Origin of the sequence: Reinekea thalattae (genome assembly GCF_008041945.1) — a bacterium.
Classification (GTDB): domain Bacteria; phylum Pseudomonadota; class Gammaproteobacteria; order Pseudomonadales; family Natronospirillaceae; genus Reinekea; species Reinekea thalattae.
In genome coordinates, this window is record NZ_VKAD01000001.1 from 1,268,771 (window position 1) to 1,326,441 (window position 57,671).

Here is a 57,671-nt window from a genome sequence, read left to right on the forward strand (position 1 = left end):
TTCGACACCGCGATGGCCGAAGCCGCCTGGAACCAAAATTCCGGCCACATCGGCAAGCATTTCAACGCCGTTTTTCTCGATATCTTCAGAATCGATATACTGGATCTTAACTTTGGTACGCGAACGAATACCGGCATGATCAATCGCTTCAATCAACGATTTATAGGCATCCAATAAATCCATGTACTTGCCAACCATGGCGATGGTGACTTCTTTTTCAGGGTTGAGTTTGCGATCTGAAACATCATCCCAATCTGACAAATCGGCTGGCTCACATTCTAGACCAAACTTCTCGACCACAATGGCATCAAGGCCAGACTTGGCCAACATCGAAGGTATTCGATAGATGGTGTCGGCATCCAGCAATGGAATGACCGCGCGCTCTTCAACATTGGTGAATAACGCAATTTTACGTAATTCAGTTTTGCCAATTGGGCGCTCTGAACGACAAATCAAAATATCTGGCTGCAGACCAATGGTGCGCAGCTCCTTCACCGAATGCTGTGTCGGCTTGGTTTTTACTTCACCTGCAGTGGCAATATAAGGCACTAACGTTAGGTGCATAGACAAGGCGCGACGGCTGCCTAATTCAACTTTAAGCTGACGTACGGCTTCTAGGAAAGGTAACGATTCGATATCACCAACGGTGCCGCCGATTTCAACCAATGCAACATCAGCATCACCAGCGCCTTCAATCACTCGGCGCTTAATTTCATCGGTAATGTGAGGAATCACTTGCACCGTACCGCCCAAATAATCGCCACGACGCTCTTTACGTAACACGTCTTGATAGATACGACCGGTGGTAAAGTTATTACGGCGCGTCATAGTTGTACTAACAAAGCGCTCGTAATGGCCCAAGTCTAAATCGGTTTCAGCACCATCTTCGGTGACAAAAACTTCACCATGCTGGAACGGGCTCATGGTGCCCGGATCGACATTGATATAGGGGTCTAATTTTAACAGCGTAACTTTTAAGCCGCGCGCCTCTAAAATGGCGGCAAGAGAGGCAGAGGCAATGCCTTTTCCTAAAGAAGAAACAACACCACCGGTAACAAAGATGTAACGAGTCATATGAGATCCCATCAAAAAACAAAGCAAACCCATGAAACACAAAGGTTCCAATAGGATAGATAAAAAAGGGTAATTAGCGATTCAAGATGGGCGGCCAGCTTAACAAAAAAGGCCTATCTGCTCAATCTGCATTTGCGCTATTTTTCCAAACCAATCGCAAACTTGGGTCATTAATACCTGCTTGGTAGCCCTGAACAACAAATAAGTCCGCCACAGCCACCAATTGATCGCCACTGTACAGCAGTGGAATCCGATAACGCAGCCAAGGTTTAACACGATACTCTTGCAGTAAACGTTTTAAATCACGACTTTTTGAGCGCCCTGCTGGCTGAATAACTTCACCGCCGCTACGTAATCGCCAGTTCAAATTCGGCAAACCTGTTTGCAAACTTAGGGTTGGATCCTGTTTATCAGCCGAGACCTGTAAACCAACCCAGCCGACTCCAGCCCAATATTGCAATTCTTGTTCACTGACTGCTGGCGGTAATGCTGGCTCTGGCATATCTGCCACCCAATAAATTGCAGGCCCGTGACGACGAATAGCCCCTTGACCAAGACGAACCTCTGGGGTCGCATCGGCCCGAGCATGAATCACCGCACGATAAATCTCTTTGAGCCGCTGTTTGGACGGTACTTGCTGACCAATCTTAAGCAGCCAAGCATGCAATAGGCTAAGCATTTGCGCTTCACTAAAATCATTAAGTTGCACCAGCTTTAGGCCTTGGTCGAAACTGAGCCGATGTTGCAACTCTTGTTCGACAACAAACGATTGGCTAATGGCTGCATCATTGCCTGATGCCAGCAGATCAATACTGCTTTGGATACGCTGCCGATAAGCAGGCCAACGTGCTTCTAGCATGGGTAAGACGTTGTGGCGCAGATAATTTCTATCCAACAATACATCATCGTTCGAATCATCCTCAATCCACGCCAAACCCAAATGCTCTGCCCATTCAATAAGCTGAGCCTTAGACAGACTCAGCAAAGGCCGAAACAACTGATAATGATCTCGACGAGACAAACTCGCCATTGCCTTTAAGCCGTGTACACCAGCGCCGCGCATCAAGCGTAAAAAGAAGGTTTCGACCTGATCATCCAAATGATGCGCCAGTAACAGCACCCCACCTTCTGGTATTGTTTCAGCGAATTTCTCATACCGTAGCGTTCGCGCCGCAGCTTCAAGGCCAGCACCATTAACAACCGTATTTCCCTGCAAACCAATAAACTCACAACCCAACAATTCACACTGCTGCTGACAATGCTGCGCCCATTCCTCTGCTCGAGCAGATAAACCATGATTGATATGAATGGCGGTTACCTGCTTAGCAGGAAAGCACTGGCAAGCAAGTTCTAGCAATAACCGAGAATCAACGCCGCCGCTGTAACCAACATAAAGCTGAGTCGACTTTAATTGCGCAAGTTCGGCTTTAAAATCTGTTAAAAAAGAGGAATACCATTGAGATGAAGATGACGACAAGCAAGACTCCAAGGCTTAGCTTAATAAGGCTTAGGTTAACGACCAAAGATAGCGAAGTTTGGCACGATCGCCTCGTCGCCACAATTCAGAACCTTGTGGTACATCAACTCGCTCAATATAAGTTGCGCCAATTTTTTCACAGGTACGGATAGAAGCAATGTTATCTGGATTGCAGGTAATCCAAAGCTCCGAAAAGCCTTCTTCAAGCGCAACCGTTTTCAGTAGCAAGCAGGCTTCTGCAGCGTAAGAATGACCTCGGTAGCCGCGCCGGATGCCATAACCCAACTGGCCGCCATATTTCAGTAATGACGGTTTGGAACCAAGGCGCAGGTCGATCTGACCAATGGGCGTGCCGTTAAGCAAAACAATATTAAACAGATAGGCAGGCACTGCTTCGAGCGCCTCACTGGCAGGGATGACTCGGTTGTACACCAACCCTACTGAGTCACCAAAGAGTGCATCTACTATTTTCGGCTGAGTCACACGGCGTTCACTTTGAAACCAATATGATCGGCAGATTAATCGATTTTCAGGCAATAAAATAGGTGATCATTTCGATTTGAGCACCTACTTTACCGAGCTGACAATAAAAAGTGTGACCTAAGCCTGCACACCATAAGACATTAAACGCTGGTAACGACGTTCCAATAACTCATCGAGTGGTTTTTGCTTTAGTTCATCAAGCTGCTGTGTCAGCACTTCTTTGACGCGACGATTCATGTCATCGAAGTCTCGGTGAGCGCCGCCCAATGGTTCTTCAATAATATGATCAACAATACACAACTCTTTTAAACGGTGCGCCGCAATGCCCATCGCTTCGGCTGCGTCGGCTGCTTTATCAGCTGTTTTCCAAAGAATGGAGGCGCAGCCTTCTGGTGAAATAACCGAATAAGTACTGTATTGCAGCATGTTCAGTTGATCACAAACGCCAATTGCCAATGCACCACCTGAACCACCTTCACCAATAACGGTAGAAATGATCGGCGTTTTTAATGACGACATTTTAAGCAGATTATAAGCAATAGCTTCAGACTGGCCGCGTTCTTCGGCACCGATACCAGGATAAGCACCCATTGTGTCGATAAAGGTAATCACTGGCATTTTAAAGCGCTCAGCCATTTGCATCAGACGCAAAGCCTTGCGATAACCTTCTGGTCGAGGCATCGCAAAGTTACGGCGGACCTTCTCTTCGGTTTCGCGACCTTTCTGATGACCAATGATCATCACCGGCAAACTATCTAAGCGAGCAACACCGCCAACAATCGCTGCATCGTCGGCGTAATGGCGATCACCATGCAACTCATCAAAGTCATTAAATACCCCTTTGATGTAGTCTAGTGTGTACGGACGCTTAGGGTGCCGAGCCACTTTAGAGATCTGCCAAGCGCTCAACTTGTTATAAATTTGAGCGGTTAATTTGGTGGATTGTTGCGTTAACTTATCAATTTCTGCAGCGATATTCAGATCGTTCCGATTGCCGACCAATCGCAACTCATCGATTTTGGAAATGAGGTCAGCAATGGGCTGTTCAAAGTCTAAATAATCCGGATTCATCATCTTTCCTGTTAAGAAAATTTTATCTAAGTAAACATCCGTGCCGATTAAAGTATGGCACGTCAACCATAGCGTTACCTTAATGGCCTGACGCGAAACGAACAATATCACGTCAGAAGATTAAGCTATGAGCAAAAGTTCACAATAGTCGTTCGCCACCTTTACGCTTTAGTGACGGCATTAGATTAGTCATTAGTGATAGCGGAAGCGATAGCCCGTTGCTGAGAAGCGTTGCTTTAATTCGTGCAACACCTCATCTTCCAGCCGAATTCGGTGTGAGTCTGATAATCTCACCAGACCATTGGCCCAGTCATTTTGATACTGAATCCAAATTTCACAGCCTTGCCCCTCTGCGAGCCCTTGCTGAATTAGCGGCTTAAGCTGAGTTAAAAACTGAGTGCTGTGCTCAGAGTGAACATCAAACTCGATACCTTTAATCAGTTTCTGGCGGGCATCTTCTAGCGAATAAAGCTTTTGGGTACGAATTCTGGCGCGATCGCTGTAGTCATCCCAGCCGAGCTCGGCTTCAATAACCACCACGGTATCTGGGATAAGCGCCTCTTTATATTCTTGATAGCTCTCGCCAAACAGCGTCATCTCAATGCGGCCTGTGCGGTCATCTAGCGTCACAATTGCCATGGTGTCGCCACGCTGGGTTTGGCGTGTACGAACGTTTAACACCAAGCCCGCCAAAGTATGGCTGTTGCCGCGGCGATAGCGTTTTAGCTCTTCGCCTGAGGCTTCAATTTCAGACAGCCGCATAGATACTAGCTGATTAACTTCTTGTTCAAATTCATCGATCGGATGGCCAGTCAAATAAAGCCCTAGGGTTTCTTTTTCACCGGCTAAGCGATCTTTTAGTGAAGATTCGACACATTGCCGATAAGGCTGATATACATCGGTTGTTTCTTCCTCTTCGATAGCACCAAACATATCCATCATGCCTGCAGCCTGATTATTGGCGTGCTGATCCGCTGCTTTGACAGCGTCAGGCATGGCTTCGAGCATCAGTGTTCGGTGCGGCCCAATTTGGTCCAAAGCGCCAGCTTTGATCAACGCCTCGATGGCTCGTTTGTTTACTTTTCGCGCATCAACTCGCTGGCAGAAATCAAACAAATCAGTAAAGGGGCCGGACTTGCGCGCTTCAACAATTGCTTCCACTGGGCCTTCACCAACGCCCTTGATCGCGCCTAAGCCATAAATCACCTGATTATTGTCGTTGACGGTAAAGTAATAGGCTCCAGCGTTAACGTCCGGCGGCAGTACGTCGACGTTCATTTGTCGACATTCTTCGATAAAAATAACCACCTTTTCGGTGTTTTGCAGTTCCGACGATAGCGTCGCTGCCATAAACGCCGCAGGATAGTGGGTCTTTAACCAGAGTGTTTGGTACGACACCAAGGCGTAGGCAGCCGAGTGTGATTTGTTAAAACCATAGCCGGCGAATTTTTCAACCAAGTCAAAAATCTTAATTGCGAGCTCGCCATCAATACCGTTATTAATCGCTCCTTGCTCGAACACTTCGCGCTGCTTCGCCATCTCTTCTGGTTTCTTTTTACCCATGGCACGACGCAACATATCTGCGCCGCCCAAGGTATAGCCAGCCAAAACCTGAGCAATCTGCATCACCTGTTCTTGGTACAAAATAATACCGTAGGTCGGTGCTAATATCGGTTTTAGCGATTCGTGCTGATATTGAGCATCAGGATAAGAAAGTTCTTCACGGCCGTGCTTACGATTAATAAAGTTATCAACCATGCCCGATTGCAACGGACCTGGGCGAAACAAAGCCACCAAGGCGATCATATCTTCTAAGCAGTCCGGTTGCAGACGATGAACCAAGTCTTTCATACCGCGGGATTCTAGCTGGAACACGGCGGTCGTTTTGGCTTGTTTTAACAGATCGAACGAGGCTTCATCGTTTAACGGAATACGCGCAATATCGATGGCTTCTTTGCCTTCAGCGGCGCGCCTTGGGTTAATAATCTTTAATGCCCAATCAATGATGGTGAGCGTTCTAAGACCTAAGAAGTCAAACTTAACCAGACCTGCCGATTCAACATCGTTTTTATCAAATTGAGTGACCAAGCCATTGCCGTCTTCATCACACAACAGCGGCGAGAAGTCAGTCAATTTTGTTGGCGCAATCACCACGCCACCAGCATGCTTACCGGTTTGGCGCGTGATTCCTTCCAGCTTTAAAGCCATTTCCCAGATGTCAGCGGCTTCCTCATCTTCATCAAGGAACTCTTGCAATTCACTGACTTCTTCGCGTGCCTTTTCCAGCTTCATACCCGGATCTGGCGGAATCAATTTAGACAGTTTATCAGCCAAACCAAAAGGCTTGCCCTGTACACGCGCAACATCTCGCACCACCGCTTTTGCGGCCATGGTGCCGAAGGTAACAATCTGAGACACCGCCTGACGACCGTAAGTGTCGGCAACGTATTGAATCACTCGCTCTCGACCGTCCATGCAGAAGTCGACATCAAAGTCCGGCATCGAAACCCGCTCTGGGTTGAGGAATCGTTCGAACAGCAAGTCGTACTCTAACGGGTCTAGATCGGTAATATCCAATACCCAAGCCACCAACGAACCGGCACCGGAGCCTCGGCCCGGGCCCACTGGCACGCCGTTTTCTTTACCCCAACGGATAAAGTCCATAACGATCAGGAAGTAGCCGGGGAAACCCATCTGTATGATGATGTCGAGTTCAAACTTTAGGCGATCAAAATAAGCCTGTCGGCGTTCTTCGTAGTCCGGTTGCTGCTTATCGAGGGCGATAGTTAATCGGTTCTCAAGGCCTTCCGCCGAAAGCTTGCGAAAATACTCATCCATGGTCATGCCATCTGGCACTGGGTAATCTGGTAAGTAATATTTGCCCAGCTCAACTGGCACCGTACAACGCACCGCAATGGCTAAGCTGTTCTCTAAGGCTTCTGGGATATCCGAAAACAACTCGGACATCTCGTCTGGCGATTTTAAATACTGCTCTTCGGAGTAATGGCGTTTACGCTTAGGATCATCCAGCGTGACACCTTCATTGATACAAACCCGAGTTTCGTGTGCTTCAAAGTCTTCACGAGTTAAAAACATCACATCGTTAGTGGCGACAACGGGAATAGACAACTTGCGGGCAATCAACAAACTGCCCTGAACCAGGGTTTCATCCTGCTCACGCGAGGTACGTTGTAATTCTAGATAAAACCGATCACCAAAGACTTGACGCCAATGCGCCGCATTAGCTTCTGCCTGCTCGGCATTACCACGCAACAAGGCTTGGCCGACATTACCCCAACGCGCGCCAGACAACAGAATTAAGCCCTGCTGTTTCGCCTCAATCCATTCGGGTTTAACGATAGCTTTGTCATGATGCTGGTTAGTTTGGTAAGCATCGGAGATTAGTTCGGTTAGATTACGATAGCCGGTTTCGTTACAGGCCAGTAACGTCATTAAAAAGGGAGCACCCGGCTCTGCCGCATTTTCCAGCCACAGATCCGCGCCTAAAATCGGTTTAATGCCACTACCAATCGCCGCATTGTAGAACTTCACCAAGCCAAAAAAGTTAGTGATATCGGTAATCGCAACCGCTGGCATTTGGCTACTGGCGACCGCATTCACTAAAGGCTTTACTCTAACAATGCCATCAACGAGTGAGTATTCAGTATGAACTCTGAGGTGTACAAATTGGGTCATCGATCTCTACTTTTTGCGTTCTACTAATAAGCGATGCGCTTATTGAGGCGTTACTATTAATTCAATAATACTGATTCATTTAATGCTTACTGATTAATAGTTGCTAATTTTAATAGTTACTAATTAACAGTTACTGCTACTGGTTCCCTATGAGCTTGTTTTTAATCGGCGCAAACGAACGACGATGCTCGGCTAAAATACCATGCAGCTCTATTGCTTGCAGATGTTGCGCTGTGCCATAGCCCTTATGATTTTTAAAACCATACTGCGGGTGCTTTTTATCCAGTTCGATCATCTGCGTATCTCGCGCCACCTTGGCTACAATAGAGGCTGCGGAAATTTCTGCAACCTTACCATCACCCTTAACGATAGCCTCAGCTAGGCAAGGTAAACCACTAGGGATTTTATTACCGTCGATAAGGCAAAGTTCGGGCTGAATACTTAAGCCTGATACGGCTCTGGTCATTGCTAATAGCGTTGCTTGTAAGATATTTAGCTGATCGATTTCGGACACGCTAGCGCGACCAAGGCTTACCGAGAGCGCACTCTGATGGATCTGCTCTGCCAGTAGCGCTCGTTTTTTTTCGCTCAGTTTTTTTGAATCATTTAAGCCTTCAATCGGCTGGTTTGGATCAAGGATAACCGCAGCGGCAACTACGTCGCCCGCCAAAGGGCCGCGACCGACTTCATCGACACCGGCAATCAGGTTGTGACCGGCAAAGAATTCAAAACCCGCCTGCGTCATTTTTTAGCGACACTCAATACCGCGTTCGCTGCCTGTTGATCGGCATTCAAAGCTAACTTTTTATGCCACTGACCGGCTCGTTCAATGAAATCTTGGCGATACTCGGTATCCTGCAACGCGGTCACTAAATCTTGGCTTATTTGCTCGGCAGTCGCAGCGCCCTGTAAGCGTTCCGGCACCCAATCACGCTGCTCTAATATGTTTGGCAGCGCAACCCAACGCGTGGTTGCTAACTTGGAGATAATAAAAAACGACAGTGGACTCATCTTGTAAGCCACGACCATCGGCTTTTTCAATAGCATCGTTTGCAAGGTTGCCGTTCCTGAAGCAACAAGCGTCACATCACTGGCGGCAATGGCTTGATCGGCTTGCTGATCCAGAATCTGAATATCAATCGGCAACGACAACTCAGCCAATAAAGCTTCTATTTGTTGCCGTCGTTTGGCATTAGCAGCAGGCAACAGCACTTGGATATCGCCTAATTGCTGCTGCACTAATAATAGACTTTGCATAAACAGCGGCAGCAGTTGCTTTACTTCGCTACCGCGTGAACCGGGCAACATTGCTACCACTGGCTTTTTGCCATCGACCGTCAATTTGCCATCGAGAATCAAGGCTTGACGCGCCGAATCGGTATCGGGTTCTAATGGCAGTTGATCGGCTAAGGTGTGACCAACAAAGGTCACTGGAATGGATTCTTGGCGATAAAAATCAGCCTCAAACGGCAACAGCGTCAACATATGATCAACGGCTTTGCGGATGTTTTTAATACGCCCTTTGCGCCATGCCCAAACCGATGGTGAAACATAGTGCACGGTTTTGATACCAGCGCGGCGCAATTGTTTTTCTAAGCCGATATTGAAATCTGGCGCATCAATACCAACAAAAACATCGGGTTGAAAGTCGATACACCAATCACGGTAACGGGCGCGAATAGCAAACAGTTCACGTAGTCGACTGAGTACTTCAGTAATACCCATCACCGACAGGCGCTCCATCGGCACCAGCGATTGCATACCCTGCTCGATCATCAACGGGCCGCCAATACCAGCAAATTCAATATCTGGATATTGCGCTTTCAGCGCTTTCATCAGACCCGCGCCTAAAATATCACCACTGGCTTCTCCAGCCAGTAACGCAACCTTTAGCTTAGCGGCCATTAGCGCGCAATGCCTCGAGTCGACTTTTTGATACTGTCGACGAACAACGCCACTTCAGCAAACTCAGCTGCGCTGGATTCTAATTCAACCAGAGCGTCCTTTAATATTCGGCCTTCGCGATAAACGACCTTATAGGCTTGGCGTAAGGCGCGAATCGCTTCTTTCGAAAAGCCTCGACGCTTTAAACCTTCAAAGTTCATTCCGTGCGGTGCCGCAGGAAAGCCTTGCGCCATAATATAGGCAGGAATGTCTTTTAAAATGGTGGAGCCGGTGCCGATAAAAGCATGCTCACCGATCTGACAGAACTGATGCACACCGGTGTTACCGCCTAAAATCGCGTGATCGCCGATTGTGCAGTGACCGGCAATTTGTGCGCTGTTGGCGACAATAACATGATCACCAATCGTGCAATCGTGTGCGACATGACTGTAAGCCATAAATAAGCCGTGGCTACCGACTTTGGTATCGAACTCACCCTGCACGGTACCGCGCTGCATGGTGACGCATTCGCGAATGGTATTGGAGTCGCCAATGACCAAACGTGTCGGTTCGCCGTTGTATTTTAAATCTTGGCACTCTTCACCGATGCTGGCGAATTGAAAAATACGGTTATTTTTACCAATCACAGTTGGGCCATTGATAACCACATGAGGGCCAATCCAAGTACCGTCTTGAATTTCTACATCGGCACCAATAACACTGTATGGGCCAATTTCCACAGTGTCGGCAATACGTGCCGACGGATCAATAATCGCGCTAGGGTGAATCACATTAAACCTTTCTTTCTGCACAAAGAATGGAGGCACTTGCCGCCAACTGACCATCGACAGACGCCGTGCCTGTCACCTTATACATACCTCGACGTTCAGAAACGAACTGAACCTCTAAATCTAATCGATCTCCAGGAACGACTTGGCGTTTAAATTTCACATTATCCAAACCGGCAAACAAATAAAGATAACCGTCCTCTGGACGATTGCCTGTCGTTAAAAATCCGTAAACGGCAGTGAGTTGCGCCAATGCTTCACAAATTAAAACACCTGGAAAAATAGCATTGTCTGGGAAGTGACCTTGAAACAGCTGTTCATTTGCAGAGACATTTTTATAGCCACGAATGCTTTCGCCAGCAGTATAATCAGTGACACGATCTAATAATAAAAAAGGGTAACGATGCGGCAACAACTCTTTTATCTGTTCAATATTCAGCGGCAACTCAATGCTCATATCACTTCCTTTTCTTTGTTAAGCAGCCGTCTTTGGCGACAGCAAAGCCGCGGCTACTTTTTAAATTTTTTGGCTACTTTTAAATTAATTTTATCTTTGTAATTAGTTTTATATTTTTTAACACTCTCTAGATTGATTACGGCTGATCTAGTCAACTCTAAAAATTAATCTAGCTGTCCTGAGAGAGCTGTGCTTCTAGCTCTTTAACACGTTCACTTAGCTTGTCGAGCTGGCGTATGCGGGCAACCATTTTACGCCACTCGTTACCATCCTGAGCTGGAATGCCAGAAGCGTAATAGCCACCCTGCTTGGTGCCTTTGGTGACCATCGATTGGCCAGCAAAAAAACTATTATCGGCAATCTCAAGATGCCCAGCAAAACCAGACTGACCGCCAATTGTACAGTTTTTACCGATGCTGGTACTGCCTGCAACGCCAACCTGTGCGACAAGTACACTTTTAGCACCAATCTTAACGTTATGGCCAATCATAATCTGGTTATCGAGAATGACATCATGCTCGATAATGGTGTCATCAATCGCACCGCGATCCACTGTTGTATTGGCACCGATCTCAACACGATCGCCAACCAACACTCGGCCAATTTGCGCAATCGCGTGCCAGCCGGTTTCTGTCGGTGCGTAACCAAAACCATCACTGCCGATAACTGCACCGCTAAACACCTGACAGTCGTTACCCAGCACACAATGATGCGCCAGCGTGACTCGGTGATGTAAACGCGTACGAGCGCCGACTTCGCTGTGTTCACCTATAAAACAATGAGCACCAATAATGGCGTTATCACCAATTTTTGCGCCCGGCTCAATCACAGCATAGGCGCCAATGGCAACGTTTTCACCTAGGCTAACACTGGCATCCACTTGCGCCGTCGGGTGAATAATCGGTTCAATAGCAGACTCAGTTGAAAACAGATGCGAGATAATGGCATAGGATAAATAGGGATCTTTAACCACCAAAGCAACACAGTCAGCGGGGCAGAACTCGGCATCCGCTTCACTGAGTAACACCGCGCTGGCTTTTGTTTCTGATAGCACACGGCGGTATTTTTTCGATGATAAAAAAGAGATATCACCCGACTTGGCGCTATCTAGCGGCGCTAATGACCGAATACTTAAGGCTAGTTGCGCCTCATTAAGCTCGTTTAAAAGATCCAACTCTGCTGCAATGGTTTTAAGGTTTATCATCGACACTCTCTTCTGTTCAATTCTGCCGCCGTCTCGTCTTACTCGGCTGCTGCCTCTTGCTCTGTACGATTCGCACTGAATTGTTGATCAAATGTTTGTCGCACAGGCTCAGTAATATCTGGAAGATCGCCTTGCCAAACGACAGTTTGAGCATCGATCACCAAATCAATGCTGGCAGCACTGGTGTAGTCCGCAATAATTTTTCCAATAGCAGGCTGATAATAGCGCATAAATTCAGCTCGACTCTGTTGCTGAGCCTGCTGGATCTGAGCGTTTATTTGGTTCATTTCTGCATTAAAGCTATTGATTTCTTGGGCGTATAAGCGTTTTTCGTCATCGGTCAGAATATCGGCATCGGTCTTCAAACGATTCTGCCGAGTAGTAATACCCTGTCCTAGTTCTTGCAAACGTGATTGATGGCCCGCCAAAAGCTCTCTTAACTGACTGGTTGCATCTTCAGCCGCTAAGCTTTCAAACAATACCGACTGATAATTGATTACGGCAATTTTGGTTTCTGCCCATACATTGCCTACCCATAGGCTGGCGACTAAGAAAATCGAAACGCGAAACAACTTTTGCATTCTGGTTTCTCCAGTTTTCATCTAAACGTTGATTAAAATGACACACCGATGCTGAAAGAAAACGCTTCGATGTCATCATCGTCTTGGGCATTTAATGGAATGCCATAACTAAAACTCAATGGTGCAAATGGCGAAACCCAAGTTAAGCCAGCACCAACTGAATAACGAATTTCGGATAAATCAACACCTTCGACACAGGTATCACTGCCTTCGGAACAGTTATCGGTAAAGACATTACCAGCGTCTAAGAACAACGAACTACGGAACGAATCCTGATTCGTTGCAAAGGGTGTTGGAATTAGTAATTCTGCGCCGTATTCAATCTGAATATTACCACCAATGGCAGAGGCATCAATATCATCATCGATGCTGGTACCTAAAGGCCCTAACGATCCGTACTCAAAGCCGCGTACCGAACCTGAGCCACCAGAGTAATAATTTTCAAAAAACGGCAAACTGCTGTTATCACCGTAGCCATTACCATAACCCAGTTCTGAATGCAGACGGAACGAGTAGTTCTCGACAATCGGGAAGTAGCGTTGAGCCGATACCGTTGCTTTGTAATATTCTAAATCACCTATCGGCAAGGCTAGCTCCAAGTTCGCCGTCAACTGGCTACCATCACTGGCTTTAATGGTGCCGTTCAAGGTGTTATAGCTCCAGCCGGTTGCCGCAGTAAAGACGCTGTAGTCGTAACCGAATTGCTCGGCAAAATCGACCATTTCTTGGCTGGCATAATCATCATCCAACCACAAATCTTGCTGACTTGCGCCTAGCGAATAAGTCATACGCTGGTTTTCACTGAGCGGGTAACCAACCGTCACACGCGCACCCAATTCATTAATTGCATAGGTGGTATCGTCATCATCGTCGTAGCTGGCATCTTCGTAATAAACATCAAAACCAAGGCTGACGCCGTCGAGGGTAAAGTAAGGATTATTGACCGATAGGGTGTATTCTTGTGAGTCGCTGTCGGCTGAAATCCCTGCTGAGACATCAAGGCCTGCGCCCATGTAGTTCGATTGAGTTAACGAGAAGGCTAATGAGCCACCGGTACTTTCTGAGTAGCCACCAGAAAGACTGAGCTGTGAGTTTTTCGCCTCTTCAACACGCACAACAATATCGACAATATCGTCACGTCCTTCGATGCGTTGAGTTTTAATATCCACAAAGTTGAAATAACCTAAACGTTGCAAACGTCGTCTGGTTAACTCTAATTTACTGTTGATTAGCAAGGCACGTTCTAACTGACGGAATTCACGTCGAATGACTTCGTCATTGGTGCCGCTGTTGCCTTCAATCAAAATTCGATTGACATAAACAGGCAAGCCTAACTGCACTTGAATGACGACCTTAACAGTATGATCGTCACTATTCGGTTGCCTGAAGTCATTAACTCGAGCAAAGGCATAACCGTTTTCACCGGCAAGCTGATTAATAGCACTAACTAAACGCTGCACCTTTGATTGCGAATAAACTTCGCCGATTTCAATCTGATTTAATGCCTCTATCTGTTCTGCTAGATGCTTTAAATCACCAGCAATTTCGACCGCTGAAACCTGGTAAGGCTCACCTTCTGACAGATTTAGCGCAACACTGATATCGGCTTTATTTTCAGAGATAGAAACCTGTTGAGAATCAACCGAAAAATCTAAATAGCCGCGATCAAAATAGAAGTCTTCCAACCGCTGCGCATCACCAATTAAGGCAGCATTAGAGAACTGATCTTTGGAGTTAAATAGCGCCCACCAAGCGATCATGTCTGTCTCTTTAATAGAAACAACATCGTACAATTCAACATCACTGAATACCTCGTTGCCGACTAACTCAAGGTTTTTTACCTTAGCAACCGGACCTTCGGTAATGTCTAATTTGATGTCGACACGGTTACGTGTCAGCGGTGTAATCTCCGACTCTATCTGGACGTTATAACGTCCCATAGAACCGTATTGTTTTTCCATTTCCGATTGGATGTTATCGAGTAATGACTTACTAAAGATCTCGCCACTGGTCAGACCAACGTCATTAAAAACTCGTTCTAGAGCATCATCAGGAAAGGCTGAATTACCTTCAAACTCAATATTCTCAATTGCCGGACGCTCAACCAAAACAAAGGTCAGCTGATTGCCTTCACGCAACACATCGACAGAATAAAAATAGCCTGATGAGTAAATATCGTGGATCCAGTCACTGGCACGCTCGTCATCAACCTGATCACCTTCTTTGATCGATAAGCTGCGCAGCACATTACCTAGTGAAACTCGTTGAAGCCCCTGAACTTCGATGGACTCAACAACAAAGGTTTGCGCAGCCGACAAGGTTGACAAGCAAATAAAGCCCGCGAGCGTAATCGCTCTTACCAAAACACCCAAACTTTTATCCTTATTCATTTATGTTGCCAATCGTCTGCAACCAGTCATTCGTTAAAATAAACAACCATTAAAAAATTCGACTGACGTCGTTAAAAAAGGCCACCGCCATTAAACTAAAAATAAACGCCATGCCCAACTGCATACTGATGGTCAGCGCTCGTTCCGACAGTTCTTTTCTGGTGATCAATTCATAGCTATGAATTAAGACATGACCACCGTCCAATACTGGCACGGGCAAGAGGTTAACAATCGCAAGGCTGATACTAATAAAAGCGAGAAAACCGATAAAGACTTCAGCACCAGAAGTCACCGAAACACCAGCCATTTGCGCCATAGAAATTGGCCCGCCAATTTGCTTAAGCGACACTTTACCAGTAATCATTTTCCACAACATTTGATAGCTTAAGCTGATCATTTCATAACTGTCTTGAACGCCACGAAGCAACGCCTTAGGCGGCCAATATCGGGTGGTTATTAATTGCTCATCGGGCCATTCAACCGGTGCTACTGCGGCACCAACAAAACCGATTGTCTTGCCGTCGCGCTCCAGTGCTGCTGGCGTCAGCTCTAAGCTGCGCTCTGCACCATTGCGATCAACAACAAGCTGCAAGCTTGTTTCAGGGTTTTGCTGCACTCTATCAACCCATTCAAACCAGCCATCAACAGCCTCACCATTAACTGACAAGATAGTATCACCCACCAACAGACCATCGCGCGCCGCAGCACCGGCCGGATCTAGCTGACCAAGCGTGGCAGAGTAATGCGGTAACATAGGAGATAAACCTAACGCCTGAAGCGGGTTAGGCGACTGTTCGTTAGCCAGCCAAGCATTAATTGGCAAACTCACCTCAAAGGCCTGATTTTTACGCAATACAGTCAGCGTTATATCACCGCTGTCGCCGACTCTAGAAGCACTGGCAAGGTTCAGATCGGTAAAGCTAGCAACGGTTTTACCGTCGACTCGTAATATTTCATCGCCTCGCTGCAACTGAGCAACTTCAGCGGCAGAACCCTGATTTGGGGTATCGATAATAGGCACTAGATCTCGCACACCAATTAAATACATCAGGCTAAAGGCAACAATGGCAAACAGAATATTGGCAATTGGCCCTGCAAGCACAATGGCAATTTTTTGCAGTGGTGATTTACGATTAAAGGTTTGATCAAGCAACTCAGGGGCAACATCACCTTCGCGTTCATCGAGCATTTTGACGTAGCCGCCTAAAGGGATCCAAGCGATAGCAAATTCGGTTCCGTGCTTGTCTTTTTTAAGCCACAAAGGGCGACCAAAGCCTACAGAAAAACGCAACACCTTAACGCCACACTTGCGTGCTACCCAAAAGTGACCATATTCATGGATAGTCACCAAAATACCTAAGGCGATCAACAATCCGAACACTGAGTTCAAAACGGTCATCTATTCTCTTACCCTAAATGTAGATTTATCAAACGTAGATTCATCGGTTTAGCTGCGCACACCTATTAACTCAGCAGCTAACTGGCGTGCCTCGGCATCAACCTCAATTAATTGATCCAGCGATTCTACGCGAGTTGAAATCATTTGGTGCATTGTTTCTTCGTTAATCACCGGAATTTGCACAAAGCTGATCTTTTTTTCTAAAAAAGCAGCCACGGCAACTTCATTTGCGGCGTTAAGCACCGCAGGTAGAGTGCCACCGACGCTGAACGCCTCTTTCGCTAAACGTAAACAGGGGAATCGCTGCTCATCTGGCCGATCAAAGGTCAAATTTAACAGAGCATCAAAGCTTAAGTCGTCACTGCCGCTATGGATTCGTTCTGGATAGGCCAGCCCATAAGCAATAGGCGTGCGCATATCTGGCGCGCCCAGCTGCGCTATCACCGAACCGTCAAGATAACGCACCATGCTGTGAATGACGCTTTGTGGATGCACCACAACTTCAATATCGCTCGGCTGTACATCAAACAACCAGCAAGCTTCTATCAACTCCAAGCCTTTATTCATCAGCGATGCAGAATCGACCGAAATTTTCCGGCCCATCGGCCAGTTCGGGTGAGCGATGGCTTGCGCAGGCGTTACCGCCTCTAACTGTTGCTGAGTGAATTCTCGGAAAGGGCCGCCAGAGGCGGTAAGTAAAATGGATTTCACAGAGGATAATTGCTGCGACACGGGTAAGCACTGCAAAATAGCATTGTGCTCACTATCAATAGGCAGCAATTCAGTGCCTGAACGCTTCACTTCGTCCATAAATAGGCTGCCTGCGACGACCAAACTTTCTTTGTTGGCCAACAACAAACGCTTACCGGCCTTGGCCGCGGCTAACGAAGAGCGCAAACCTGCAGCACCAACAATGGCGGCAATAACAATATCGACATCGCTATGACTGGCAATGTCGACCAGCGCTTGCTCACCGACCAAAACATCGACCGAGCAAGACAGCAATCGTTTTAATTCTTGTTCTGCCTTCTGAGTCGGAACAACCGCGACTCTCGGCTTAAAGCGATCAACCTCTCGTGCCAACAACGCCATGTTGGAAAAACCACTAAGCGAATGCACTCGATAGCGGTCGGGGTGTGAAGCAATGACATCTAAGCTGTTCTGGCCAATAGAACCTGTTGCTCCCAGCACAGCGACATGTTGAACCTTCATGCGTTAAATAACCGAAAGCACGAACCACAACAGTACAAAGACTGGTGTTGCAGCACATAGACTATCGGTTCTATCTAAGACGCCGCCATGACCAGGCAACAAAGCCGAGCTGTCTTTAATGCCTCGGTGGCGTTTCAATAACGATTCAAATAGATCACCCATCACCGAGAAGCCAATTAACGCACTGGAAATCAATAACAACCACAGCCAACCTTTTAGGCTGTGGCCTGTTAAAAAGACCAAGGCGATAACAATCGAAATAACCATCGAGGTGACAACGCCGCCATAAACGCCAGCCCAAGTCTTACCAGGGCTAACCTGTGGCGCCAATTTCTTTTTACCAAAGGCACGGCCGGCAAAATAGGCACCGATATCCGCGCCCCAAACCAACAGCATTAACCAAGTCAACAACAACGCAGATTGAGGCTGGTTTTTCAGCCATACCAAGCCAACCCAGCAACCGATTAAAACCGGCACCAACATTAATAGTGTTAGCGCGCGATTACATAACCAGCGTGCACTGTCAGGATAACGAACAACAGCACTGGCAGCATAAAGCCACCAAGGCAGCGTGATTAAGGAAAGTATCGGCCAAACGATTGAATTAACGTCTATAAAGGTGTGCACCAAAACCAGTACCGCTGCGACGACCGCAGCAATCGCAACACGGCTGAATTGATTTTTATAACCGGATAGATTTGCCCATTCCCATGCAGCCAATACCGTAATAACGCCAACAAACAGTCGAAAGCCAGTATCTGGCAGCAAATAGATGCCAGCCAGTGTTAAGGGGATCAATACAATGGCGGTCAGTACACGCTGTAATAACATAGTTGTTTAGTTCTCTTGTTCTATTTGATCGTCAGTTTTACCAAAGCGGCGCACTCGACGAGAAAATGCATCAAACGCACGATCAATCGATTGTTCGTTAAAATCTGGCCAGTATTCATCGGTAAAGTAAAACTCAGTGTAAGCCATCTGCCACAACAGAAAGTTAGAGATACGCTGCTCACCGGCGGTACGAATACACAAATCCGGTGCTGGTAAGTCGCCTAACATGACGCGCTCATTAATAAGCGCTTCATCGATGTCGTCTGCATTTAATAAGCCGTTTTGGACATCTCGAATCAACGATCGAGTTGCCTGCAATATATCCCAGCGACCACCGTAATTTGCGGCAATGGCCAATACCATTCCGGTATTACCCGCGGTCTGTTGCTCTGCCTTAACAATAGCCTGTTGAATGGCAGGACTAAAACCGGAAACATCACCAATAATACGTAACTGAAGGTTATTTTTAGCCAACTTAGAGACTTCACGATTTAATGCCTTTAAAAATAAATCCATCAAGGCATTCACTTCATCTTTTGGCCTGCGCCAATTTTCAGAGCTAAAGGCATACAAGGTCAGCACTTCGACACCGCGTCGAGCACACGCCTCGACCGTCGTACGAACTGCTTTCGCACCAGCTTGATGCCCTGAAATACCGCCAAGCAAACGCTTTTTAGCCCAGCGATTATTGCCATCCATAATAATAGCGACATGTTTTGGCAATGTTGTTTCCATCACGCTGAACGTTCCATTTGATCAATAAAGTGCATGCTATCCCTATCTGAGTCGGCTTATCGAAAGCAGCGCTGAAAACGCTGCCTGCGATAATAAGATTTTAATTTGCTGGTAAAATCTTAGAGTGTGAAGGGGTTAAACCCATAAAGCTTCTGTTATCAGAGCTTTACACCTTCATCAGATCTTCTTCTTTCTCAGCCAACAGCTTATCAACATCGACAATCGCCGTATCGGTCAGCTTTTGAATGTCATCTTCGCCTTTTTTGCCTTCGTCTTCAGACAATTCTTTTTCTTTAACCAAGTCTTTAATGGTTGCGTTTGCATCGCGACGACCATTACGAATAGAAACTCGAGCTTTTTCAGCTTCGCTACGAGCAACCTTGATTAGATCTTTACGCGTTTCTTCGGTTAGCATCGGCATCGCTAAACGAATATTGTTACCAGCAGTCGCTGGGTTAAGACCCAAATCAGACTTCATGATTGCTTTTTCAATCGCCGGTACCATTTGCTTTTCCCATGGCACAACAGACAGCGTTCGGCCGTCTTCTGCGATAACGTTAGCAACCTGTTTGAGCGGTGTTTCAGTACCGTAGTAGTCGACTGTCACCTTATCTAGAATGGCCGGATTAGCACGACCGGTACGAATTTTATTAAAAGCCTCACCAAGCGCGACGATGGCTTTGCGATTATGAGCATCGGCTTCTTGTAATATGTCTTGAATCATTGGCTAAACTCCTATCACATGTTCATTGTGAGCATTAACAGCTATCTCGACTATCCCCGACTGAGTCGTCCGAACAATCAGCAAGCAGCCCTAAAAACCTAAGGCGCAATATTATACACACCCAAAGCACGATGTCCTTAGTAACTATCTTTATGATCAACATCGCGATCAGACTTAAATCGAGCCGTACAAAAAGGACAGACATAAAAAAGGGCGGCTCAGCCACCCTCTATTGTTCATTCACTTAATGCCTAACGATCGTTACTGCCAATAATGGCGAACAGGTCGTTAACGGTAAATTAAGCGCCTTGAACAGCCGCAGCAACTTCTGCAGCAAAATCAACTTCTTCTTTCTCGATACCTTCACCCACTTCAAAACGAGTAAAGCTTTCGATCTCAGCGCCTTCTTTCTTAGCAAGTGCGCCAACTTTAACATCCGCATCCTTAACAAAAGGCTGCTCAGTCAATGAAATTTCTGCTTCAAACTTCTTGATACGACCGATCATCATCTTTTCGATGATTTCAGCAGGCTTACCAGAACCTTCAGATTGAACGCGAACAACTTCTTTTTCACGCTCTAGTACATCTTCAGAAATATCAGAAGGACGTACAAACTGAGGATTGATTGCCGCAACGTGCATCGCGATGTCTTTAGCAAGCTCTGCGCTACCGCCAGTTAGCTCAACCGCTGCTGCGATACGGCCACCGTGAACGTAAGCGTCAACAGTTTTACCTTCGCCACCAACAAAGACAGCACGACGAACAGTGATGTTTTCACCGATTTTCTGAACCAAAGCTTCACGCTCTGCTTCAAGTTCGCCTGCCATGAAAGCAGCAACATCAGTGTCTTTCTTCTCGAATGCTACGTCCGCAACTTTGTTAGCAAAGTTTAGGAAGTTTTCATCACGAGCAACGAAGTCAGTTTCGCTGTTGATTTCAAGCAACATAACAACTGAGTTGTCGTCTGCAGTGCGAGTTACGATAACGCCTTCAGCAGCAGTACGACCTGCTTTTTTCGCAGCCTTCAGACCAGAAGACTTACGTAGGTTATCGATTGCTTTTTCAATGTCGCCATCGGTTTCAGTCAGTGCTTTTTTGCACTCCATCATGCCTAAACCGGTACGTTCACGTAATTCTTTTACCAAGCTTGCGCTAATTGCCATGACCTTAGTCCTCAAATATAAAATTTAGCAAGTTCACAAATTTAATATGCTTAACAAAACGCAAAAGGGGCTAAAGCCCCTTCTGTGCTTATCGACTAAATGTTACTCAGCTGGTGCTTCTTCAGCAGCTTCAGCAACTTCTACAAACTCATCAGCCTGAGCAGTTTTTGCTTCAAGAACTGCATCAGCCATTGAACTAGCGTAGATTTCAATTGCTCGAATCGCATCGTCGTTACCTGGGATAACGTAATCAACGCCATCTGGGTTTGAGTTAGAGTCAACGATACCGATAACTGGGATACCAAGTTTGTTTGCTTCTTGAATCGCGATACGCTCGTGATCAACGTCAACAACAAACAGAGCGTCAGGTAAGCCACCCATATCTTTAATACCGCCGATTGATTTCTCTAATTTAGAAATCTCACGAGTCGCCATTAAACGCTCTTTCTTAGTCAACTTCTCAAAAGTGCCATCGGCTTCTTGAGTTGTTAGTTCACGTAGACGCTTAATCGATTGGCGAATGGTTTTGTAGTTAGTCAACATACCACCCAACCAACGGTGTGCCACAAAAGGCATGCCCGCACGAGTCGCCTCTTCACGAACAATATTGCTCGCAGAACGCTTAGTACCAACAAAAAGAATCTTGTTCTTTCTTGCGGCAATTTCACCAACATAAGCCAATGCATTGTTTAATGCAGGCACTGTGTGCTCAAGGTTGATGATATGAATTTTGTTACGAGCACCAAAGATGTACTTACCCATTTTAGGGTTCCAGTAACGAGTTTGGTGTCCAAAGTGAACGCCTGCTTTAAGCAGGTCACGCATAGATACAGTAGCCATAATTTCCTCTATATTCGGGTTAGGCCTCCACACACCCCATAATCCAACCCCTTTCGGGCACCCAGAATTACGTGTCGGCGTATGTGAGATATTTAGTTAAAGTTACACCCCAGCCATATCCAACAGACAGGAGCGGCGCGCTTTATACCAAATTACGCCCAGCAACACAAGAACACGCACTGAAAGTTACGCTAAAAGTGTAAGAAAATAAGGATATCCGTTGTTGCAGAGCTGCAACCGGTCAATAAAACCGTTAGAATTGCGCACCTCATTCATCCTGATGGAAAAACAATGGCAGTTATTATCAAAAATTCATCCGATATCGAAAAAATGCGTATCGCCGGCCGCCTTGCCGCTGAAGTATTAGAAATGCTCGAAGAGCACGTTGTGCCGGGAGTTTCTACGGGTGAACTTGATCGACTCTGTCATAACCTCATTGTGAACGAACAGGGTGCGATTCCTGCGCCATTGAACTATGGCCATCCACCGTTCCCTAAATCTATTTGCACCTCGATCAATCACGTTATCTGTCATGGCATTCCATCAGATGATCGCATTCTGAAAAAAGGCGACATCGTCAATGTTGACGTCACTGTCATTAAAGATGGTTATCACGGCGACAGCAGCATGATGTTCCTAGTCGGTGAAGTGCCGAGCCACCTACAAAGGCTTTGCAAGGTAACCCAAGAATGCCTATATAAAGCCATTGAAATTGTTAAGCCGGGCACCACTCTTGGTGATATCGGCCATATCATTCAAACGCATGCCGAATCGAATCACTATTCGGTTGTACGTGAGTTTTGCGGCCACGGTATTGGCAAGGGTTTTCATGAAGAGCCACAAGTCGTTCATTACGGCAAGCCAGGCACAGGCTTAGCACTAAAAGAAGGTATGACATTCACCATTGAACCGATGATCAACCAAGGCAAGCCTCAATGTAAAATTTTAGGCGACCAATGGACGGCGGTAACTAAAGACCGCAAAGCCTCGGCACAATGGGAGCACACCATTTTAGTCACCGCCAATGGCCATGAAATTCTGACTGCCAGAAGCAACGAAACCTTTTAAACAATAGGTTAACTAAGCACGATAAGTTAGCTGGCCAAGCGATACGAGCGTCGGCCAGCATGACTCAAATGCCAATAATAACTAAAGGCCGATTATTTTGGATCTCTCTCGTTATTTGAACCATTCACTGATTGATACCAACGCACTGAGCGAGCAATTAAAGAGCGGCAAGCCCATTCCCGTTCTCAAGCAAGCATTGCAGGGTATTGATCAGGCATTGAACGATCAGTACCGCGACGACGCCTCGATTCGAGACCTAGTTTTTGGCAGAGCGGCAGCGATGGATGCCGTGCTTCGCTGCATCTGGCAACTGTTTGATTGGCAAGGCAGCGATCAGATTGCTCTGCTGGCGGTCGGCGGCTATGGCCGCGGCGAATTACTACCCAGTTCAGACATCGACCTGCTTTTTTTATTTAATGAAGAGTCAGACATTGATGCCAACGTCAGCTCACTGCAAGATTTCTTAACCTTACTGTGGGACATCAAGCTAGAAGTTGGCCACAGTGTCAGAACCATTCAAGCCTGCATTACCGAAGCGCGCAATGACGTCACCATTACCACCAACCTAATGGAGTCTCGCGTACTTTTAGGTAACACCCAGTTGCGCGAACAGTTAAACCTCTCCATTGGCCCAGATTCTATTTGGCCAAGCCCTGAGTTTTATCAAGCAAAAATCACTGAACAGTTTGATCGCCACAAAAAATACAACGACACCGAATACAACCTTGAACCTAACGTTAAAGGCGGCCTTGGTGCGCTCAGAGATATTCAAAACATTGGCTGGGTTGCCAAACGCCACTTTGGTGATGATGCTTTAGTCGACCTGATCGAACGCGGCTTTTTAACAACAGAAGAATGCCAAGAGCTACAAAAAGGCCAAGACTTTTTGTGGCGTGTACGTTACGCGCTGCACATGATTACCGGCCGTGAAGAAGACCGCCTAACCTTCGAACTACAAGAACAGGTTGCCGAACTGTTTGGCTATGAAACACAAGAAGGCAAATTGCTTGCCGTCGAACAGTTGATGCGCGACTACTTCCGACAAGTCTTCCGTTTAAATACACTCAACATGATGCTGCTACAGCACTTTGATCAGACCATTCTTAACAGTGCCGAAAGCGATACGATTGAGCCGATTAATAATCGTTTCCAAGTTCGTAATGGTTACATTGAGGCCTGTTCAGATCAGGTATTTTCACGCACCCCTTGCGCCCTGATGGAAGTGTTTGTGCTGTTCGCACAGCAAGCCAATGTCAAAGGTATTCATGCCAGCACAATGCGATTGATTTTTGCTCATCGCCACCTGATTGATGCTGCGTTTCGACAAGACCTTTCTAACATTACCTTCTTTATGGAACTGTTACGCAGTCGCGAAGGCGTTTATCACAGCTTACGCTACATGAATCAGCTAGGTGTATTAGGACTCTACTTGCCTGAGTTTGGTCGCATTATTGGGCAAATGCAGTTTGACCTGTTTCATGTTTACACCGTCGATGCTCATACGCTACTCACTATTCGAACCTTGCGCAGTTTTCGGCACGAAAACAACACCGCGCGTTTTCCTATTGCGACCGCAGCCATTGACCAGCTTTCTAAACCAGAGCTTATCTACATTGCTGCGCTGTACCACGATATTGGCAAAGGCCGTCAGGGCGATCACGCTATTGAAGGCGCAATCGACGTTCGACGCTTTGCACAGCGCCATCGATTATCGCCATGGGAAACGCAACTGGTCACCTGGTTAGTCGAAAACCATCTATTGATGTCTCGTGTGGCTCAACGCGAGGACATATCTGACCCTGATATTATTAACTGGTTTGCACAAGAGGTCGGCGATTTACAAACGCTTAACTACCTTTATGCTCACACCGTTGCTGACATTTACGCCACCAACCCAAACCTTTGGAACAGCTGGCGCGCATCGCTTATTGAGCGACTTTATAAAGAAACCAAACGAGCATTACGGCGCGGCCTTGCTAACCCAATGCAAAAAGAAGAATTGGTGTTAGAAACGCAACTCGAAGCGATTAAAATTTTAGAACAGCAAGGCATGAGTAAAGAGCTTGCGCTTGAACTTTGGGACAACCCAAAAGACGATTATTTTTTACGAGAAACTCCTGAAAACATCGCTTGGCATACTAAATCGATCTACGATCACGGCAGTAAAAAACCCTTGGTTTTATTGCGTGAAACCGATCAGAAACGCTTTGCAGGTGGCACTCAAGTCTTTATTTACGCACCCGACAGACCGCACCTGTTTGGCGATATTGCAGCAACGCTCGATACCTTAAACCTAGACATTCAAGATGCGCGCATCATGACCTCGTCTACGTCCGACTTCAGTCTCGATACTTTTATTGTGCTCGAACATGACGGACAAAGTATTGGCAACAACCAAGAGCGTCTAGATGAGATCCAACAGCGCTTGTTGTTTGAGATTGAAAATCCGAACGACTCGCCGATCCCAACCCGTCGCGTGCCTCGGCAGTTAAAGCATTTCCAAGTGCCTGCCGAAGTAACCGTCAGTAACGACACCGAGTACCAAAAAACCGTGGTTGAAATCATGGCGGCAGACCGGCCTGGCTTGCTCGCAGATATTGGCCGTTGTTTTAGACGCTTGGATTTGACACTCTACAGTGCTCGAATCTCAACGATGGGCGAGCATGTCGAAGACGTGTTCTTTATCCTTAATAAAGATGGCGAACAACTCAGCGATCTCGACATTGTACAGCAGCTGAAAGATGAGCTACTAGAAACTATTTCTGAAGTGATGGAACGATGAATCCAAATCTAGACAAACTGCACCCCTACCCGTTTGAAAAACTGCACCAACTAACGGCCAATATTACACCCGCAGATTTACCACCGGTTTTTTGGGGTGTTGGCGAACCCAAACACCAGCCACCTGCATTTTTCAAAGAAAGCATGATCAATGCTTTACCCGGCTATTCAAACTACCCAGCGACAAAAGGTATTACTGAGCTTCGCGAAGCCATTGTCGATTGGGCGAAGCGTCGGTTTCAGTTAAGTGAAGACACTCAGTTTGATGCCGATAATAACGTGCTGCCAGTAAACGGTACACGCGAAGCCTTATTTGCCATTGTACAAGCCTTGTTTGATTCCAGCTCAGCTGCGAATGAAATTTGGTCGCCCAACCCGTTTTATCAAATTTATGAAGGCGCTACTTTATTAGCTGGCGGCAAGGTGCGTTATTTTTCTTGCACTGCGGCAAGCAATTATCAGCCAGATTTTGACAGCCTAAGCGAGGCCGATTGGCAGCAATGCCAGATGCTATTTATTTGCACGCCCGGTAACCCAAGCGGTGCCGTGATGCCAATCGAGCAATTGCAGTTTTTAATTAAAAAAGCGATCCAGTACAACATCGTATTAATCAGCGACGAATGCTACAGCGAGCTGTACCGTGATGAACAAAAGCCACCTGTCGGCTTACTCGAAGCAGCATCAAAAATGGGCCACCACAGCTTAAAAAACTGTTTGGTCTTTCATAGCTTAAGTAAGCGTTCTAATCTGCCGGGGCTACGCAGTGGCTTTGTTGCCGGTGACAGCGAATTAATTAGTGCCTTTTTAAAATACCGAACCTATCACGGCTGCGCCATGCCTTTGCCTGTACAGCAAGTTTCTGTCGCGGCTTGGCAAGACGAAACGCACGTTATCGAAAATCGCAAACTCTACAATGAAAAATATCAGGCTGTGGTCAGCGAACTTAGCTCGGTATTGCCGTTATCGATTCCTGAAGCCAGCTTTTATTTATGGCCAAATCTTGAGCAGGATGATGAAAAGGTTGCCCAACGCTGGTTAGAAAAAGCCAACATTCGGGTATTACCTGGACAGTATTTATCACGTTCGGTCGACGGCTTTAACCCAGGTTATGGCCATGTCCGCATCGCGCTCGTTGCAACACTCGATGAATGTGTTGCAGCCGCAAAACGACTAAAACAGATTCTTTAATCGCTAAGATCCAACAGGCAACTCATGATTAAAATTTACGGAATTAAAAATTGCGACACCATCAAAAAAACATTGAAATGGTTTGACGCTCACAATTTAGACTACCAATTCATTGACTACAAAAAACAGCCACCAGACGCAGACTTAGCTCGCCAATTCGTTGATGAATTTGGCTGGGAAACTGTGATCAATAAACGTGGCACGACATGGCGCAAGCTAGACCAGGACACAAAAGATTCAATCACCGATGACAGCGCAGTCGCCTTGATGATAGAACAGCCCTCAATTATAAAGCGGCCAATCATCGAGCAATCTGGCAAACGCTGGCTCGGCTACGACGAAACGCAACTTGAACAGCTTATTTAAATGGAGAACCTAATGACTTATTTCGCTATTGCGCTGGGCACCAGCACACTGAACAAAGACAATAAAATTATTGAAGCTTGGTACCCGCAGCCAATTCTGAAACCAGATGCTGCACTCACCAGCGCATTAACTAGCCTAGTGAAACACGATTCTGGCAATGCGGTTTACGTTATAGAAAAAAGCCAATACCAGGCACTGGCCGAACTGTTTGCGGCACAATCGTTAAACCTTAACGTCAGCCTGTTAGAAGCTGCTAAAAACAGTGAACAAAATATTGTTCTGACAATTTTGGAAAACGATGCGGCACCAACATCTGTTGCTGAAGGCTACTTAAAACTGCACCTTCTTTCACACCGTTTAGTGAAACCGCAGCAAGTCAATCTAGATGGTTTATTTGGCGTGCTACACAACATTGCTTGGACCAGCGAAGGTCCAATCGACATGCCTGAATTACCAGAGCGCCAAATTGCAGCGCGTATGGCTGGCCGCCCATTAGAAGTTAACTGCATCGATAAATTCCCTAAAATGGCCGACTACGTAGTACCTTCTGGTATTCGTATCGGCGATACCTCACGTGTCCGTCTGGGCGCACACTTAGGTGAAGGTACAACTGTTATGCACGCTGGCTTTGTTAACTTTAACGCCGGTACCGAAGCGGTTTCTATGGTTGAAGGCCGTGTTTCTGCGGGCGTCTTGGTCGGCAACGGTTCTGACGTTGGTGGCGGCGCTTCTATTATGGGTACGCTTTCTGGTGGCGGTAAAGAAGTTGTCTCTCTGGGTGAGAATTGCCTATTAGGTGCAAACGCTGGTACAGGTATCGCGTTAGGCGATCGCTGCACCATTGAAGCCGGTCTTTACATCACTGCGGGCACTAAAGTGACGATGTTGGATAGCGACAAGCAACCAACAACCACCGTTAAAGCTCGTGAGTTGTCTGGCAAATCTGACCTACTGTTTTGGCGCAATGCACAAACTGGTCGTGTTGAGTGCCTAACCAATAAATCAGCGATTGAATTAAACGCTGACTTACACTCACACAACTAAGCAACCTATGCAGCTGAGACGAAATGGCTAGTCCACTAGGGCTAGCTATTTCATTAGCTGCCGGTGTTTTGCATAAATTAAACTAGCATTGGTATCCTGAACCAATCAGAGGCCATCGCGATTGAATGACTCGACTGACTTAAAGCTGTGCAATATTGATCCCTGCTATGCAGAAGATGTCTACCACGCCATCGTTGAGAATCGCAGTTATTTAGCGCAGTGGCTACCTTGGGTCGAGCGTACTCATAGCATCGAAGACACGCGTTTATTTTTGGCTCACAGCAAGCATAAGCACAGCCAAAAAAAACAATTCATAACGCTTATTTATCTGGCGCAACGCTTTATCGGCATCACTGGATTTACCCATTTAGACTCGAACAAACAACATGGCGAACTGGGCTACTGGCTGATTGAATCAGCACAGCACCAAGGTCATATGACTCATGCGACGCAGCAATTAGTCCGCATCGGTTTTGAACATTTAAATCTTGAAAAACAAATCATCAGAGTCGCGACTAAAAACTTAGCCAGCACCTCACTTGCCCAACACTTAGGATTTGAATACCAAGGTTTAGAGCCGCTACCGATTTACATAAACCAGAAGCCTTTTGAACTGGCCGTGTACAGCCTTAATAAAACTCAGTGGCAACACGCCGAAAAATAAAACGCACCATGTGAAGGGTTTATAGCAAGAAGATTTATCGCTAGATAACCTCGACCACCAACTCTAAATAAATAGTGTATTCGCTATCCGACGCGGCAATGGTGAGATAATAGGTTTCACCTGCGACTGTTGCACCACCAAGTAAAAACGACAGCTCGGCCGTTGTTTCATCGATTTCAAAATCGGCCGCATTTGCACCACCTGCAATTGTGTAGCTGAGCGTATCGACATCGGCGTCGTCAGCCGCAAAGGTGCCGACTATCGTCTCGCCTGCATTAACTTCAACCGAGTAAACACTGCGATTCTCATACCAAGCAATAGTGTTATCCGAATAAGAAGCCGACATTAAATCGGCATCACCGTCACCATCGATATCGGCAACGCCAACCATCAATACAAATTCAGCTTCGTTATAGATATCAATTTTTGTGAAATAATTTGCGCCGTTATTGCTGTACCAAGCGATAGTGTTATCGCGTGACGATGCAGAAATCAGATCGACGTCTCCGTCTCGATCAAAGTCAGTCGCACTAACCGATGCTGGACGATCGACATCGGTCGTCACTGTGCGCTTTAAGAAGAAATCGTCACTGCCTTCAACATCGCTCATATTGCGATACCAAACCACGGTATCGTCATCATCTAACGCCGCAACGATATCGGTATCGCCATCACTGTCGATGTCTTGCGCATAAACCGATAACACACTGCTACCTTGCTCAATAATGTGTTTGGTGAAATTCTCATCACCATCATTTTCATACCAAGCAACGATGTCATCGTTTTGCGACGCCGACATTAAATCTATATCGCCATCGCCATCTATATCCGCAGCATGCACTGCATAAGCGCCATCGGCAGCACTGCTGCCAGAACTATCAGTGTCATCAGTTGAATCTTGCTGTAATTCAACAACAGTTTGGGTGGTGAAAGATGCTTGGCCATTATTTTCATACCAACGAATGGAATCATCCTGAAACGACGCTGACAGTAAATCCTTATCCTGATCGCCATCGACATCGGCAACAAAAACAGAACGCACACTGTCAGCATTGGAAACAACAATGCGGCGGGTAAAGTCAGGCTCCTCAGCACCGTCGTTTTCGAACCAAGCAACGGTGTCGTCGACATAAGAGGCCGTAACCAAATCATAATCACCATCCTGGTCGACATCACTAACATGAATAGAAATCGCACCGTCTGCTCGAGCTAAGCGGATAGCGGTAAAATTCTGCTGGCCGTCGTTCTCATACCATTTAACAAGGTCTTCATCTCTTGAGACAGACGCCAAGTCGATATCGCCGTCACCGTCCAGATCAGCTGCGGCAACAGCATAAGCACCAACCGCCGTTGTGCTAACTGCATTGTAGGAAAAGGCAATGTCGTATTCCGCCTGCCAACGAGGATAACTGTTAACAGCCACGCCTGAACCTTCGCCACCGGAAGAATCCGGCTGGCTACAGGCCGATAACAGAATGACAACGATAAGCGCTACTGCAAGCCGCAACTTATCTCCCTCAACAATAGTGTTCACAACAACCCCGTACAAATGAACAGGCACCCATCGGCCTATGTCTTGGTATCGGCCTGCTCTAGACAAAATGAACCCGTTCATCACAGAAATCATCAAAAGCGCTAAAGCAAGGCCAAAAACATAATAGAACTTTTTAAGTTGCATGTATTGACTAAAGCAACAGGGAGAGCCTAATATCACCATCAAATAGAACTTTAATAGTTACTTAAAATGAAAATCCAAAATAGTGACTCAAATATACCGCCATTCAGCTTTAGCTAACCGAGGAAACAAGCACATGAAACAGGATGTCATCATTATTGGAGGAAGCTTTGCTGGAGCCTCTGCAGCCATGCAATTGGTGCGAGCCCAACGCAAAGTGACTTTGGTCGACGCAGGCCAACCACGAAACCGATTCGCCAAGCACTCTCATGGTTTTTTCGGCCTCGATGGCTACAGCCCTGAGGCGATAAAACTCAAAAGCTGGCAGCAATTACTCAGCTACCCAACGATGACGCTACTTGAAGACAGCGTTACTGAAGCGATTCCACAGGCGGATTGCTTCAAGCTAACGCTCAGCAGCGGAAAAGTACTGATCGGGAAAAAGCTGATTATTGCCACAGGGCTGACCGATATATTGCCAGACATCGAAGGCATTCAAGCACGCTGGGGTAAAACGGTGGCTCACTGCCCCTACTGCCATGGCTATGAATTACGTAATCGCTCATTAGGTGTTATCGCCACCAGTGAAATGTCGTTACATCAGGCCAGCATGATTCCAGATTGGGGCGTGACGACTTATTTTTCACAGGGCGAATTCTATGCTGATGCGGAACAAAAAAGCTTTTTACAACAGCGCGGCGTTCAGTTTGAAGACTCGCCCATCATAAAAATACTCGGCGAAGGCGTAGATATTTCTGCTGTTCAACTTGCAGACGGACGAACCGTTGATATTCAGGGTCTATACGTCGGGCCAAAAACGCAAATGAGCAGCGATATTGCCAGCCGCCTGGGTTGTAAATTCATCGAAGCTCCAATGGGCGCTATTTTGCAAACAGACGAGTTTAAACAAACTAGCGTAGCAGGTGTATTTGCCGCCGGAGACATCGCAAACCCAATGCAGAACGCCACCTTTGCTTCGGCATCCGGTGTTATGGCTGGCGTTGGCGCGCATCATCAATTAATTCAAGAACTGCGCTAAAGCACAGCACTATGTTTATTCATTTGAGAGGTTCGAGATGAAAGATACACCCAGTCAGCAAGAATTTTGGGAGCAGCATTTTCAAGAAAAACAAATGATGTGGGGGTCTGAGGCTTCGCAGTCGGTCAAGCCTGCTTTACGTTTATTCCAAGAGCGGCAGCTTCAGACACTTCTGATTCCCGGCTTTGGTTACGGTCGAAATGCTAAGGCATTTGCCGACCATGGTTTTGATATTACTGGAATTGAAATATCCCGCACCGCAATTGATATTGCAAAAAAACAGTGGGCCAATGCCATCACCGTACACCAAGGAGATGTCAGCGACATGCCGTTTGATGCTAACCAATACGACGGCATCTTTTGCTATGCCCTGCTGCATCTTTTAACCAAGGCAGCACGCAAAAAGTTTATCGACGACTGTTACCAACAACTAAACAATAACGGCTATATGGTTTTCGTTACACTGGCCACTCATACCCCGACTTTTGCTCAAGGTGCAAAGATGGATCACAACACCTATCTATCTCGTCATGGCGTAGACCTGTTTTATCACGACCTAGAAACTATCGAGCAAGAGTTCTCAGCTTACGGACTTATTGAGCAAACACTCAGCCATGAGGACTCACAAGATTTTTGGATTATTGTTTGTCAGAAGACTTAAACCTCCAGCCACAAAAAAGCCCTTAAAATAAGGGCTTAATTAGTATTTTTGACCGATGTGATCTGAGGTAAATCCTAGAACGGTATATCGTCGTCAAAATCGTCAAAGCCACCCGGTGCTGGTTGCGCAGGTGCCGACTGAGGTTGTTGCTGTTGTGGAGATTGCTGTGGCGCGACCTGTTGCGGCGCACCAAAACCACCACCTTGAGGTTGCTGAGGCGGTGCTTGATTGTAATTAGGCTGTGCTGCTGGCTGCTGATTAAAGCCGCCGCCTTGTGGTTGTTGACCAAAACCACCGCCTTGCTGAGGTGCTCCGCCTTCTTGGCGACCACCAATAAATTGCATTTCATTACCGACAATTTCGGTTGAATAACGGTCTTGGCCGTTTTGGTCTTGCCATTTACGAGTCTGCAAACGTCCTTCGATATAAACCTGTGAACCTTTGCGTAAATATTGCGAGGCAACCTCTGCGGTTCGGCCAAAGAGCACGATACGGTGCCATTCGGTAAGATCCTGACGGTTTCCTTGCTCGTCTGCTCGGCCAAGTTCATTGGTCGCTACATTCAGGTTCACTACCTGAGTGCCCGATGCGGTTGTACGCACCTCGGGATCCTGCCCTAATCGACCTAAAATAATGACCTTGTTTACGGTACCCTTTGCCATATGCCTTCCTATATATTTCGTTTTTGCTAGCCGCGAACTATCCATCAGTTGAAGGCTAACTTCAAGGTTGATTTGATGATTCCGCTGGCTTTCTTTATCTCTGTCACGCTTGTATTGGTTAATCCCCTCAAACACTAATGCTGCGGGGCTCACTGTTTGAGACTTCGACCCGAGTTAAAAACCTATTGAGTCACGGATTCTACTTTAAGGATTACCGCAGTGATAAAAAAACCTTGCGATCTGTATATTCATACAGTTATATTAGTCGCACGCTTTTTAATCCACACACTTAAAGAGCTTTTTCAGCAGCCTTCACAGTTTGATCCCCAGTCTTCGGTGAGGTGCTGCTGGAACTTCTTGCCAATTTATGCTTTCTTTGGGGCTTTGTTTCTTTCCAGTTCGAGGATTTCATGGACAAAATTTCCGTCCAGGGTGCCCGTACCCACAATCTTAAAGACATTACCATTGATATTCCACGCGACAAGCTTGTTGTTATCACTGGGCTTTCAGGCTCAGGTAAGTCTTCGTTGGCGTTCGACACCCTCTACGCCGAGGGTCAACGCCGTTATGTTGAATCACTATCAACCTACGCTCGGCAGTTTTTATCGATGATGGAAAAACCGGATGTCGACCATATTGAAGGTCTGTCACCGGCGATTTCTATTGAACAAAAAACCACCAGCCATAACCCTCGATCTACGGTAGGTACCACTACCGAAATTTATGATTACTTACGTTTGCTGTTTGCACGTATTGGTGAACCACGCTGCCCTGAACATGGTGAACCACTAGAAGCTCAAATGGTCAGCCAGATGGTTGATTCGGTGCTGGCGTTGCCAGAAGGCAGCAAGCTAATGATGCTTGCGCCGCTCATCCGCGACCGTAAAGGTGAGCACTTACATGTTTTCAACGAACTTAGGGCTCAAGGCTTTGTGCGTGTGCGTGTCGATGGCACGGTGATGGATTTAGACGAAGTTCCAGAACTCGATAAACGTAAAAAGCACACCATCGAAGCAGTCGTTGACCGCTTCAAAGTCCGTGATGACTTACAACTGCGATTGGCCGAGTCGTTCGAAACCTGCTTAACCTTAGCGGGCGGTATCGCTCAAATCAGTTGGATGGATGGTGACGGCGAAGACATTTTGTTTTCGAACAAGTTTGCCTGTCCGGTATGCGGCTATTCAATTGCCGAACTGGAACCGCGCATGTTCTCGTTCAACAACCCAGCCGGTGCCTGTGAAGAGTGCGACGGCTTAGGCCTTAAACAGTATTTTGATCGCAGTAAGGTTGTCCGCGACGACAGCCTGACCCTAGCCGAAGGCGCTATTTCTGGTTGGGATCGACGTGCTGTCTATTACTTTAGCCAGCTCACCTCACTAGGCGAGCACTTCAGCATTGACCTTGACCAGCCGTTTAAAAAACTACCGAAAAAATTCCGTGAGATGGTGCTTAACGGCAGCGGCGATGTTGAGATCGACTTTAACTACGTCAACAGCCGTGGCGCGGTCTATAGCCGAACACACGCCTTTGAAGGTGTGGTGCCTAACATGGAGCGACGCTATCGCGAAACCGATAGCAGCTCGGTGCGTGAGGAGTTGTCAAAGTATTTGGCGGAACAACATTGCCCGAGTTGTCACGGCAGTCGCCTTAAAGAAAGCGCACGTAATGTCTTTATTGATGGCGTGACCTTGCCGGAAGTGACGCACATGTCTATTGCCGACGCTGTCCGCTATTACAACAGCTTAAAGCTCGAAGGCAGCAAAGCACAAATCGCGGAAAAAATTCTGCGTGAAATCATTCAACGTCTCAGCTTCTTAGAAAATGTCGGCCTAGAATATTTAACCCTCGACCGTAGCGCCGATACGCTTTCTGGCGGTGAAACTCAACGTATTCGACTGGCTAGCCAGATTGGCGCTGGCCTTGTTGGAGTCATGTATATCTTAGATGAACCTTCAATTGGTCTTCACCAACGCGACAACGATCGTCTGTTGCAAACGCTGACTAACTTGCGTGATATGGGCAATACCGTTTTAGTGGTCGAGCATGACGAAGACGCCATTCGCACCGCCGACTGGGTGTTAGATATCGGCCCTGGCGCTGGCGTTCATGGTGGTAACGTGATTGCCGCAGGCACGCCAAAACAAATCATGGCAAGTAAGGATTCACTGACCGGTAAATACCTGAGCGGCAAGCTAAAAATTGACGTACCGAACGAACGCGCAGTAGCTGACCCGAAACGACAGCTAGTGATCAAAGGCGCAACGGGCAACAACTTACAGTCGGTCGACCTGTCCATTCCTGTCGGCCTATTTAACTGTATTACCGGAGTTTCCGGTTCAGGTAAATCAACACTGATAAACCGAACGCTTTATCCACTGGCCGCAACCGCGTTGAACAATGCGACCACGCTAACCGCAGCACCTTACCAAAGCATCGCAGGACTCGACTTTTACGACAAGGTCGTGGATATCGACCAAAGCCCAATCGGCCGAACACCTCGCTCGAACCCGGCAACCTACACCGGCATCTTTACGGCTGTGCGAGAACTGTTCGCCGGCACACAAGAAGCTCGTTCACGTGGCTATGCACCCGGACGTTTCAGTTTTAACGTTAAGGGCGGCCGCTGTGAGGCGTGCCAAGGCGATGGCTTAATTAAGGTTGAGATGCACTTTCTTGCCGATATCTATGTGCCGTGTGATGTTTGTACTGGTAAGCGCTACAACCGCGAAACGCTCGAAGTTCGCTACAAGGGCAAAAATATCCATGAAGTGTTAGACATGACCATCGAAGACGCGCTGAGCTTTTTCGAGGCCATTCCAGCACTGCAACGTAAATTGCAAACCCTCGTCGATGTCGGCCTTTCTTACGTCAAATTAGGCCAAAGTGCGACCACACTCTCTGGCGGTGAAGCGCAACGGGTTAAGCTTGCCCGTGAGCTATCTAAGCGCGATACCGGCAACACGCTGTATATTCTCGACGAACCGACTACCGGCTTGCACTTCCAAGACATCAAGATGCTGTTAGAAGTCCTGCATCGATTGCGCGATAACGGCAATACGGTTGTCGTCATCGAACATAATCTCGATGTAGTGAAGACAGCTGACTGGGTTATCGACCTTGGCCCTGAAGGTGGTGTCAAAGGCGGCCATATCGTCGCAACTGGCAGCCCAGAAGAAGTCGCAGATAACGCAGCGTCAATTACCGGTAAGTACCTAAAGCCGCTGCTGGAAAAAGGTTAAAGACAAACAGGCTTAACCGCTAATAAAAAAGGGTCGCTGTTGAGCGACCCTTTTTTTATGCATGCTTAAATTAACAGGCAAGAAATTAATACATCAAGGTGAACAACTTACGCTGGTATTGAATCGCCAGCGGGTCGCCTTTACCTAGCGAATTTAAGATATCCAACATGGTTTTACGAGCGGCGCCGTCTTGGTAATTTTTATCCTTCTGCACCACCTCATAGATGGTTTGTAGCGCTTCTTCGACTCGCTCTGCTTGGCTGTATTGCACCGCTAACTCAACCTTTAAGGCTAAGTTATCAGGCTGGCTTGCCAGCTTTTGCTGCAATTCAACAATCGCTGGGGTATCGGCTGCTTCTTGCATCAGCTCTAAGCGAGACACTAACTCAGCGTATTTAGGCTCCAGCTGTTGCTCCATAGTGGCTGCGGCCAAAATTTCACTGGCTTCTTTGCTGCGCTTTAGGTTGAGATAACATTCAGCGATCAACAAGCCAATGGCAAATTCTTCATTACTGACGGTATAAGCGCCGCGCAACAGCGCCAAGGCTTGATCATTTTGCCCTTGCTGCATCAATTCCATAGCCGCTTTTACATCGGCTTCCCAAGGCGCAGGTAAATGCTGGTTTAAGCGCTCGCGAATAGCACTTTCTGGTTCGGCTCCGGCAAAACCATCAATCGGCTGGCCATCTTTCATGATAGCGACCGTCGGCAAGCTGCGCACACCAAACTGTGCGGTAATGGCTTGCTGCTCATCGGCGTTGACCTTCGCCAATAAAATTTGTCCGTTATACTCTTCGGCCAGTTTTTCTAAAATGGGCATAAGCACCTTGCAATGCGAGCACCATTCGGCCCAAAAATCGACCACCACCAAACGACGCGTCGATTCTTCTAACAGAACCTGCTGAAAATTTTGCTCATTGACATCAATAACATTGACGGTGATATCACTCATAACAACCTCTTATCGCTAACAGCACAGTTTAATAACGGCCCAAGCCTATGGCACTGGCTTGCGCTATTGCGGATCTTTATTGCGCCTTTATTTGGATGATGCACGCCATTTAAAGATGCTGCTAATAAATAAGCACTTTGTAAATAGACACTGCATTTTTGTAAACAATGTGGGGACGATTTAACTAATCACCACCCTTAGCTGGTATCGGTTGTCCGACACCGCTAGACTACGGCTTTTTCTGCTTTATTGACTCGGAGTTGATTATGAAGCTTGGCAAAACCATTGCCATATTGACCGGCGTTATAGTGATTGTCGCAGTAGCTGGCTTATTAGCCGTAAAACTGACTAAATTCACATCTAAGAATGCGTCCAATATTGAAGTCAGCGACCAAGAGACTCGCACCTTTAAGAGCCTAACTCTTAACAATGGCCTAAAGGTAATTTTGGTATCCGATAGCGAAAGTGATAAGGCTGCCGCAGCGCTGAATGTATTTTCCGGTTCTTGGGCTAACCCTGCTGATATACCAGGCTTAGCACACTTTTTAGAGCATATGCTATTTTTAGGCACTGAAAAATACCCCGTTGTAGACGACTATACCAACTTCATTCAAACCAACGGCGGTAGTAGCAATGCTTATACTGCTGCAGAAAATACTCTGTTTTATTTTGATATCAATGCCGATAAATATCAGGAGTCGCTCGATCGATTCTCGCAGTTTTTTATCGCGCCACTGTTTGACAGTGACTTTACTCAACGTGAAATCAATGCCGTTCACTCTGAATATGCGGCATCACTGCAAGACGATAGCCGACGCATCGGCGATGTTGTGCGCGAAATTACCAGCCCCAATCATCCCGCCAGTCGTTTAGCTGTTGGCACACTCGACACTCTGGATGTGGATAACCTTGAAACACAGCTGCGCAGCTTTTTCCAAGAACACTATGTTGCGTCAAACATGTCGTTATCGATTTATGGTCCGCAAGACATTGAAACGCTTGAACAATGGGCAACCAATTACTTCGGCGGCATCCGAAACGCCGACAGCGGTAACAACCAATACCCACAGATGCAGTTTGATTCAATCGATCTACCTAAACTGGTTGAAATAGAACCACGAAGAGACGTTCGTCAATTGCAAATGCGATTCCCAATTACCGCTTCAACAGCAAACCTAAGTTCAAAACCCGCGCAATATGTTGCCTCGTTAATTGGTCAGCGATCCAGTGGCTCGCTGTTATCGGAGTTAAAAAATCTAGGCTGGGCCGATAGCCTGTATGTCAACGACGGCGGATTAACGCACTCCAGCACCAGCTTTGATATTTCTATTGCGCTAACCCCTCAAGGCATGGCTCATTGGGAAGATGTTGTCCAACTGACTTTCAGTGAAATCGAATTAATTCGCCAACAGGGTATCGATAAACGCTTTTACCAAGAACAGCAGCAGATTAATGACATTGCCTTCCAGTTTGCTGAACAAACATCTGCCCAACGCACTGCCCGTATGCTGGCCGAACGGCTGCAATATTTAGATGCGGAATTCCTACTGTCTTGGCCGTATCGATTACCAAAATTCAACGGCGACCAAGTTGAGGCGGTACTGGCTCAATTGAAGCCCGATAATGCACTGATTTTATTAGCCTACCCAGAGGCTGAAACCGATCAACGCAGTGAATACTACAACACGCCTTATCGCCAACAATTACTGACTGGCAATCAGGTCGCGGCTTGGCGTAATGCAGCGTTGGATTCACGCTTAAGCCTGCCTGAACCTAACCCCTTTATTCCAGAAGACCTGACCGTTCAGCCACTCGAACAGTTACCGTCGCAGCTGTATAAAAACATTCCCCACATCATTACAGCAGACAGCCATACCACTACTTGGTTTGAGCAGGACGACGAATTTTTAACACCAAAAATAGACTTGCATATCTTACTGCAAGGCGACTTCACCAACCGTAACGCCAAAAACATTGTCGCAACCAACCTGTACCTTCAGTTAGTCAGCAATGCGCTAGAAGAGGTACGCTACCACGCCGGTAAAGCAGGTTCTGGCTACGGCATTCAGCTTTCTGAAGATGGTGTTCAACTGCGCCTGTATGGCTACAGTGATAAATTGGGTTTATTAGCCGATGCTCTGGTATTTGAATTGGTTGAGCATCAAATTAACCCTAATCGTTTCGACATTGAAAAAGACAACTACTTGCGCGCGCTTAAAAACCGAGCACAGGACAGCGTCATTAATCAATCGGTTAGAACTTTGAATCAGTGGCTTATTTCAACCGAAGTGGAAACGGAATCATTGATTGATGAGTTAGAAAAAATCACTATTGAAGATCTCATCAGCACACGCCAACAGCTGTTTGCAAATGCGCACCTAACAATGTTGTTACACGGCAACCTCACCAATGCCGAAGCCACTCGCATCAGTCAACGCATCGACGCTGTGATTCCACAACAAGGCTCGAAACCAGAATCTCGTAGCATTGCTCATATCGCTCAAAAACGCTTTTTAACTAAGGTTAATTTTGACCACCCAGACTCAGCCTTGCTGCAGTATTTCCAAGGCGAAAACAGCAGCTTACGCGAGCGAGCGCTCTATATGCTGTTAGCCAAAGCGATTAATGCACCCTACTATTCTGAGCTGCGTACTCGTGAGCAATTGGGCTACATCGTTACTGCTCAGTCCTACACAATCGATGGCTTTCCGGGCCTGATTTTCTATGTTCAATCACCCCATACCGATGCTGCATTGTTACAGCTGTACTCTGATCGCTTTTTGAATCGCTACAACCAGTCGCTTCTCGATATGACCGAAGCACAGTTCAACGATTACAAAATTGGGCTTTCAACCACACTGCTTGAAGAAGATAAAAATCTCTATCAATTAAGCAGCCGTTATTGGCAGAATATTGTTGATGGCAATAAGAATTTTAATACTCAAATTCGCTTAGCTCAGGAAATCAATAAAATCAGTTTGGATGGTTTTAGACGATTCTACGCCAACGAAATTGTCGGTGACCTGATTCGTTCGGTATCCTTGCATCAGGTCGGTAAATCAATGGCTCGGGATTATGCGGATCATTCCAGCAGCCTTATCAGTTTCCATAGTTTGACGAAACCTAAGCAATGGCCAAGCGATGTCGACTGGATAATTCCGAGTTTCAATAACGTAGAACAGCGCCCATAACGTAACAATTAAATTTGCTTATGAACTAAACTGGCCGCCAGCTAAGCAGTATTCCTCTGGCGGCTAGTGCTCTTCTAACGCGACCTCCGGTTGTTGAATCGGCAATAAAATATAAAAGGTCGTGCCTTCACCTAGCGTACTTTCCACTTCGATCACGCCATGATGTCGCTCGACAATTGACTTGGTAATCGCCAAGCCAATGCCTGTGCCTTTACCGACTGGCTTGGTGGTATAAAACGGCTCAAATATTTCTTTGAGCTTTTCTGGTGCTATGCCCATACCGGTATCTGCAATCGACACCTCGACATTATCCTCTCGACGAGTCAACCCAATTCGAATCACCCCAAAATCTTTCATCGCCTGACAGGCATTAACAATAATATTAACAAACACCTGACTAAGCTGAGAACCAACAGCTTCAACCGTGGGTATTGGCTCAGCAATAATTTCGACTTCAGCTTTATATTTAATTTCATTACGCAACAGATTGATATTCGATTGCACTAACTTATGAAGATCGATCTGCTCAAACTGCTGACTACCTAAATGACTGTACTCTTTAAGGTCTTTTACAATCTCAATAATCCGTGACAAGCCTTCTTTAGATTCGCTCACCACTTCGGTAATGTCATTAAAGAAGCCTTCAAAGTTAGAATTATTTTTCCACTCTGCATATTTTTCTGTAGCGACTCCGCTAGCATCCTCTTGTAACTTTTGTTGCAGTGCCTGCTCCGATTTTAAGAGCCGATCTACATAGCGATTCAACAGGTTCATATTGGACGAAACAAAGCCAACTGGGTTATTAATTTCGTGTGCCACACCGGCAGCCAACTGACCTAACGCAGCCATTTTTTCCGATTGCATTAGCTGATCTTGCATTTCTTGGAATTGACTCAGCGCTTGCTGTTGGTGCGCCCTAAGGTTGATACGCTCTACCAATAAATCCATGCGCGTATCGGTAAAAAAATCAAAATGAACATATCCAGCGTTAGACTCCAACCAACCTATCGATTGCCATTGAGCAATCACTAATATGCAGTAACTTTCAGCTTTGCCAAGTTGGTTAATAAAATTTTTCTCTTGCTCGGATAGGTCACGTCCATCCAGTACAAACAGCGCATTCTGTTGTAAATAGCTCTCGCTAGTATTGTTTGTATCGACCAGACCTAAGGTGATATCGGGTGCCGCCTCGGGTATAGCCTGAGATAAAGATGGACTCAGTAACACGAGTTTATTCATCTGTTATGACTCCTTGTGGGAAGATCAGCGTCATGCGGGTGCCGAGCCCTTCTTTCGATGACACCTCGATATGACCACTGACCATCTTTAATAAATTTTCACTTAACGACAGCCCAAGACCAACACCCTCGCCAACCGCTTTGGTGGTGTAAAATGGATCAAAAATTGATTTCAAACTCTCTTCGGATATGCCTTTACCATTGTCGATCACAATCACCCTTAACTCATTTCCATCAACCTCGGCTTTCACAACAATGTTAGCGTCGGCAACTTCAGCAACCGACTCAATCGCATTCGACAACACATTTTCTAACGCTAAGGTAAATACCTGCATCGGCAAGCTGGCCATGATCGGTGGCCCAGGAATATCGACCGAAACACAGTCGTTATTGGATTCTAAACTTAAGATAATGAAATCAATGGACTCTCTAACATCAAACGATTGAGGCTGTTCACCAGTAAGATTGTTCAGTGGCTGTAATAGGCTAATGATGTGAGATACCCGATCCAAACCAGAAACTGATTCATCAATCACCTCATCAATTTCTTGCAACCGAAATTTAGACGCGGCAAGAAGATCGTTATTCAACTGCTCAATGGTATCCAAAACCTCGCTACTCACCTTGCCGATAAAGCTCAAGTTACTGCGAATAAAACCAATGGGGTTATTAATTTCATGCGCGACGCCAGCGGTAAAGCTTGCCAAGGTGCGCGCTTTTTCCGTATCCGATAAATTCTTCTGCGTTTTTTCCAACCGCTGCACTGCCTTTTGCAGTTCAGCTGTTTTATCGGATACCTTTTGTTCCAGTTGCTCGTTTAATTCTTTCAGTTTAACTTCAGCGGCATAGCGGGCCACTCGCTGACCAACCGTTTGACTGAACAGCGCCATCACTGTCTGTTCATTTTGCGATAAGCCACGACCATGAATCAGGTTGTCGCACACCAACCAGCCGACAACCTCATCGCCATAACGAATGGTTGAAATGGCATTCCAGCCACGGCCGACAATCTCATCATCTTCGTAAAGCGGTACCTCTTCACTGACTAAGACCTCGCCTTGCAGACTGAGCGACTTTTCAAACCAAGGCGTTTTATCAGAACTCAATACCAAAGAGTATTCGCGCCGAACCTGACCATGGCGATCGGTCCCCCAACAGCCTTTCACCACGCCCTGTTCGCTGTCGTAGGTTAAAACTCCGACTCGATCCAAGTCCAAATAGTGGCGCGCGCAAAGCACCGTTTCATGATAAATCTCATCCAGCGTAATGCAGCGTTCTAGCGCCAAATTGGTGTTGTTTAATAATTTGAGTATGCGACTAAGACTACGCTGATCCTGCTCTGCGTCAGTCTCTACCGTTAGGATAAAGCTGCGAATCGGATCATCACTAAATAGCGGTGCCACCGTTAACCGATGCCCAGCCACCACAAAAAAACCCGTCGATTTCGCCGTTGCTAAATAATGCTGAAAATCTTCATAACTGAATAGATGACCAAACAACGCCGACTGCTTGGCATCGGCATCGAGGAGCCTAGCTGTCTGCGTTCTATCGTTCAAATTTAGGTAGTAAACTTGCAAGCCGCTCACCTCACTTTTGGTCTCTTTTAAAACTAGCAAAATTTCCGTTTTTATCCATTTAATTGGCTATTTTTTAGAAATTAGCCAACCTTCTTCTATACTCAAAATAAAGGCAATGAAAGCGCTCTGATCGCCACCGGCAATCATTCTAAAACGCTGATCTGCCAAACCGGTTAAATACGATAAACCGACAACCTTTAGCCATAAACAACCAGCCTATAACTTAGGTCACGCAAACAACAACGACTATCGGGGATGTTATGGAATTAACCGAAGAGCCAATTAATATTCTGTTCGTCGATGATGAAGAAAACATCCTCAAAACGCTTAAGCGATTAATGAGCTTTGAAAACTACCAATGCCATTTCGCAAACAGCGGCCAAGAGGGACTGCAACTGCTGCAAAAACAGCCGTGCGAAATCATCATTTCTGACATGCGCATGCCAGCCATGCAAGGCGATGTCTTTATGGTCAAGGCAAAAGAAATATGCCCAAACTCGATGCGTTTTATCCTATCGGGCTATGCCGACTTTAATTCGTTGATCCAAGCGTTAAACGATGGTGGTGTGCACCAGTTTATTATGAAACCGTGGGACGACGATGCCCTACTGGCTAAAATCGCCGATGCCGTCGAGCACGTGACGGTAAAAAAACAACGCGATCAACTGCTAAAGATCACCCGTCGGCAGGCGGCTATGCTTGCTCAGGCCAATAAAGACTTAGAATCCAAAGTTGCTTCACGCACACAGGAAGTACAGCAAACAGCAGATATGCTAGATCTGAGTTATCACGAGCTTAAAGCCAGTTACGGTGTTTTTATTGATGTGGTTGCCCAAGTGCTACAGTTGCGAACCATTGCACCAAAAGACCACCTCAATGACATTGCCGACACCTCGCTTGCGTTAGCAAAACACCTCGGCCTAAATGAAGACCAACAGGAGGCTGTTTTTAGAGCCGCCAAGCTGCATGAACTTGGCAAAATTCGCATCCGTGACTCCATCCTAATGAAGCCCTATCTCAACTTGCGCGGGCCAGATTTAAAAGAGTATCGAGCCTACCCATTACAAGGTTATTCATTAATGGCCAGCCTAGATAACTTGAGCGATGTTTCCCATCTGATTAAATCGCATTGCGAGCAGTTTGATGGCCTTGGCTTTCCAGAACGATTAAAAGGCGAAGATATCCCTTTAGGTTCGCGCATCATTGGTACCGCCATGCACTTTTTTATGTATCGCAATGGCTTAGCCGATGGCACATCCCATGCCGATGAAGAGGCCGAAGAATACCTACGCGGCATTGCAGGCAGAGAAGTTGACCCTGAGTTAGTGGAACCCTTCTTAGAGTGTGTGAAACAAGAGTTTGCGAAAAAAGGTAAGTATGAAACGCTCGTCAACCTTGGTATGGCACGACAAGGCATGGTGTTATCACGTGATCTATACAACGTACGCGGTGTCATTATGTTAACCAAAGGTGCAGTCTTAACCGACAACATCATCAGTAAACTGGATTACATCAGCCAAAAAGAACAACACAAATACGTGCTCTACATAGAAAACGAAAATATTGAAGAAGAGGAAGAACAGGCGCAGGACAGCTAAACCTTCAGCCTGTCCTGAGCCTGTATGGAATGAAGAATGATATGCAGCCATCTTCATAATGGCTGCTAGCGCGAAAACGCCAAAGCAACGCTAAGATGCGGCTTTAAAAGCGGCACCGATTCAGTTGTCGCTTAGACGATAGGTTCTTCATCTGGAGCGTAAGGCTCTCGTGGAATAACAACCAGCGCTTCAATGCCTTTATCGGTATTCGAAATCTCTAAGCTGCCGTTTAGAATTTGCACAACTCGGTAGGCCACCACCAGCGTTAAGCCAGGGCCAATTTCATTTCCGTCTTCAAGGATCGAAACATAGTCGTTGGTCATTTGCGAAACTTGGTGAGGCTCAAGCACGCGACCATCGATTCTAAAAACCAACCGCAATGCATCACCAACTTCAGCATCGGTATAATTGATTAAATCGATATGCAACGTCGTGTTTTGATTCATCCGTACCAGCGCATAGACCACCCGAGTTAATAGGTTTTCAATCCATTGCACATCAGAAATCATCAAAATCTGATCTTCTGGGTTTTCCAGCTTGATCTTCACTTTACGTGATTTTGCAAGGCTGCCCCACTTTTCAACCAAACGCTCCATATCCTCGACAAGATCAATCTCAACCGACGAGGGTAACTCCGTTTTTAGCTCAAGCTGCGCTAACGATTGTAAATCTGCAGCATACTGCTTCATCGCCTCAACGCGGCTTTCAAGCTTACCAACTAACGAGCTGTCGGTTTGGTGAATCACTTCGCTGATTTCATCCATGGCGTTATCCAACGCCGTTGCCATATTTTGGATGGCGAGGTCTTTTTCTTGCGTAGAATTAGCCACCAAACGTCTAAGTTCAACGCTTCTGGCTGCATCGTATTCATAACGATCAATTTTAAGTTGTAATTCCTGTACTTGACGCTTAGTAATGCTGTGGCTTTTATTAATTTCTGCAACCTGGTGCTGACCAGCATTAAACATCCACACACCAAACAAACCCGTCACAATGGCAAGCAAAGCAACCATTAGGCTTGCGGTTTCAATCCCCTGAGAGAACATAAGCTGAACTACGGTGACTAATAGTAGAATCCATACGGTAAAAAATGCGATAACTAACTGCTTAAGACGTTTTTTTTCGTTCACCTCAGTTTTCCCTCATCAATTCTTAATAAATAAACTAAACTATTGGCTCGTTATTTTGCCAGAGATCGGCTAACTTTAATAACAACCACTGTGTAATGAAAACGTTATGGATGCATCAATTATCAACCCGTTCGTCGAAGCTACGATGGAAGTGACCCGAACGATGGCTAACATGGAATCATCCGTTGGTAAGCCACAACTTAAAGACGGCACTAACGCGCCAGGCTCGGTAACAGGCTTTATTAAACTATCGAGCAACACTCACAACGGTAGCCTAGCGCTCAGTTTCGAACAAAGTGCCATCCTAGCAGTTTATGAGCGAATGCTGGGGGAAAAGCAAGACGAAATTGACGATTCTGTGCTCGACCTAGCAGGTGAGATCACAAACATGGTCTGTGGCGGCGCCAAACAACGCCTTTCATTAAGCGGCTACGACTTTAATCTGACCAGCCCAAGCATCTTAAGTGGCCTTGATCATCACATCGAACACAGCGGTTCAGGCCCCGTATTGACACTACCGCTGCAACTGGAAGAGGGTAAAATGTACATCGAGGTCTATCTCGGGCGTTGAGTTAAGGCGGATTAAACTCTAAAATGCGTCAAAACTTCTGACCATTTGGACAAAATTAGATGAGCCAACTTACCGCAACCGCCGAGCAGGCGCTCAAACTGATGGACCTAACCTCGCTAAACGAGGACGATACCACTGCCATCATTACCCAACTTTGCCACCAAGCCAGCACGCCTGTAGGTCATCCTGCGGCGGTTTGTGTCTATCCTGCGTTCATTAAAACGGCACTGCAAACATTAGCAGCTAACGGCCTTGACGATGTAAAAGTCGCAACAGTAACGAATTTTCCACATGGCAATGATGATGTTGCGCTGGCGGTCTCTGAGACTCGCGCCGCAGTCGCTGATGGCGCTCATGAAGTCGACGTAGTATTTCCTTATCGTGCTCTCATGGCAGGCAACGAACAGGTTGGTTTTGATCTAGTCAGCCAATGCAAGCAAGCCTGTGGCGAGAGCGCGCTACTAAAAGTCATTATCGAGTCGGGTGAGCTAGCAAGCGCCGAACTTATTAAGCAAGCCTCAGAGATCTCTATTCAAGCAGGCGCTGACTTTATTAAAACCAGCACCGGTAAAGTGCCCGTTAATGCCACGCCAGAAGCCGCAGAAATCATGCTGAACGCAATTAAGGCCAGTGGTAAAGATGTTGGCTTTAAAGCCGCTGGCGGCGTGCGCAATGCCGAAGATGCTGGCGTTTACTTACAGCTGGCCAGCGACATTCTAGGTGCTGACTGGATTAATACTCGGCACTTCCGATTTGGCGCCAGCAGCCTACTGAACAACCTATTGCAAACCCTTGGCCATAGCAGCCAGTCGGGTACCCAAAATAGCGGCTATTAACGGCTAGCGCCCAAGCTTTTTTCCATCAGCCTTAACGAGATAACGATGTACCTACCTCAAGAAATTATTCGCAAGAAACGTAATGGCGGCATCCTTAGCCAGTCCGAAATTGAATGGTTTGTCGCTGGCATCCGTGATGAGTCCGTGAGTGAAGGGCAAGTATCCGCATTGGCCATGGCGATCTATTTTCAGGGCTTATCGATTGAAGAGCGCGTTCACCTAACGCTGGCCATGCGTGACTCAGGTACGGTATTGAATTGGGACGAACTAGACGGCCCAGTGGTCGATAAACACTCCACCGGCGGTGTTGGCGATGTTGTGTCGTTGATGCTTGGGCCGATGGTTGCCGCTTGCGGTGCCTACGTGCCGATGATTTCAGGTCGCGGCCTAGGTCACACCGGCGGCACGCTGGATAAGTTTGAAAGTATTCCTGGCTACGACCCTTACCCAACGCCAGAACGCTTTAAAGAGATCGTTAAGCAGGTCGGCGTTGCCATTATTGGTCAGACGGGCAATCTAGCCCCTGCAGATAAACGCTTTTATGGCATTCGTGATATTACCGCCACAGTTGAAAGTATCGATCTGATTACCGCATCGATTCTGTCGAAAAAACTCGCTGCAGGTCTCGGCTCGTTAGTTATGGATGTTAAATCCGGTGATGGCGCCTTTATGCCAACCTACGAAGACAGCAAAGCCCTTGCCCAGAGCATCGTAAAGGTTGCCAATGGTGCGGGGACGCCGACTACCGCGCTGATCACCAACATGGACCAAGTTTTGGCTCGCAGCGCTGGTAATGCAGTTGAAGTACGCGAAGCCGTTAACTATTTGTCAGGTCAGTATCGAGACAAGGCTCTGCATGAAGTCACCATGGCGCTCTGTGCTGAGATGCTACTTTCTGCAAAGATCACCGACAGCCTAGAACAAGCGCATGAAAAACTTACCGAAGCGCTCGACAACGGCAGTGCGTTGAAAAAATTCAGCGATATGGTCAGTGCACTTGGTGGGCCGAGTGATTTTGTTGAAAAGATGGACGACTATTTACCCAAAGCCCCTTTAATTCTGCCATTAGCAGCCCCAACTTCAGGCTACATTAAAGAAATTAAGGCACGCGACCTTGGCGTTGCTGTCGTCAAACTTGGCGGCGGTCGTTCTCGAGCAGAACAGAAAATCGATCACGCGGTCGGTTTAGATCAAATTTTAAAACCCAGCGAAGCGGTTAAAGCCGGCGAACCTCTATTGTATGTTCATGCCCAAACGCAACAGCAGTTTGACGATATTGAAGCATTGCTACTCGATGCCATTATTATTTCAGACACGCCTTGCGAGCCATTAAAAGCCGTGTTTGAAACGGTTCGTGGTTAACAAACGTTTATGGCTAAAACTGTTCATGTTGATAATCACTCATGACTAAACCGCTTGCGCTTAATACTCTCGATAAAATTTAGGCAATTACTATGAAACGAGTTCATATCTGTGTACTAGACTCCTTCGGCATTGGTGCAACCGATGACGCCGAAAAATACGGCGATGCCGGTTCTAACACCCTAGGTCACATTGCACAATGGTGCGTTGAAGAGCGCGGCCAACCATTGCAACTTCCTAACCTAACCAAACTGGGGTTAGTCAACGCAGCAACAGAAAGCAACAACGGCGTTGTACCGGCCGGAATGACAACTGATGACGCGCCGATCGCCAGCTACGGCTATGCAAAAGAGTTGTCCAGCGGTAAAGACACGCCAAGCGGCCACTGGGAAATTGCTGGCGTGCCAGTACTGTTTGATTGGGGCTATTTTGAGCCACACGAAAACTCATTCCCAGAAAGTCTCTTAGATGAATTTATTAAGCGCACCGGCGTGCCAGGAATTTTAGGTAACTGTCACGCTTCCGGTACTGAAATTTTACAGCGCTTAGGTGAAGAACACATAAAAACCGGTAAGCCGATTGTTTACACCTCGGCAGACAGCGTTTTTCAAATTGCCTGTCACGAAGAAAGTTTCGGTTTAGAGCGACTTTACGAGCTTTGTCAGATTGCACGCGAACTGGTCGACGAATACAACATTGGTCGTGTCATCGCTCGCCCCTTTGTCGGTGACAACGCTGACAATTTTGAACGCACCGGCAACCGCAAAGATATCGCCGTACCACCACCGTCTAAAACCGTTTTGCAAAAGCTTACCGAAGCCGGTGGCGAAGTGATTTCTATCGGGAAAATCGCCGACATCTACGCCAATACGGGCATTAGCCAAAAGTACAAAGCAACTGGCTTAGAAGCGCTATTTGATAGCACCATTGAACAAATCAGTAAGGCAAAAGACCGCTCCATTGTGTTTACTAATTTTGTCGACTTTGATTCCAGCTATGGCCACCGTCGTGACTTAAAGGGTTACGCCGAAGCACTGGAGTATTTCGATAGCCGAGTACCTGAGTTATTAGCAGCCGTGGCAGACGATGACTTGCTCATCTTTACCGCCGATCATGGTTGCGACCCAAGCTGGCATGGTACAGACCATACACGTGAGCACATCCCAATTTTGGCTTATCAAAAAAATACCGCAGCAGTTAATTTTGGCAAACGAGACACCTTTGCCGACATCGGCCAAACGGTTGCCGACTACTTTGATCTAGAAAAAATGGATTACGGCACTGGCTTTTTAGCCAGCTAAGCAGCCTCGATTATAAGAAGCAAAAAATAACGCCAAGGCGTTTTTTTCTCGCTAAATAAAAATGGGCAGCCTATTTAAAATAGGCTGCCCATTTTATTTTATCGCAGAGGTTTAGTTGCCAAACGAATAGCTAACTTGAGCTTTCTCATTCTTAAGCCGGCTAACAGCCAGCATCAAGATTATTATGAACACGGCTAACATAATAGAAACGATCATCGCTAAAGAATCAATATAACGTTCATCCGTCATCGCTACATTAAGATAAACCAAACGTCCTTCTTGCGACTCTTCTATCCGACTCACCACACCATAACCAATGGGTTGCTCTACAATGTCAGTAAGGCCATTTATCGCACCGTAAACAAAATCACTCAGCGATGCAGAAACCTCTTTGGCAGAGTCAGCGTAAAAGTCCACCGAGCCATCGGAAGTGCCATTTAAGAAGTTCGCAAAATCAAACCAGCCATCATTCGATCTGACGTTATTGACCAGCTGAACCGATGTGCCTAAATCACCAGCTGCTATTTTAGAAAAACCCTCAGCCTGCCACTGATCAACGAGAGCCTGTAGCTCATTCACGATATAGGTTGACTTTAGGTCATAAAAATCTACAACAGCGCTATCTAAAATAACATTCTCAGCAGTGGCAGAACTTTCGCTGATCTCTGAGAAATCAAAATTTAAAATATGACTAAAGCAATCGTTAGACCGAGCGCAGTCATAACCAGGCTCCGCCTCTTCCCACAATCGAACAATCTCAGTTTTTATAAAATCACTGTCATAATCCGAGTCAGTCCAGTTATTATTGAGCCATTGAGCCCACTGATGCAGCTGTTTCATATTGTAGATATAGAGTTCTCTTCTCGGTCGAAGTGTTTGCCCAATAAACTGGTAACTTTGGCCAAGGCTTACAGCTAGGGCGTACTGTAGTTCTAACTGATAGTAGTCATGCTCTGACATCTGCTCAAAATATAACGGTTCGATTTCAGCCGTTAGATTTTTCAACATCGGTTCAGTAATTGAACTGAGGTCATTTTTTTGAGCATTACTTAAAACATCAAACTGCTCGCAACTGTAGTAAGCATTCATAGCAAAATCTGAATCTTCAGTTAGTGCCAAACATTGTTTGTTGACACTCAGAACATCCACTCGCTGACCAGCACTTTCGATAGTATTCCAATCATCGGGGGTATTAATCTGCAAGACACCCGGATTAATTAGCATTCGAACCGACAGTAACGCATCACTAAAATGGGTGTTCACTAATAGAACCAATAATAGAAAGGCGACCGATGCAAGCCTCCAGTGATGATAAGCGTTAGTTTTTTGTGTTGAATTATCCGTCTTAGCTGGCGAAATATTATCGATCGCAATAATTTCAGAGTTTTTGCTTTTTACTTCGAAATGAACTTTTTTACCTATCGGAATGCTGTCTAAATGATCATTCCACTGCGGCGATAATTTAATGTTAAGGGCATCGCTGTCATGGTTCTCGATCTCAACATAGTTGTCGTCAGCATTAATGACTTGCTTAAATGTAGCGCTCATTTTTTTTATATTGAAGCTACTAGGCTTTCTTGCGGTAGCTATCGACCATAAAAGTAAGCCTACTGCTAGCACTGAAAAACAAATGCCCGACCAAACATACACAGCTGTCGTCGATGCAAAAAATAAAGCAACGATTACAAAAATTATCATCATGCTAATTGCATATCTTTTACCTACCGTTTTTTCAGCAAAGGCTAGAGTCTCTGCTTCGGTAGATTCGCGTTCACTAATGAATTTAATCCCTAACTCTTCTGCGGCGACTGCCGTACCAGATCCAAGTTTACTAGTTGCCTCAGCAGTACTTTCTAACACCTCTATAGAATCCAGCTCACGCTTATGTGAACCTTCGACTAGCTTAAAATTCCCTCTAGACAATAAGTAAAACTTTTTACCAACCAGGGCTATTCGAGTGCTGTCATTAGCGTTAGAAAGCCGAACGATTTTTTCTAATAGGTTTTCAATTGTTTCGCCTTTAAGTAGCTTAGGCATTTGCACCTGAACACCGCCAACAGAAACCACCGTCGAATTTGAAGAATTGATAGTCAATGTATGCGTTTCAATATCACCGCTAATCGCTGTTATTTGCACTGGCTCGATTATCGTTAATTTATAGGCCTCACTTAAAACCGCCAACTCCTGTTCCGTTGCAGCTTCTACTTCGAGACTATCGGATTCTGTTAAAGAATTCGCTACCCGCTTTGTTTCATCTTTCACCTGCTTTACCGAAGCAAAATGCGAAATGACTGCTATGATTGAAATAACCAAAACAATCATTTTTAAGATAATTGCTAACTCACCCATCGTTGTAAACTCACTCTATCCTTGTTTTTAATTACCACTCAACGACTGAGCCTCAGCTCAGCATCAACTGTGTCGTTCATTGAATATACGTAAAAGCATCGATAGATACTCTGCCCCAGTTATCATTATTTACACTGTGGCTATTTTTACTCACCAGCTATCGACCTGTGCTGATCGGCTATCGTTATAGATCGTCGTTATAGATCGTCGTTATAGGTTTGGTTGACCAAATAGAAACTCTGGCGCACTAATTAAGCAGCCCCAAGTTTCAAGACTGGCAGATTTAATCAGGCTGTGGTTATTATAAGCAGATCAATCTTTAGCCTATTGTGATTGTGGCGAAAACACTCAACAAGGCGTCTATTAACCCTAGGTGGATTATCATATGACTCAGTTAAACACGGCTAAAATTGCGCTACTAACCCTTCTCTGTGCAACCTACAGCGCTGCAGATGAAACGACTCATTATCGCTTAGATGCTTGGTCAGATAACTGGTTTGCCGCCTACATTGACGGCGAACTGTTGATTGAGGATTCTGTTCCGATTACCACCGAACGTTCTTTTAACGCAGAAAGCATTGAATTTCAGGCCAGCAAGAATTTTCAGTTCGCATTCATTTTAAAAGACTTTATCGAAAACGATACCGGGTTGGAGTACATCAACACAGCGCGCCAACAGATGGGTGATGGCGGTTTTATTTTTCAACTGACCGAGTTAACCACAAACCAAGTCGTTGCTGTGTCAAACCAGCAGATGCGTTGTCAGGTTATCCATAAAGCACCTTTAGATAAGGCTTGTGAAGATTCCTCTAATCCGCAAGCAGGCGTCGGCTTGTGCCAATTTGAACGCAGCGCAGAACCAGAAAACTGGCAGCTAGCCAGCTTTGACGACAGTCACTGGCCTGCTGCAACAGAACACTCAGTGCGCGCGGTTAGCCCTAAGGGAGGCTACAATCAGATTCGCTGGCATGACAGCGCAACCTTTGTTTGGGGTTCTGATCTAGAACAGGACAATACCCTGCTGTGCCGAGTCAGTATCGCTATTGATTAACACTCGGCGGCAGGTATTGGCTTGAGCTGCCAAATGTCGTTTGCGTATTCCATTATGGATCGATCAGAATTGAATCGAGCCATACTCACTGCGTTGAGTATGGCAGCTTCTGCCCACGCTGATTTTTGTCGATAAAAGCTATCAATGCGTTGCTGCGCTTGTTGGTAAGCTGCAAAATCAGCCAACACCATGAATGGGTCTTCATTAATCAGGTTTTTACTGATCGAGGCTAACAATCCAGGCTGCTCAGGGGTAAAAAAGTCACCCGACAGCCAATCCAATGCGGCTTTAATTTCTTCATTATTTTGGTAAATGTGCTGCGGTGCATAGCCTGAATGTTGCAAGGCTTTAACCTCATCGACCTTCATACCAAACAGCACCAGATTTTGCTCACCCACTGCTTCGGCGATCTCTATGTTAGCGCCGTCATGAGTGCCTAAAGTAATCGCTCCATTCATTGCCAATTTCATATTGCCGGTACCAGAAGCTTCTTTACCCGCTAACGAAATTTGCTGTGAAACATCGGCCGCCGGAATCAACTTTTCCGCCAGCGAGACACGATAGTTGGGTAAAAACACTAACTTAATTTTACCGCCAATTGAGACATCGTTATTAATTACCTTAGCTACTCGGTTAATCGCTAAAATAATATCCTTTGCCATCCGATAGCCCGGCGCCGCCTTAGCACCAAAAATAAATACTCGTGGGCAAATATCTAAGGCGGGGTTTTTCAATAAACGCCGATACAACACCAATATGTACAATAGGTTGAGGTGCTGCCGCTTATATTCATGCAGTCGTTTAATCTGTACATCAAAAATAGCCTCAGCACTGACCTCAACATCCGTCAGCTGTTTGATCACAGCAACCAAAGCCTGTTTATTACGCTGCTTAACCGCCATAAATTTCTGCTGAAAATCTTTATCTTTCGCCAGCGGTTTTAGCTGCTCAAGTTTTTCTAAGTACCTTGGCCAATCAGCATCGACATGCTGGTCAATTAGTTCTGCCAGCCGAGGGTTGCAAATTTTTAACCAGCGGCGCGGCGTTACACCATTAGTAATATTGCGAATTTTTTCTGGCCATAGCTGCACCATTTCTGGAAACAGTTCCGTTTTAATCAGTTGGGTGTGGATTTTTGCCACGCCATTAACACGCTGTGATCCGACAACCGAAAGCTGCGCCATACGCACCGACTTTTTTTCACCCTCTTGGATAATAGAGAGCTTTGCTTGCATCTGTTGATCATTAGGCCAACGCTCATCAACTTGCTGCAAAAATCGGCGATTAATTTCAAAAATAATTTCCATATGACGCGGCAGCACTGTTTGCAACAAACTCACCGACCAAGTCTCTAATGCTTCTGGCAAGAGCGTATGGTTGGTGTAGGCAAAACTTTGTTGAGTAATTTGCCATGCCTCTTGCCAAGCAAGTTGCTTTTCATCGACCAACAATCGCATCAATTCTGCAATGGCGATAGCCGGGTGAGTATCATTCAGCTGTAAAACATTTAATGTTGCGAAGAGATGGTAGTCGTTGCCGTGTGCGGACTCGAATCGACGCAAAATATCGGCAATCGAGGCAGCGCTAAAAAAGTACTGCTGGATAAGGCGCAATTCTTTACCGGCGTCGGTTTCATCATTGGGGTACAACACCTTAGACACGGTCTCTGCCTGAACCAACTCAGCGTAGGCATCAACATAACCACCCGCATTAAAGACATCCCAATCAAAAAAATGATCCGCGCGAGATTCCCACAAGCGCAGGATGTTAACGTTTTGGCCACCATAGCCAACAATGGGAATATCCCAAGGAATGGCCCGTAACATTCGACTAGGGTGCCAAACCTTACGGCTGCCGTTTTGATCATGAATGGTTTCCACGTGACCATAAAGTTTCACAACTTGCTGCGATTCAGGTCGGCAAATCTCCCACGGACTACCAAACTCTCGCCACTGATCTGGCCGCTCAACTTGCCGGCCCTTTATAAACTCCTGCCGAAACAAACCGTGCTCATAGTGAATGCCATAACCAATGGCGGGTAACGCCAAGGTTGCCATAGAATCGATAAAGCAAGCCGCAAGCCGCCCTAATCCGCCGTTGCCTAACGCCATATCTGGCTCTTGCTCAAGCAAGTCAGCTAACTCTAAGCCCTGCAATGCCATTGCCTGTTCTGCAACCTGATAGAGCCCTAGGTTATGCAAATTGCTGGCGAGCAAGCGCCCCATTAAAAATTCCAGCGATAAGTAATGCACCGTCCGTGCTTGGCTTTCTATTTGTGTTTTTAAAGTCCGGCTGCGGCCTGCATAAATGTATTCATTCAGGGTGGCAGCTAGCGCCTGGCTCCACGTATGAGCGGTGGCCTTTTCTTCAAAACTGCCAAGCGTTGAACGTAAGTGAGCAACTACTTTGCGCCGGAACTCCTCTGGCTGCATAGCGGCAATAGCAAGCTGTGTTTGTGACATTCTTATCGATCCCTTTCTTATTATTGCGATCACGGCCTTATAGTGCGGTAACGCTCTGTCGAATCTATCGTTTATTTATTGCAGTGTTGTTCTAGAGGCCCTACTTAAAAGCTCAACCTCGCAAAAACAGCTAGCTGGCTAATAAGCTAGGTAAGATTTACATTTACCTTAAAAAGCCCTGCGATACGATAGCTTTTTACGAGGATTAGGTAAAAAACCTTGCTAGAAAATTCATTTATCACTAGTTTTTGCTGCACCTTAATTGCTGTTAAAACTGATATTTATGGCTATTCAATCTACCATCAATGCTTTAAAAACCAACTTACAGGCTCGCATTATCGGGCAATCTGAGCTCGTCGAATCGCTGATTATTAGCCTATTGGCAGACGGCCATTTACTCGTAGAGGGCGCGCCAGGTCTGGCTAAAACCACCGCCATCAAAGCACTTTCGGACGGCCTACACTGCGCCTTTAAACGAATCCAATTTACACCCGACCTTATGCCTGCCGATGTTACCGGCTCAGATATCTACCGAGCTGAAGAGCATCGATTTGAATTCCAAGCTGGGCCTATTTTTGCCAATCTAGTGCTAGCCGATGAAATTAACCGTGCTCCAGCTAAAGTACAGTCGGCCCTGTTAGAAGCAATGAGTGAACGCCAAGTCTCCGCTGGCGGCTCAACCTACCCATTGCCTAACCCATTTTTGGTGATGGCAACGCAAAACCCAGTTGAACAGGAGGGTACCTATCCGCTACCTGAAGCCCAGCTGGATCGATTTTTAATAAAGGTGTCGTTAAATTACCCCAGCGCCGAAGATGAAAAGAAAATCCTTCAGCTTTCGCGCCAACTGGAATACAGCGGGGAACCGGCAACCACACCGATATCACTGGACAGCATTCTCGACGCTCGCAAAGAGATCCAAACGGTCTTTGTCAGCGCTGCAGTCGAAAACTATATCGTGCGACTGATCGACGCCACTCGCCGGCAAGAAAAATACCATGAGCCGTTAGCCAATTTAATTCGCTATGGTGCGTCACCACGCGCAACCATTGGTTTGGATTTATGTGCTCGTACCGTGGCTTGGTTAGATGGCAAAGATTACGTCACACCGGCACATGTGCAAGCCGTTGCGCATCGAGTACTGGCCCATCGACTGGTATTGAGCCTTGCCGCGCAAGCCAAAGGCTTCAGCGGTGAAGATCTGGTCAACGAAGTCATCTCTGCTGTCGCCGTCGGATAACTACCATGCAACAAAGCCTTAGCATTCGTGGCACCGATGTCGCTGTTGAAGACTTACTAGCGCTACAGCTGATGGCCAATGATCTATCAGCGATTCGCAGTGCACGTACCGTTAGCCAACGCCAAGGAGAATTACACTCTGCCTTTAAAGGTCAGGGGCGAGAATTTGCCGAGATGAAACATTACGTCACCGGTGACGACAGCCGACAAATCGATTGGCGACAAACCGCAAAAAAGCAAACACCTTTTGTCCGCGTGATGGAAGAAGACCGTCATGCCCAGCAAGCCGTCTGGCTAGATCTCTCTGCCAGCAGCTACTTTGGTACCCAGCATTGTTTTAAATCAGTTATGGCCTGCTACTGGGCGGCGTTTTTAGTGTGGCGCTTTTTACACCTAAACTACCCTGTAAGGCTGTTCA

The 57,671-nt window shown here is 46.4% G+C and carries 45 protein-coding genes (2 of these 45 running past the window's edge); 18 read left to right on the plus strand and 27 right to left on the minus strand.

Annotated features, from left to right (window positions below; genetic code table 11):
• The 19 genes from FME95_RS05890 to rpsB all read right to left on the minus strand — a co-directional run.
• A protein-coding gene (locus tag FME95_RS05890) for a CTP synthase (RefSeq protein WP_147713465.1) crosses the window boundary here: on the minus strand, positions 1 to 1,074 show its 5' portion. Its footprint begins 549 nt before the window's first position; only the first 1,074 of its 1,623 coding nucleotides appear in the window; its start codon is at positions 1,072 to 1,074; the stop codon falls past the left edge of the window.
• A gap of 121 nt (positions 1,075 to 1,195) precedes the next feature.
• Complete coding sequence (tilS, locus tag FME95_RS05895) at positions 1,196 to 2,551, minus strand: tRNA lysidine(34) synthetase TilS (RefSeq protein WP_187265453.1); 1,356 nt, start codon at positions 2,549 to 2,551, stop codon at positions 1,196 to 1,198.
• 30 nt (positions 2,552 to 2,581) lie between these two features.
• A complete protein-coding gene (locus FME95_RS05900; RefSeq protein ID WP_187265454.1) occupies positions 2,582 to 3,034 on the minus strand; it encodes a GNAT family N-acetyltransferase in 453 nt (150 codons plus the stop codon).
• Positions 3,035 to 3,151: 117 nt separating this feature from the next.
• Positions 3,152 to 4,105, minus strand: a complete 954-nt coding sequence (locus tag FME95_RS05905; protein WP_147714375.1) for an acetyl-CoA carboxylase carboxyltransferase subunit alpha — start codon at positions 4,103 to 4,105, stop codon at positions 3,152 to 3,154.
• 192 nt (positions 4,106 to 4,297) lie between these two features.
• The gene (dnaE, locus tag FME95_RS05910; protein WP_147713468.1) at positions 4,298 to 7,801 is read right to left on the minus strand and encodes a DNA polymerase III subunit alpha; all 3,504 of its coding nucleotides are present in this window, start codon (positions 7,799 to 7,801) and stop codon (positions 4,298 to 4,300) included.
• Between the two features lie 136 nt (positions 7,802 to 7,937).
• Positions 7,938 to 8,546 (minus strand): ribonuclease HII, encoded by a 609-nt coding sequence (rnhB, locus tag FME95_RS05915; protein ID WP_147713469.1) that lies wholly within the window; start codon positions 8,544 to 8,546, stop codon positions 7,938 to 7,940.
• Positions 8,543 to 9,706: a lipid-A-disaccharide synthase gene (gene lpxB, locus FME95_RS05920; protein ID WP_147713470.1), complete on the minus strand. Its 1,164-nt coding sequence runs from the start codon at positions 9,704 to 9,706 to the stop codon at positions 8,543 to 8,545. Before lpxB ends, rnhB begins: the two co-directional genes overlap by 4 nt.
• Positions 9,706 to 10,476 carry an acyl-ACP--UDP-N-acetylglucosamine O-acyltransferase gene (gene lpxA / locus FME95_RS05925; protein WP_147713471.1) on the minus strand — a complete coding sequence of 257 codons (771 nt, stop codon included), beginning with the start codon at positions 10,474 to 10,476 and terminating at the stop codon, positions 9,706 to 9,708. Before lpxA ends, lpxB begins: the two co-directional genes overlap by 1 nt.
• Before the next feature lies 1 nt (position 10,477).
• Complete coding sequence (fabZ, locus tag FME95_RS05930) at positions 10,478 to 10,930, minus strand: 3-hydroxyacyl-ACP dehydratase FabZ (RefSeq protein ID WP_147713472.1); 453 nt, start codon at positions 10,928 to 10,930, stop codon at positions 10,478 to 10,480.
• 169 nt (positions 10,931 to 11,099) lie between these two features.
• Positions 11,100 to 12,134 (minus strand): UDP-3-O-(3-hydroxymyristoyl)glucosamine N-acyltransferase, encoded by a 1,035-nt coding sequence (gene lpxD, locus FME95_RS05935; protein WP_147713473.1) that lies wholly within the window; start codon positions 12,132 to 12,134, stop codon positions 11,100 to 11,102.
• A 38-nt stretch (positions 12,135 to 12,172) separates the two neighbouring features.
• Positions 12,173 to 12,715, minus strand: coding sequence for an OmpH/Skp family outer membrane protein (locus FME95_RS05940; protein WP_187265455.1), 543 nt, complete (start codon positions 12,713 to 12,715; stop codon positions 12,173 to 12,175).
• A 32-nt stretch (positions 12,716 to 12,747) separates the two neighbouring features.
• A complete protein-coding gene (gene bamA, locus FME95_RS05945; protein ID WP_147713475.1) occupies positions 12,748 to 15,105 on the minus strand; it encodes an outer membrane protein assembly factor BamA in 2,358 nt (785 codons plus the stop codon).
• Between the two features lie 49 nt (positions 15,106 to 15,154).
• Entirely contained in the window at positions 15,155 to 16,504 is a 1,350-nt protein-coding gene (rseP, locus tag FME95_RS05950) for an RIP metalloprotease RseP (protein WP_147713476.1), read from the minus strand.
• A gap of 48 nt (positions 16,505 to 16,552) precedes the next feature.
• Positions 16,553 to 17,716, minus strand: coding sequence for a 1-deoxy-D-xylulose-5-phosphate reductoisomerase (ispC, locus tag FME95_RS05955; protein ID WP_147713477.1), 1,164 nt, complete (start codon positions 17,714 to 17,716; stop codon positions 16,553 to 16,555).
• 3 nt (positions 17,717 to 17,719) lie between these two features.
• Entirely contained in the window at positions 17,720 to 18,547 is an 828-nt protein-coding gene (locus FME95_RS05960) for a phosphatidate cytidylyltransferase (RefSeq protein WP_147713478.1), read from the minus strand.
• A 6-nt stretch (positions 18,548 to 18,553) separates the two neighbouring features.
• The gene (locus tag FME95_RS05965; RefSeq protein ID WP_147713479.1) at positions 18,554 to 19,282 is read right to left on the minus strand and encodes an undecaprenyl pyrophosphate synthase; all 729 of its coding nucleotides are present in this window, start codon (positions 19,280 to 19,282) and stop codon (positions 18,554 to 18,556) included.
• A gap of 166 nt (positions 19,283 to 19,448) precedes the next feature.
• A complete protein-coding gene (frr, locus tag FME95_RS05970) occupies positions 19,449 to 20,006 on the minus strand; it encodes a ribosome recycling factor (protein WP_147713480.1) in 558 nt (185 codons plus the stop codon).
• 299 nt (positions 20,007 to 20,305) lie between these two features.
• Positions 20,306 to 21,169 carry a translation elongation factor Ts gene (gene tsf / locus FME95_RS05975; RefSeq protein ID WP_147713481.1) on the minus strand — a complete coding sequence of 288 codons (864 nt, stop codon included), beginning with the start codon at positions 21,167 to 21,169 and terminating at the stop codon, positions 20,306 to 20,308.
• 102 nt (positions 21,170 to 21,271) lie between these two features.
• Complete coding sequence (rpsB, locus tag FME95_RS05980; protein ID WP_147713482.1) at positions 21,272 to 22,009, minus strand: 30S ribosomal protein S2; 738 nt, start codon at positions 22,007 to 22,009, stop codon at positions 21,272 to 21,274.
• Positions 22,010 to 22,300: 291 nt separating this feature from the next.
• Here rpsB and map point away from each other — a divergent pair, with 291 nt between their 5' ends.
• The 6 genes from map to FME95_RS06010 all read left to right on the plus strand — a co-directional run bounded on the left by map (position 22,301) and on the right by FME95_RS06010 (position 29,120).
• Positions 22,301 to 23,077 carry a type I methionyl aminopeptidase gene (gene map, locus FME95_RS05985; RefSeq protein WP_147713483.1) on the plus strand — a complete coding sequence of 259 codons (777 nt, stop codon included), beginning with the start codon at positions 22,301 to 22,303 and terminating at the stop codon, positions 23,075 to 23,077.
• A 97-nt stretch (positions 23,078 to 23,174) separates the two neighbouring features.
• Positions 23,175 to 25,859, plus strand: a complete 2,685-nt coding sequence (gene glnD / locus FME95_RS05990; RefSeq protein WP_147713484.1) for a [protein-PII] uridylyltransferase — start codon at positions 23,175 to 23,177, stop codon at positions 25,857 to 25,859.
• A complete protein-coding gene (gene dapC / locus FME95_RS05995) occupies positions 25,856 to 27,046 on the plus strand; it encodes a succinyldiaminopimelate transaminase (protein WP_147713485.1) in 1,191 nt (396 codons plus the stop codon). The genes glnD and dapC overlap by 4 nt, the downstream gene beginning before the upstream one ends.
• A gap of 24 nt (positions 27,047 to 27,070) precedes the next feature.
• Positions 27,071 to 27,412: an ArsC family reductase gene (locus FME95_RS06000; RefSeq protein ID WP_147713486.1), complete on the plus strand. Its 342-nt coding sequence runs from the start codon at positions 27,071 to 27,073 to the stop codon at positions 27,410 to 27,412.
• A gap of 12 nt (positions 27,413 to 27,424) precedes the next feature.
• Positions 27,425 to 28,456 (plus strand): 2,3,4,5-tetrahydropyridine-2,6-dicarboxylate N-succinyltransferase, encoded by a 1,032-nt coding sequence (gene dapD, locus FME95_RS06005; RefSeq protein ID WP_147713487.1) that lies wholly within the window; start codon positions 27,425 to 27,427, stop codon positions 28,454 to 28,456.
• A 121-nt stretch (positions 28,457 to 28,577) separates the two neighbouring features.
• Positions 28,578 to 29,120, plus strand: a complete 543-nt coding sequence (locus tag FME95_RS06010) for a GNAT family N-acetyltransferase (protein WP_147713488.1) — start codon at positions 28,578 to 28,580, stop codon at positions 29,118 to 29,120.
• Between the two features lie 40 nt (positions 29,121 to 29,160).
• On the opposite strand, the gene FME95_RS06015 is transcribed toward FME95_RS06010, so the two are convergent.
• A complete protein-coding gene (locus tag FME95_RS06015) occupies positions 29,161 to 30,654 on the minus strand; it encodes an FG-GAP-like repeat-containing protein (protein ID WP_187265456.1) in 1,494 nt (497 codons plus the stop codon).
• Between the two features lie 277 nt (positions 30,655 to 30,931).
• On the opposite strand from FME95_RS06015, the gene FME95_RS06020 reads away from it, so the two are divergent.
• Together FME95_RS06020 and FME95_RS06025 are read left to right on the plus strand one after the other, a co-directional pair.
• Positions 30,932 to 31,834 (plus strand): NAD(P)/FAD-dependent oxidoreductase, encoded by a 903-nt coding sequence (locus FME95_RS06020; RefSeq protein WP_147713490.1) that lies wholly within the window; start codon positions 30,932 to 30,934, stop codon positions 31,832 to 31,834.
• Positions 31,835 to 31,871: 37 nt separating this feature from the next.
• On the plus strand, positions 31,872 to 32,495 hold the full coding sequence (locus FME95_RS06025) for a class I SAM-dependent methyltransferase (RefSeq protein ID WP_147713491.1): 624 nt from the start codon (positions 31,872 to 31,874) through the stop codon (positions 32,493 to 32,495).
• Between the two features lie 74 nt (positions 32,496 to 32,569).
• On the opposite strand, the gene FME95_RS06030 is transcribed toward FME95_RS06025, so the two are convergent.
• Entirely contained in the window at positions 32,570 to 33,157 is a 588-nt protein-coding gene (locus FME95_RS06030; RefSeq protein ID WP_147713492.1) for a single-stranded DNA-binding protein, read from the minus strand.
• Positions 33,158 to 33,567: 410 nt separating this feature from the next.
• Between FME95_RS06030 and uvrA the strand changes: the two genes are divergently transcribed.
• A complete protein-coding gene (gene uvrA / locus FME95_RS06035; protein WP_147713493.1) occupies positions 33,568 to 36,396 on the plus strand; it encodes an excinuclease ABC subunit UvrA in 2,829 nt (942 codons plus the stop codon).
• Between the two features lie 85 nt (positions 36,397 to 36,481).
• On the opposite strand, the gene trxA is transcribed toward uvrA, so the two are convergent.
• Entirely contained in the window at positions 36,482 to 37,348 is an 867-nt protein-coding gene (gene trxA / locus FME95_RS06040; protein ID WP_147713494.1) for a thioredoxin, read from the minus strand.
• A gap of 266 nt (positions 37,349 to 37,614) precedes the next feature.
• Between trxA and FME95_RS06045 the strand changes: the two genes are divergently transcribed.
• Positions 37,615 to 40,539 carry an insulinase family protein gene (locus FME95_RS06045; protein ID WP_147713495.1) on the plus strand — a complete coding sequence of 975 codons (2,925 nt, stop codon included), beginning with the start codon at positions 37,615 to 37,617 and terminating at the stop codon, positions 40,537 to 40,539.
• A gap of 63 nt (positions 40,540 to 40,602) precedes the next feature.
• On the opposite strand, the gene FME95_RS06050 is transcribed toward FME95_RS06045, so the two are convergent.
• Together FME95_RS06050 and FME95_RS06055 are read right to left on the minus strand one after the other, a co-directional pair.
• On the minus strand, positions 40,603 to 41,778 hold the full coding sequence (locus FME95_RS06050; RefSeq protein WP_147713496.1) for a sensor histidine kinase: 1,176 nt from the start codon (positions 41,776 to 41,778) through the stop codon (positions 40,603 to 40,605).
• Positions 41,771 to 43,354, minus strand: a complete 1,584-nt coding sequence (locus tag FME95_RS06055; RefSeq protein ID WP_147713497.1) for a sensor histidine kinase — start codon at positions 43,352 to 43,354, stop codon at positions 41,771 to 41,773. The genes FME95_RS06050 and FME95_RS06055 overlap by 8 nt, the downstream gene beginning before the upstream one ends.
• Positions 43,355 to 43,614: 260 nt before the next feature.
• Here FME95_RS06055 and nosR point away from each other — a divergent pair, with 260 nt between their 5' ends.
• Entirely contained in the window at positions 43,615 to 44,952 is a 1,338-nt protein-coding gene (gene nosR / locus FME95_RS06060) for a response regulator c-di-GMP phosphodiesterase, NosR family (RefSeq protein ID WP_147713498.1), read from the plus strand.
• Between the two features lie 131 nt (positions 44,953 to 45,083).
• Here nosR and FME95_RS06065 read toward each other — a convergent pair whose 3' ends face one another.
• On the minus strand, positions 45,084 to 46,082 hold the full coding sequence (locus FME95_RS06065; protein WP_147713499.1) for a sensor histidine kinase: 999 nt from the start codon (positions 46,080 to 46,082) through the stop codon (positions 45,084 to 45,086).
• Positions 46,083 to 46,188: 106 nt separating this feature from the next.
• On the opposite strand from FME95_RS06065, the gene FME95_RS06070 reads away from it, so the two are divergent.
• The 4 genes from FME95_RS06070 to FME95_RS06085 all read left to right on the plus strand — a co-directional run bounded on the left by FME95_RS06070 (position 46,189) and on the right by FME95_RS06085 (position 50,152).
• Positions 46,189 to 46,653, plus strand: coding sequence for a chemotaxis protein CheX (locus FME95_RS06070; RefSeq protein ID WP_147713500.1), 465 nt, complete (start codon positions 46,189 to 46,191; stop codon positions 46,651 to 46,653).
• 59 nt (positions 46,654 to 46,712) lie between these two features.
• A complete protein-coding gene (gene deoC / locus FME95_RS06075; RefSeq protein ID WP_147713501.1) occupies positions 46,713 to 47,489 on the plus strand; it encodes a deoxyribose-phosphate aldolase in 777 nt (258 codons plus the stop codon).
• Positions 47,490 to 47,534: 45 nt separating this feature from the next.
• The gene (gene deoA, locus FME95_RS06080; protein ID WP_147713502.1) at positions 47,535 to 48,851 is read left to right on the plus strand and encodes a thymidine phosphorylase; all 1,317 of its coding nucleotides are present in this window, start codon (positions 47,535 to 47,537) and stop codon (positions 48,849 to 48,851) included.
• Between the two features lie 92 nt (positions 48,852 to 48,943).
• On the plus strand, positions 48,944 to 50,152 hold the full coding sequence (locus FME95_RS06085; protein ID WP_147713503.1) for a phosphopentomutase: 1,209 nt from the start codon (positions 48,944 to 48,946) through the stop codon (positions 50,150 to 50,152).
• Positions 50,153 to 50,263: 111 nt separating this feature from the next.
• Here FME95_RS06085 and FME95_RS06090 read toward each other — a convergent pair whose 3' ends face one another.
• The gene (locus FME95_RS06090; RefSeq protein WP_147713504.1) at positions 50,264 to 52,501 is read right to left on the minus strand and encodes a hypothetical protein; all 2,238 of its coding nucleotides are present in this window, start codon (positions 52,499 to 52,501) and stop codon (positions 50,264 to 50,266) included.
• 385 nt (positions 52,502 to 52,886) lie between these two features.
• Between FME95_RS06090 and FME95_RS06095 the strand changes: the two genes are divergently transcribed.
• The gene (locus FME95_RS06095; RefSeq protein ID WP_147713505.1) at positions 52,887 to 53,552 is read left to right on the plus strand and encodes a PEBP family protein; all 666 of its coding nucleotides are present in this window, start codon (positions 52,887 to 52,889) and stop codon (positions 53,550 to 53,552) included.
• Here FME95_RS06095 and FME95_RS06100 read toward each other — a convergent pair.
• Positions 53,549 to 56,014, minus strand: a complete 2,466-nt coding sequence (locus tag FME95_RS06100; protein WP_147713506.1) for a glycogen/starch/alpha-glucan phosphorylase — start codon at positions 56,012 to 56,014, stop codon at positions 53,549 to 53,551. The two genes, FME95_RS06095 and FME95_RS06100, sit on opposite strands and share 4 nt — an antisense overlap.
• Before the next feature lie 283 nt (positions 56,015 to 56,297).
• Between FME95_RS06100 and FME95_RS06105 the strand changes: the two genes are divergently transcribed.
• Positions 56,298 to 57,254, plus strand: coding sequence for an AAA family ATPase (locus tag FME95_RS06105; protein WP_147713507.1), 957 nt, complete (start codon positions 56,298 to 56,300; stop codon positions 57,252 to 57,254).
• Positions 57,255 to 57,259: 5 nt separating this feature from the next.
• A protein-coding gene (locus tag FME95_RS06110; RefSeq protein ID WP_147713508.1) for a DUF58 domain-containing protein crosses the window boundary here: on the plus strand, positions 57,260 to 57,671 show its start. 494 nt of this gene lie beyond the right edge of the window; 412 of the gene's 906 nt are visible here — the first part of the coding sequence; its start codon is at positions 57,260 to 57,262; its stop codon lies off the right edge, out of view.

What these genes read in the sequence shown, in the direction of transcription:
- FME95_RS05905 (WP_147714375.1), bottom strand. Translation starts at nt 4,105, where the DNA reads ATGAATCCGGATTATTTAGACTTTGAACAGCCCATTGCTGACCTCATT.
- dnaE (WP_147713468.1), bottom strand. Translation starts at nt 7,801, where the DNA reads ATGACCCAATTTGTACACCTCAGAGTTCATACTGAATACTCACTCGTT.
- rnhB (WP_147713469.1), bottom strand. Translation starts at nt 8,546, where the DNA reads ATGACGCAGGCGGGTTTTGAATTCTTTGCCGGTCACAACCTGATTGCC.
- lpxB (WP_147713470.1), bottom strand. Translation starts at nt 9,706, where the DNA reads ATGGCCGCTAAGCTAAAGGTTGCGTTACTGGCTGGAGAAGCCAGTGGT.
- fabZ (WP_147713472.1), bottom strand. Translation starts at nt 10,930, where the DNA reads ATGAGCATTGAGTTGCCGCTGAATATTGAACAGATAAAAGAGTTGTTG.
- lpxD (WP_147713473.1), bottom strand. Translation starts at nt 12,134, where the DNA reads ATGATAAACCTTAAAACCATTGCAGCAGAGTTGGATCTTTTAAACGAG.
- FME95_RS05940 (WP_187265455.1), bottom strand. Translation starts at nt 12,715, where the DNA reads ATGCAAAAGTTGTTTCGCGTTTCGATTTTCTTAGTCGCCAGCCTATGG.
- bamA (WP_147713475.1), bottom strand. Translation starts at nt 15,105, where the DNA reads ATGAATAAGGATAAAAGTTTGGGTGTTTTGGTAAGAGCGATTACGCTC.
- rseP (WP_147713476.1), bottom strand. Translation starts at nt 16,504, where the DNA reads ATGACCGTTTTGAACTCAGTGTTCGGATTGTTGATCGCCTTAGGTATT.
- ispC (WP_147713477.1), bottom strand. Translation starts at nt 17,716, where the DNA reads ATGAAGGTTCAACATGTCGCTGTGCTGGGAGCAACAGGTTCTATTGGC.
- FME95_RS05960 (WP_147713478.1), bottom strand. Translation starts at nt 18,547, where the DNA reads ATGTTATTACAGCGTGTACTGACCGCCATTGTATTGATCCCCTTAACA.
- FME95_RS05965 (WP_147713479.1), bottom strand. Translation starts at nt 19,282, where the DNA reads ATGGAAACAACATTGCCAAAACATGTCGCTATTATTATGGATGGCAAT.
- frr (WP_147713480.1), bottom strand. Translation starts at nt 20,006, where the DNA reads ATGATTCAAGACATATTACAAGAAGCCGATGCTCATAATCGCAAAGCC.
- tsf (WP_147713481.1), bottom strand. Translation starts at nt 21,169, where the DNA reads ATGGCAATTAGCGCAAGCTTGGTAAAAGAATTACGTGAACGTACCGGT.
- rpsB (WP_147713482.1), bottom strand. Translation starts at nt 22,009, where the DNA reads ATGGCTACTGTATCTATGCGTGACCTGCTTAAAGCAGGCGTTCACTTT.
- map (WP_147713483.1), top strand. Translation starts at nt 22,301, where the DNA reads ATGGCAGTTATTATCAAAAATTCATCCGATATCGAAAAAATGCGTATC.
- dapC (WP_147713485.1), top strand. Translation starts at nt 25,856, where the DNA reads ATGAATCCAAATCTAGACAAACTGCACCCCTACCCGTTTGAAAAACTG.
- FME95_RS06000 (WP_147713486.1), top strand. Translation starts at nt 27,071, where the DNA reads ATGATTAAAATTTACGGAATTAAAAATTGCGACACCATCAAAAAAACA.
- dapD (WP_147713487.1), top strand. Translation starts at nt 27,425, where the DNA reads ATGACTTATTTCGCTATTGCGCTGGGCACCAGCACACTGAACAAAGAC.
- FME95_RS06020 (WP_147713490.1), top strand. Translation starts at nt 30,932, where the DNA reads ATGAAACAGGATGTCATCATTATTGGAGGAAGCTTTGCTGGAGCCTCT.
- FME95_RS06025 (WP_147713491.1), top strand. Translation starts at nt 31,872, where the DNA reads ATGAAAGATACACCCAGTCAGCAAGAATTTTGGGAGCAGCATTTTCAA.
- FME95_RS06030 (WP_147713492.1), bottom strand. Translation starts at nt 33,157, where the DNA reads ATGGCAAAGGGTACCGTAAACAAGGTCATTATTTTAGGTCGATTAGGG.
- uvrA (WP_147713493.1), top strand. Translation starts at nt 33,568, where the DNA reads ATGGACAAAATTTCCGTCCAGGGTGCCCGTACCCACAATCTTAAAGAC.
- trxA (WP_147713494.1), bottom strand. Translation starts at nt 37,348, where the DNA reads ATGAGTGATATCACCGTCAATGTTATTGATGTCAATGAGCAAAATTTT.
- FME95_RS06045 (WP_147713495.1), top strand. Translation starts at nt 37,615, where the DNA reads ATGAAGCTTGGCAAAACCATTGCCATATTGACCGGCGTTATAGTGATT.
- FME95_RS06050 (WP_147713496.1), bottom strand. Translation starts at nt 41,778, where the DNA reads ATGAATAAACTCGTGTTACTGAGTCCATCTTTATCTCAGGCTATACCC.
- nosR (WP_147713498.1), top strand. Translation starts at nt 43,615, where the DNA reads ATGGAATTAACCGAAGAGCCAATTAATATTCTGTTCGTCGATGATGAA.
- FME95_RS06070 (WP_147713500.1), top strand. Translation starts at nt 46,189, where the DNA reads ATGGATGCATCAATTATCAACCCGTTCGTCGAAGCTACGATGGAAGTG.
- deoC (WP_147713501.1), top strand. Translation starts at nt 46,713, where the DNA reads ATGAGCCAACTTACCGCAACCGCCGAGCAGGCGCTCAAACTGATGGAC.
- deoA (WP_147713502.1), top strand. Translation starts at nt 47,535, where the DNA reads ATGTACCTACCTCAAGAAATTATTCGCAAGAAACGTAATGGCGGCATC.
- FME95_RS06085 (WP_147713503.1), top strand. Translation starts at nt 48,944, where the DNA reads ATGAAACGAGTTCATATCTGTGTACTAGACTCCTTCGGCATTGGTGCA.
- FME95_RS06090 (WP_147713504.1), bottom strand. Translation starts at nt 52,501, where the DNA reads ATGGGTGAGTTAGCAATTATCTTAAAAATGATTGTTTTGGTTATTTCA.
- FME95_RS06095 (WP_147713505.1), top strand. Translation starts at nt 52,887, where the DNA reads ATGACTCAGTTAAACACGGCTAAAATTGCGCTACTAACCCTTCTCTGT.
- FME95_RS06100 (WP_147713506.1), bottom strand. Translation starts at nt 56,014, where the DNA reads ATGTCACAAACACAGCTTGCTATTGCCGCTATGCAGCCAGAGGAGTTC.
- FME95_RS06105 (WP_147713507.1), top strand. Translation starts at nt 56,298, where the DNA reads ATGGCTATTCAATCTACCATCAATGCTTTAAAAACCAACTTACAGGCT.